The sequence below is a fragment of the Agrobacterium larrymoorei genome, from assembly GCF_005145045.1.
In the GTDB taxonomy this organism is placed as follows: domain Bacteria; phylum Pseudomonadota; class Alphaproteobacteria; order Rhizobiales; family Rhizobiaceae; genus Agrobacterium; species Agrobacterium larrymoorei.
Genome location: NZ_CP039691.1, coordinates 2,156,059 through 2,212,906, shown reverse-complemented (window position 1 = coordinate 2,212,906; position 56,848 = coordinate 2,156,059). Strand labels below are relative to the sequence as shown.

The window sequence follows — 56,848 nt, the reverse complement described above, 5'->3', positions numbered from 1 at the left end:
CAGAAACGACTGGCAATCATTGGCGGCGGTGTGAGTTTCATCATGGTTGCCGTATTGCTGGTGATGTTCGCCTTCGGCCAATCCATCGCCTACTTCTACATGCCCGCCGATCTTGAAAAAACAGCCGTTGCGCCGGGAACACGCATCCGCCTTGGCGGGCTGGTGGCCGAAGGCTCGGTCAAGCGTGGCGAGGGGCGGACGGTGAGCTTTGCCGTGACCGACGGCTCCGGCACGGTGCCGGTGAGCTATACCGGCATATTGCCCGACCTGTTTCGTGAAGGCCAAGGTGTTGTGACGGAAGGCGTTTTCGACGCTGCGACACATGCGTTCGTGGCAGACAGCGTGCTGGCCAAGCATGACGAAAACTACATGCCGAAGGAAGTGGCAGACAGGCTGAAAGACAAGGGCCTCTGGCAGCAGGGGCAGGATGGCAACAAGACCGGGGCAACGCAATGATTACGGAAATCGGTCACTACGCTCTCATTCTTGCGCTTGCAGTCTCGTTAGTGGTCTCTGTTCTGCCCGTGATCGGCGCGCGCCGCCATGACCAGGCGATGATGGATGTCGCTTCCATCGGCTCGCTGATCATGTTTCTTCTGGTGGGTCTGAGCTTTGCGGCACTGACGCATGCCTATGCGATCTCCGATTTCTCCGTCCGCAACGTTTTCGAGAATTCGCATTCGCTGATGCCGATGATCTACAAGCTGACCGGCGTGTGGGGAAATCACGAAGGTTCGATGCTGCTTTGGCTGCTGATTCTGGTGTTTTTCAGCGCGCTCGTGGCGGTCTACGGGCGCAACCTGCCGGACACGCTGAAAGCCAATGTGCTTGCGGTGCAGGCGTGGATCAGTACGGCGTTTCTGCTGTTCATTTTGCTCACCTCAAACCCCTTCATCCGCCTCGATCCCGTTCCGGCGGAAGGGCAGGATCTGAACCCGATCCTTCAGGATTTCGGCCTCGCGATCCACCCGCCGCTGCTTTATCTCGGCTATGTGGGCTTTTCCGTCTGCTTCTCCTTTGCTGTCGCAGCCTTGATGGAGGGCCGGATCGATGCCGCCTGGGCGCGCTGGGTTCGGCCATGGACGCTGGCCGCCTGGACGTTTCTGACGGCGGGTATTTCGATGGGCTCCTACTGGGCCTATTACGAGCTCGGCTGGGGCGGCTGGTGGTTCTGGGATCCGGTGGAAAATGCCTCCTTCATGCCGTGGCTTGCGGGCACGGCGCTGCTGCATTCCGCGCTGGTGATGGAGAAGCGCGAGGCGCTGAAAATCTGGACCGTGCTTCTGGCGATCATGACGTTTTCGCTGTCGCTGCTCGGCACCTTCCTCGTGCGTTCGGGCGTGCTGACATCGGTGCATGCGTTTGCGACCGACCCGAGCCGCGGCATATTCATTCTCTGCATTCTTATGATCTTCATCGGCGGCGCGTTCTCGCTGTTCGCCTGGCGCGCTCCAGCGCTGAAGGCGGGCGGGCTGTTTGCGCCGATTTCGCGTGAAGGCGCACTGGTCCTCAACAACCTGATCCTGACCGTTTCCACCGCAACCGTTTTGATCGGCACGCTCTATCCGCTCATTCTGGAAACGCTGACCGGCGAGAAAATCTCCGTTGGTGCACCGTTCTTCAACCTGACCTTCGGTCTGCTGATGGTGCCGATCCTGATCGTGACACCCTTTGGGCCGATGCTGGCGTGGAAGCGCGGCGATTTGTTGGGTGCGTTTCAACGGCTGTACGTTGCGGCTGCACTTGCCGCGCTGGCGGGGCTTGCGCTGTGGTACATCGAAAATGGCGGGCCGGTGCTGGCAGCTCTCGGTATTGCAGCGGGCTTCTGGCTGATCTTCGGTGCGCTGGCCGATCTATGGTATCGCGCCAATTTCGGCAAACTCGCGTTTGGCATCGCGTTCCGTCGCTTGAAAGGACTGCCGCGCTCTGCCTTTGGGACGGCGCTGGCGCATATCGGCCTCGGTGTCACGGTCCTCGGCATCGTCATCGTCACGACGTTCGAAACGGAAACCGTGATCGAGATGAAGCAGGGCATGACGGTGGATGCGGGTGGTTATAGCCTCACCTTCGACGGCATCCGTCACCATGTCGGCCCGAATTACACCGAAGATCGCGGACATTTTACCGCGCGCAAGGGCGGCGCCGAGGTTGCCGATGTCTGGTCATCCAAACGCCTCTACACGGCGCGGCGCATGCCGACGACCGAGGCGGGCATCATGACCTTCGGGCTTTCGCAGCTCTATGTTTCGCTGGGCGACCCGATGGACGATGGCGGCATCGTGGTGCGCATCTGGTGGAAACCCTTCATCATCTGCATCTGGGGCGGTACGCTGTTCATGATGCTTGGTGGTTTCGTTTCCCTGTCCGATCGCCGCCTGCGCGTTGGCGCACCGAACCGAAAGGCGAAGGCTGTAAAGGCTCCGGTGTTGGGGGCTGCGGAATGACCATTGGGTCGCTGCCTTCATTCTTGTTCCCTGGATCAAGTCCGAGGATGTCACAGTCATTCACGGCGCGGACGCGCCGTGGCTGGATTCCTGTGACAAGCACAGGAATGAAGGGAGCTTTTTGGGCTCTCCTCGTCACAATCATGAGCACGCTCCCATCCTTCGCCTTCAACCCTGATGAGGTTTTGTCCGATCCGGCGCTGGAAGCACGGGCGCGGGGTCTGACATCGCAACTGCGCTGCATGGTGTGTCAGAACCAGTCCATCGACGACAGCAATGCAGAGCTTGCGCGTGACCTTCGCGTGCTGGTGCGGGACCGGCTGACACAGGGCGATAGCGATGAAGCGGTGATCAATTACGTCGTGTCGCGCTACGGCGAATTCGTGCTGCTGAAACCGCGCCTGAGCGCAAGGACGGTGCTGCTCTGGGGTGCCCCAATCGGCCTGATTACGGTAGGCGCGATCTGCGTCTTCGTCTTTTCCCGCCGTCGCGCGGTGATGGCCGAAGGGCAGAAATTGACGGCGGATGAAGAAGCGCGGATTCGCGAGCTTCTTGAAAAATAAGCACTTAGTTTCGTTTTCTGAATCAACTCGACAATATTACGGATTTTTCATTCGCTAGACACTTCGCTGTAAGGTGAGGGCTCCTATATCTTTCCTCATCCACCGCTTCCCCCGATCCTCCGGGGCTCCAGTCTGAATGAAGAAAGAAGGTAGTGCCATGTCTAACTCGCAAAACGGACGTCCCTCGTTGAAGACCATTCTCAAGTCTTCCGCTGTTGGTGGTCTCGCGGCTCTCATGCTGACCACAGGCGTCGCAGGTCCGATTGTCCATTCCTTTGCAGCCCCCGTTGAAGTGACCGCTCCGCAGGTGCCGAGCTTCGCCAGCGTGGTGGATGCCGTTTCTCCTGCCGTTGTTTCGATCCGCGTCCAGTCCAACGTCCAGCCCGCTTCCGACGATAACAGTAATTTCTCCTTCAATTTCGGCGGTCGTGGTCTTGACCAGCTGCCTGATGACCACCCGCTGAAGCGCTTTTTCAAGGAATTTGGTGGCCCCGGCTCCGGCGATGACAAGCGTGCCGACCGTGGACCGAACCGCCACCGTGATGGCAAGGGTCCGCTTCGCCCCGTTGCGCAGGGCTCCGGCTTCTTCATCTCCGAGGACGGTTATGTCGTGACCAACAACCACGTCGTGGATGACGGTTCCGCCTATACGGTCGTTATGAATGACGGCACGGAATACGATGCCAAGCTGATCGGTCGTGACAGCCGTACCGACCTTGCCGTGCTGAAGGTCGATGTGAACCGCAAGTTCACCTATGTTCAGTTTGCCGATGACAGCAAAATCCGCGTTGGTGACTGGGTCGTTGCAGTCGGTAACCCCTTCGGTCTTGGCGGTACGGTGACGTCCGGTATCGTTTCGGCCCGTGGCCGTGACATCGGTTCCGGTCCTTATGACGACTACATCCAGATCGATGCGCCTGTGAACCGTGGTAACTCCGGTGGCCCGGCCTTCAACTTGAATGGCGAAGTGGTCGGTATCAACACCGCGATCTTCTCGCCTTCCGGCGGTAACGTCGGTATCGCCTTCGCAATTCCAGCTTCCGTTGCCAAGGATGTGGTGCAGGACCTGATGAAGGACGGCAAGGTCGAGCGTGGTTGGCTCGGCGTGCAGATCCAGCCTGTCAGCAAGGATATCGCTGAATCGCTCGGTCTTTCCGAGGCCAAGGGCGCACTCGTCGTTGCACCGCAGGCCGGTTCGCCGGGCGACAAGGCTGGTATCAAGCAGGGCGACATCATCACCGCCGTAAATGGCGATCCGATCAAGGATGCCCGCGATCTGTCCCGCCGTATCGGTGCCATGGCGCCTAACAGCAAGGTCGAGCTTTCGCTATGGCGCAGTGGCAAGTCGCAGTCCGTCACCGTAACGCTCGGTGATCTGGCGAGCGACGATGCGTCGAAGGCAAGTGCCACGCAGGACGACAGCAAGGGTGGCGGCCAGACTTCCAGAGAGAAGGTTCTGTCGAGCCTTGGCCTGACCGTTGCTCCTGCCGATGACGGCAATGGCCTTGCGATTACCGATGTCGATCCGGACTCCGATGCCGCTGCCCGCGGCTTGAAGACCGGCGAAAAGATCACCTCGGTCAACAACCAGCAGGTCGCTTCCGCTGCCGAAGTGGAAAAGGTTCTCGAACAGGCCAAGAAGGACGGTCGTTCCAAGGCTCTGTTCCAGATCCAGACGGACGATGGCAGCCGGTTCATTGCTCTGGATATCAACGCAGGTTGATGTTTTGACGTTGGGATTGCCGGGTCAACCTGGCAGTCCCTTACTTGCATGATGAGTTCGAGAGGCATGCTTTCCTCTCCGTCATCCCGGCCCCGAGCCGGGATCCAGTGTGATCAGTCCTGATCGCAGAGAGTTTTTGCCACGCGGACGCGTGGCAGCTGGACCCCGCATAAAGTGCGGGGTGACGGTGGGTAGAGCGGGCTTCTGGTAAAAACCTTTATTGCTTCACGATTAACGGGAGCCCATCTCATGGAAAGTAATCTGCATAACGTTCAGGGCGAACCTCTTTCCGGTTGTGCGGTGGATGGCGTGGACGCTATTGTTCCACACATGAAGATTCTTGTGATTGAAGATGATCTGGAAGCCGCCGCCTATATGACGAAGGCATTCCGCGAAGCCGGTATCGTGGCGGATCACGCCAGCGATGGCGAGAGCGGGCTTTTCATGGGCGGCGAGAATTCCTACGACGTGATGGTGATCGACCGTATGCTGCCGCGGCGGGACGGCCTTTCCGTGATTTCCGAACTGCGCAGACGCGGTATCGAAACGCCGGTGCTTATCCTTTCCGCTCTCGGCCAGGTGGACGACCGCGTGACGGGTCTGCGCGCCGGTGGCGACGATTATCTTCCCAAACCCTATGCTTTCAGCGAGCTTCTGGCCCGCATCGAGGTGCTGGGCCGCCGCAAGGGCAAGCCCGAGCAGGACATGATCTACCGCGTCGGCGATCTTGAACTCGACCGCCTGTCGCATGACGTGCGCCGCAACGGCAAGGAAATATTGCTGCAGCCGCGCGAGTTTCGGCTGCTGGAATATCTGATGAAGAATGCCGGGCAGGTTGTGACGCGCACCATGTTGCTGGAAAATGTCTGGGACTACCACTTCGACCCGCAGACCAATGTCATCGACGTACACGTATCGCGGCTGCGGTCCAAGATCGAGAAAGACTTCGACAAGCCGCTGCTGAAGACCATTCGCGGTGCGGGCTATATGATGAAGGACGAAGGGTAGCCGATGGCTCCACGCCTGCGCCTTGTCTTCAGCTCCACCGCCGTCCGTCTTTCAGCGCTTTATATTCTGCTGTTCGCGCTCTGCGCGGCCTTCCTCGTTTTCTATGTGACGGCACTTTCCGAGCGGCTGCTGAACCAGCAGACGCGCGATGCCGTGTTGCAGGAGGTGGGCGACGTTCAGCGCATTTACAATCGCGGCGGCATCAACCCGCTTTTGAGAATGATGGAGCGCCGGGCCCGCCAGCCGGGCGCGAGCCTTTATGTGATTGCCGGGCCCAACGGTGAAATTCTGGCGGGCAACGTGGCTTCGGTGCAGCCGGGCGTGTTCGACAAGGAAGGCTGGACGGATTTTCCCTTCACCTATGAGCGCTATTCCGAAAGCGGCGACAGCATAAAGCATATGGCGACGGCCAATATTTTCATTCTCGATAATGGCCTGCGCATTCTTGTCGGGCGCGATCTGGGCGAGCCGACGAAGTTTCGTCTGCTGGTGCGTAATGCGCTGATGGTGGCGCTTGCCATCATGGGCGGCGGGGCGCTGATCATCTGGTTCGCGATTGGCCGCAACGCGCTGAAACGCATCGACCGCATGTCGGTGGCGACCAAGAAAATCATGGGGGGTGATCTTTCGCAGAGACTGCCTCAGGGGCGTTCGGGCGACGAATTCGACCGTCTGTCGGGTTCGCTGAACGCCATGCTTGGCCGGATCGAAAAGCTGAATGAGGGGCTGCGGCAGGTTTCCGACAATATTGCCCACGACCTGAAGACCCCGCTGACGCGGCTGCGCAACAAGGCTGCCGGTGCGCTGGAAGATCGTGACGAGGATAAACGCCGCGCAGCGCTGGAAGGCATCATTGCCGAATCCGACCAGCTGATCCGCACCTTCAATGCGCTTCTGATGATCTCCCGCGTCGAGGCTGGCTCCATTGCCGCCGAGATGACGGATGTCGACATCTCCGCCATCGCCGAAGATAGCGCCGAGCTTTACGAGCCGGTGGCCGAGGAAGAAGGCCTGACGCTGACGGCGGATATCGTGCCGGGGCTAGTTGTTCAGGGAAATCGCGAACTTATCGGGCAGGCGCTGACCAATCTCATCGACAACGCCATCAAATATGCGGGTGGTCAGGAGGGCGAGAAGCGGCTTGCCGTGCGGCTTATCCAGAGTGACGAGGGTATTGTGCTTTCCGTTGCCGATAACGGGCCGGGCGTGCCGCCGGAGAAGCGCGCCGAAGTCATCAAACGTTTCGTGCGTCTGGATGAAAGCCGCTCCAAGCCCGGCACGGGTCTTGGGCTTTCACTGGTGGAGGCGGTGATGGAGCTTCATGGCGGAGAGCTGCGGCTTTCCGATACCGATGCTGACAACGGGCAAGCGCCGGGCCTTACTGTTTCGATGGTCTTTCCTGTTTCTAAACCTTAGAGCGTTTCCTTGTTAAATGGAAACGCTCTAGGGTTATTTTTCTCTCCCTCATTCCTGCTACAAGGACAGGAATGAGGGAGGGGTAAGAAGCCATTCCAATTGGCTCGCAGTCAGGGAGAGAGACATTGACAGATGCAGTGCCTGCCGAAATGCGGCTGGATGAGGTGCGGTTGGATGCAATCCGAACCTTTACGCAGACGGAACTGAAATCGGTTCTTTCCTCCCTCAAGGATATCGCCAAACGCGAAACGGCTGTTGCGGATTTGCTGGCAAGTGACGATCCGCTCAAGGATTTCGTTGCCAATGCCTTTACTCTATCTCCTTACCTGCGCGATGCGGCGGTTGCCGATGAAGGGCTTTTGACGCTTGCCATTTCCGAGCCTGTCGAGACGGCGCTGGCGAAGCTGGTGACGGAGGCGCGCGATTGCTGGCGGCCCAACGGCGAAGGCGGCATTCCCACTGAGGCGGAGGTGATGACCAGCCTGCGTGTTGCCAAGCGCAGGCTTTCCTTTATTGCCGCACTGGCCGATCTTGGACGAGTGTTTACCGCGCGCGACACGACGCGCTGGCTGAGCGATATGGCGGATGCGGCACTGGCGGCGGCTATCGACCACCTGCTGCTTGCCAACCACAATAGCGGCAAGCTGAAGCTGAAGAATGTGGATGCGCCAAGCGAGGGCTCCGGGCTTGTGGTGCTGGGCATGGGCAAGCTGGGCGCTCGGGAACTCAATTACTCATCCGACATCGACGCGGTGGTGTTCTTCGAGCCATCCGCGGGCATCGTGCCGGATCCGCTGGATGCGCTGGAAACCTTCGGGCGGATGATGCGCAGGCTGATAAGGATCATGCAGGAGCGCACCGCCGATGGTTACGTGTTCCGAACCGACCTGCGGCTGCGGCCCGATCCAGGGTCCACGCCGCTTGCCATTCCGGTGGAGGCGGCGCTCACTTATTATGAGGGCAGGGGGCAGAACTGGGAGCGGGCCGCCTATATCAAGGCGCGGCCTGTGGCGGGCGACATCAAGGCGGGCGAGGGCTTCCTGCGGGAACTGACGCCTTTCGTTTTTCGCAAATATCTGGACTATGCGGCCATTGCGGACATCCACTCCATCAAGCGGCAAATCCACGCTCACAAGGGCCATGGCGCGATTGCGGTGAAGGGGCATAATGTCAAACTCGGGCGTGGCGGTATTCGCGAGATCGAATTCTTCGCGCAGACGCAGCAATTGATTGCGGGCGGGCGCATGGCGCCGCTGCGCGTGCGCTCCACGCAGGAAGCGCTGGCGGCGCTAACGGAGGCAAAGTGGATTGATGCCGATACGCGCGATCGGCTGACGGACGCCTACTGGTTTCTGCGCGAGGTGGAACACCGCATCCAGATGGTGCGGGACGAGCAGACGCATATTCTGCCCGAAACCGAAGCCGAGCTGAAGCGCATCGCCTTCATGCTGGGCTTTGCCGACACGAAGAGTTTTTCCGAAAAGCTGGAGGAGGTTCTGCGGCTGGTGGAGCGGAAATATTCCGCACTGTTCGAGCAGGAAACCAAGCTTTCCGGCGAGAGCGGCAATCTTGTTTTCACCGGCCAGAAGGATGACCCGGACACGCTGAAGACACTGGCGCGGCTGGGCTTCGAGCGCCCGGAAGACATGTCGCGGGTTATCCGCACATGGCATAATGGCCGCTACCGCGCCACGCAGTCCGTAGAGGCGCGCGAGCGGCTGACGGAATTGACACCCGACTTGCTGAAGGCTTTCGGGGCGAGCAAACGGGCGGATGAAGCGTTGCTGCGCTTCGATAATTTCCTTTCCGGCCTGCCTGCGGGTATCCAGCTTTTCTCGCTGCTGGGCAACAACCCGGCGCTGCTTTCCCTGCTGGTGACCATCATGTCATCTGCGCCGCGGCTGGCGGAGATCATCGCGGCGCGTCCGCATGTCTTCGACGGCATGCTGGACCCGGCGCTGATGACGGAAATTCCGACGCGGGATTATCTCTCGCTGCGCATGAAAAGCTTCCTGTCCGCTGCGCGACACTACGAGGATATTCTCGACCGGTTGCGCATATTCGCCGCCGAACAGCGCTTCCTCATCGGTGTGCGCCTGCTGACGGGCGCGATTACCGGGGACGTTGCGGGCCGTGCCTTCACCCATCTTTCGGACCTCGTCATCGAAGCCTCTCTCAACGCCGTGCTGGTGGAGATGGAGGCGGCGCATGGCCGGTACCCCAGCGGGCGCGTTGCGGTGATGGGCATGGGCAAGCTCGGTTCCTTCGAGCTGACGGCGGGTTCGGATGTCGATCTCATACTGCTCTATGATTACGACGATGCGGCTGCCGAATCCGACGGGGCAAAACCGCTCGATGCGGTGCGTTATTTCACCCGCGTAACCCAGCGGCTGATCTCGGCGCTTTCCGCGCCGACGGCGGAGGGCGTGCTTTATGAAGTGGATATGCGGCTTCGGCCCTCGGGCAATAAGGGGCCGGTGGCGACGCGGATTTCCACCTTCGAGAAGTATCAGCGCGAAGAGGCATGGACCTGGGAACATCTGGCGCTTTCCAGAGCCAGATTGATCTGCGGCGATGCGACCTTGATGGAGGACGCACAGCGCATCATCGAATCCGTGCTATCGCAGAAACGCGATGTGGCGAAAATCGCAGCCGATGTGCAGGAGATGCGCAAGCTGATCGGCGAGGAAAAGCCGCCGGTCAATGGCTGGGATTTCAAGCTGATCCCCGGCGGGCTGGTAGACCTCGAATTCATCGCGCAATATCTGACGCTTATCGCTCCGGTGAAGGAGCTACCGGCGCATAAGGCTGGCGAAAGCACTTCGGATGTTCTCAAACGCGTTGCGCCCGCTGCCATGGAGCCGCAGGCGCAGGATGACTGCATCGAGGCCATGCGGCTGTTCACCGAGTTGTCGCAGATCATCCGGCTTTGTATCGACAGTGATTTCGAGCCGAAGCAGGCCCCTGCGGGGCTGATCGACCTCGTATGCCGGGCTGTGGAATTGCCCGATATTTCCACTGTGGAAGGCGAAGTGAAGCGCCTGTCCAAAGCTGTGCGCAAGACGTTTCAAACGGTTTTGAAGGAGGCTGGATAGCGTCTTTGTCATCTGCATGTCATGCGGCCTTCCTAAGCCGTGACGGATTATTTCGTCCCATGGAGTTCAAAGATGACCTTTATCCCTTGTTCTGGTGCGCGGTTGCTGCGGGTTGCGCTGCTGGCTTCCACCACCACCCTGTTCTTTTCATCAGCTGTTTTCTCCACTGATCTGCCGCCGCCGCCCAAGGGCGTGGGGCACGCTGCCATTGTTGCCGAACCTCAGGGTTCCGCGCCGCTTTCGCTGCTGGACAACTACAAGAACCAGACGGGCAAGGATGCGTCGGGCAAGGAAATCAACAAGTACGATCCCAAGGTCAATCCGGTGATCGGGCTGCTTTCGGGCTTCGACAAGATCTGGACGGTTGGCGATGAGGCCTGGGCGAATGGCGGCGCCAATGGTGATGGCCCGACCGATTTCAGCAAGGTCAAAATCGTCGATCCGAAAATCTGGTCCGAGAACATGGCTTATGTTCTGGCCGTTTCCGGCAAGGACCGCCCGGCATCCATGGCGCTGAGCGCCTATCTGGATGACCGCCGCTCGCAAAATTACAGCGTGATCGATGGGCTTGGCCCGCTTGCTGATTGGTATAAGCAAGGCTCTGGCGCAACGACGACGATCAATCACACCCTGGCCGATTTCAAGGTGAATGACGTCCTGACGACCAAGGAAGACGATAAGGGAACCGAGGCCGGTACGGATAAATCCGAGCTCAAGACCTTCGTTGCATTTCTAAACGATCTGCGCGGGCCTTTCGCTTCCACATCGCCCGCTAAGGCCTATTACACATCGCCGCGCCCATGGCGGATGACCGATACGGGTGAGGTGAAACAGACCGGCACGGAAAAGATTGGCGACAAGGAATTCGAAGCCTATGACACCAATGTCGAGGTTGTTCCAGCCCTTCGCGTCGTTCGCGAAACGCGTGGCCGCCAGAAGGATGGCGGCTTCCCGAGCGGCCATACCAATGCGGCCTATCTTGCGGCAATCGCCTATGCCTATGCGGTGCCGGAGCGTTACGCCGAACTTCTGACCCGCGCTTCCGATCTCGGTGAAGATCGCGTGGTTGCCGGTATGCATTCGCCGCTGGACGTGATGGGTGGACGCATCATGGCAACGGCCATTGCTGCGGCCTATCTCAACGATCCGGCTTCTGCCGAGTTGAAGAAAAAGGCGTTCGATGAAGTGCACGCCTATTTTAAGACCAAGCTGAAGAACGGTGAAACGCTTTATGGCGTTGCCCATAGTGATGCGAATGACCGATTTGCCGATGCTGCTGCCAACAAGGCCGTGTACAGGCAGCGCATGACCTACGGCTTCAGCCGCTCGGACATGCAGCAGGAGCAGGAGGTGGTCGTGCCTGAGGGCGCAGAGGTGCTGCTGGAGACGCGTCTTCCCTATCTCTCCGCAGAGCAGCGCCGGGCCGTGCTCGCATCCACCACCATCGTTGGCGGTTATCCGCTGATCGATGATAGCCAGGGCTGGGGCCAGCTTGATCTCGTGGCGGCAGCTGGGGGCTTTGGCTCGTTCGACGGCGATGTGCGCGTGACCATGAATTCCGACGCTGGCGGCTTCAACGCCGCGGATCGCTGGACGAACGATGTGGCCGGTCCCGGCCTTCTCGAAAAGGCTGGTTCAGGATCGCTGACCATAGCTGGCAACAACAGCTATAGCGGCGGCACTGTTCTGAAAGATGGCGAGTTGATCGCAGCATCTGCGACTGCCTTCGGTACCGGCACGATCTATGTCGAAGGTGGCACGCTGCGTGGACCTGATGGCGTTTCGCTGCAAGCCCCGGCGGACTTTACGCAGAGCGGCGGCACGCTGAGCCTTGACTTGACGAAGGTGGAAACGCCTGCGCTGATAGTTGGTGGCAAGGTGGTAATCGGCGGCGGCGATCTTGCGCTGTCATTTGCTAAAAAGCCAGCCAAGGGAAGCATCTACCGCGTCATCACAGCCGACAAATTGGACGGTCGGTTTGCCAAGGTGACGGCAAATGATGGCGTGGAACTGCATCCGCTTTACACGCCGAATGGCCTTAGCGTCGAAATTCGCTGATCGTTTTGAAATGGCGCTGCCGGGGATTTCCGGTAGCGCCGTTTTTGTCCGGGAAAACTCCAGGCATTTTACGTCAGCAAGTTGTGCAGATGCGATCTGAAATCTTAAAGTGGTTCTAGTTGTTGAAAGAGGTTTCAAATGATTGGTTACACGATGGTCGGCACGACAGATCTTGATCGAGCTGTTGCTTTTTACGACGCGATTTTCAGCGAAATGGGCCTGAAGCAATGCTTCAAGGATGAGCAGGTGGCTTTCTGGGGCGACAAGGCGGATGCCAACGCACCACGCTTCGCCACCGGCTACCCGTTCAACGGCGAAAGCGCCAATGTTGGCAACGGGGTTATGACGGCGTTCCTCATCCAGAGCGCTGGCAAGATCGACAAGCTTTATGAAATCGGCATGGGCCTCGGTGGCGCCGATGAGGGTGCGCCCGGTCTGCGCCCGGATTACGGCGAGGGCTTCTATGCCGCCTATCTGCGCGACCCGGATGGCAACAAGCTGGCGTTTGTTTGTTACGATGTGAATAAGGCGGCGGCTTGAGGAGGCGTTAATCGCTAGCAGCGTTCTTGACCTCGGGCACGATGAAAAGCTTTGCTCGCGAAGAAAATGTGAGGCGCCGCGATGCACGGCGTCATCTTGGGGCTTGACCCACTACTTTCCGGTTTAAACTGGGTTAGTAGTTTTGGGGCGAGAACAGTTCCCCCGCCCGTCACCCCGGCCCTGAGCCGGGGTCCAGCCGACGCGCGTCTGCGCGGCAAAGAAAGTCTTTCAGACCAAGGACTTGGTCTGGCTGGATCCCGGATCAAGTCCGGGATGACGGACGTGGGAAGTGCCGTTGTCACATTCATAGCAAGCGTTGCACGGGCGAGTCCGAGTTCGTACAGAGTGCAAAAAACGAAATGTAATCAATACCTATACCAAGTCCCCATATCTCAAACGAACAGCAGTGGCTTAAGGCCGAGGATGACGGTAGAGGGTGTTGCGAGGATAAAGCTTTTCGGTAAAGCCAACTCATTACTCACCAGTCAATGCCGAAGAGACGAGTGGAAACGCTCGCCGTCAATCCTTCCCGGCGCAGTGTGACCCTTTGCATCGCGCCTTAGCCCCACCACTTGATGAAATGGAGCTCCGCATGGATCAAATCCCGGGCTTCGGCAATTGATCCGATGGCTTTTCCCACCCGTAGCCAGAGCTAAAACGAGAGTGCTTGATGTTTCACCTGATTTTTGGACTTCCCTGGCTGGTCGTGGCGGCTCGCTTTATTCAGCCTTTGCCATGGATATGGTCGTTGAAGATCGCCTTTGCCGTTCTTCTTCTGGGAGCTTCGCAGTATCACCTGTTCAGCCGCATTTCTTCAGGGTCGGTATTCTCGCCTGAGTTTCCGAGGCCGCTGATCATCGGCTTCAATCTTCTGTTCGGTTTCATCCTGCTGCTTGCGGTTTTCCAGATCGCGCTCGATGTGGTGTCGCTGATCATGATGCCGTTCAAGGGGCATTTTCCGCTGGTGCCCGTGGGTGTTCGATACGCGATGGCGGCGGTTGCCTTCGGGTTTTCGGCCTTTGCGGTGACGCAGGCTCTGCGCGTTCCGCCGTTGAAGGATATCGAGATTGCCATTCCGGGGCTATCGCCGGAATTCGATGGCTACCAGATGGTGCAGCTGACGGACCTGCATATCAGCCGGTTGTTTCCCGCCTTCTGGACGAGAGAGGTTGTTGAAAGGACCAATGCGCTCAATGCCGATCTGATCGTCATCACCGGTGACCTCATCGATGGCAAGGTGGAGGCGCGTACGATGGATATTGCTCCGCTTGCTGACCTGAGGGCGCGCGATGGCGTGCTCACCATTCCCGGCAATCACGAATATTTCTTCGGTTACGAAGAGTGGATGAAATATTATCAGAGCCTCAACATGACGACGCTGGCGAACAGCCACGCCGTGATCGAGCGCAACGGTGCTGAACTCGTCATCGCGGGTGTCACCGATCTCTCGTCCAGCAGGACGGGTTTTCCCGTGCCGGATGTTGCTGCCGCGGTGAGGGGAGCGCCAGCAGGCGCACCGATTATACTGCTCGACCACCAACCCAGACAAGCGGCGGAAAACGCGAAGCTGGGTATTGCCGCGCAGCTTTCCGGCCATACCCATGGGGGCATGATCGTTGGTTTGGACAAGGTGGTTGCAGGGCCGAATAACGGCTTCGTTTCCGGCTTCTACGATGTTGGCGGCATGCGGCTTTATGTGAACAACGGCACTGCGCTGTGGCCGGGCTTTGCGCTGCGGCTCGGCATTCCCTCGGAACTTACCCGCATTACGCTACGGGCAAGGTGAGCTTTTTCAGTTCAGCTTGTGGGAGCGCAGAAGCTCGAGCTTGGTTCTGGCCTGATAGGCCAGATAGGGCGGGACTTCGCGGATGACATCCACATGCGGGATGAAGAGGGTGACCACGGTGCCCTTGCCCTCGCTGGAGCGGATTTTCATCGAGCCGCCGTGGAGTTTCACCAGCGAGCGGGAGATGGCGAGGCCGAGACCGGAGCCGCCCTGGCTCTTGGCATACTGGCTCTGTACCTGCTCGAAAGGCTGGCCGATCTTGTTGATCGAGGCCGATGGGATGCCGATGCCGGTATCGGCTATGGTGAGCATGAGGCCTTTGTGGTGGACATGGGTGCGAAGCAGGACGCGTCCGCCCTCATCGGTAAACTTCACCGCGTTGGACAACAGGTTCAGCATGATCTGCTTCATGGCGCGGCGGTCGCCGCTCATATGCATGTCCTTGCAGACGCGCTGATGGATGGTGATGTTCTTCTGCGCGGCCTGGATGGCGGTGAGGCGCAACGTTTCTTCCACCAGCGGGGCGAGATCGACCTTTTCGCGGTTGATACGCATGTGGCCCGCCTCGATCTTCGACATATCGAGAATGTCGTTGATGACGTTGAGCAGATGCTTGCCGCTATCGTGGATATCGCGGGCATATTCGCTGTATTTCGGCGAGCCGACAGGACCGAACATTTCCGCCACGAGGATTTCCGAAAAGCCCAGAATGGCATTGAGCGGCGTGCGCAGCTCGTGGCTCATATTGGCGAGGAACTCGGACTTTGCCTTGTTGGCAGCTTCGGCGCGTTCCTTTTCGGATTGATAAAGCGCGTTGGCGTCCGAAAGCTCGGTCTTCTGCCGCTCCAGCTTGTGGCGGGAAGCGGAAAGGTCTCCGATAGTCGCCATCAGGCGGCGTTCGGATTCGCGCAGGCGATCCTGATGGCGCTTGAGAAGGGTGATGTCGGTACCAACGGAAACCAGACCGCCATCGCGCGTGCGACGCTCAGTGATCTGCAGCCAGCGCTCATCGGCAAGCTGCACTTCAGTCGTGCGGGAAAGGCCGGATTGATCCGGATCGGCCACGCGGCGCTCCACGATGGGGCGTGCAGCTGCGGCATAGACCACGGCGCGTTCGGAACCCGGCACCAGCGCGCTATCCGGCAGGCCGTATGCCTGCTGAAAGTGCGTGTTGCACATGACCAGACGGTCATTCTTGTCCCACAGCACGAAGGCTTCGGAGGTGCATTCGATGGCGTCGGCCAAGCGCTGATCGGCCTCGGCGTAACGCTGTGCCAGACGGTGCTGCTCCGTCACGTCCATGGCGATGCCGATGACGCGGGGGCCATTGGCGGTGTGGATGACCTGAGCGCGGGCGCGCAGCCAGACATAGTGACCGTGGGTGTGACGCATGCGGAAAATCTGGTCGATCTGGCGCAGATCGCCACAGCCGACGGAGCGCGCAAGCTCATAGAGATTGCCGTCTTCCGAATGCATCATGCGGGCCGCATCACTGAAGGAGAGCGGCTCGGTGCGCGGAGGCAGGCCGAGAATTTCGTAGAGCGAGGTGGACCAGAACATGCGGCGCGAACCTAGATCGAAATCCCACAATCCGCAGCGACCGCGAGACAGGGCGGTTTCGACGCGCAGATTGGATTCCACGAACACTTCGTCCGCCGTGCGGGCGCGCTTCACCTGCATGTAATAGGCATAGAGAATAACGAGGAGAATGGAGGAGATGCCCGCAAAGAGCGTGACGTTCATGGCGACTTCGCTGCGCCAGAACGCACGGATGGGCTCCAGCGAACGGGCAGCGATAATCATGCCGCCATCGGTGCCGAGCGGCAGCATGGTGGCGTAATGTGCGACGTTCTCGATATCGGTTTCGATGGTGCCCGGAGCGCCGGGGAAGCGGCGAACGATAGCGATTTCCGGCAGGAGTGCGGTCAGCGAGGTGCCGACATATTTTGCCGCATGCGTGCCGACGCCGCCGAACACGCGGCCATTCATGCCTGCAACGAGAATGACCGTGTCGTCATTCATGCTACCAGCGGGGAAGGAGGCGTTCAGCCTGCTTTCGACGGCTGCGCGATCCTGCGTGGTGAAAAGGGTTTCGACGCCGGTCAGAGCGGCGCGAGCCGTTAAGGCGGAAAGGGCGGTCGTCTGGCGTGCGGCTTCTTCCATGCGCGCATATTCGGACGTGATGCCGAACATGCGCGATGCTGCGATAACGACGAGAAAGGCGAGGATGAGAAGGGGGATGAGACGCTTGAGAAGCGTTTCCATGCGGGGCATCTGCAGCAGATTTCCGAAAGGTTTTCCGGCAGGCAAAATGCCTCCCGAAAGCTTTTCAGCCAAAGCCGCGATTTCAGCAAATCTGGCATACGAGCGCTCATCGCCCGCAGTCGCCCGCCGCACGTCTGTCATTGTCCCGCCTTGATGTCCCTCGTGTAAAATTCGAAGCGCCGCCGCTCGAATCTACACGTAATGAATCAAAGGCGATTCGCCTTGTCCAGAGCTTGAGGTTAAAAGAATTTTAACCCTTTGAACCGACTCAACCTTTTTTTTGAGGTTGTAGACGGCCCGTTTTGCGGGCCGCCTAGGTCACGTTACGTCAGGCTTTGAGCATCCGTTCAACGATGTCACGCACGTCGGTAGACAGGCCGGAGGAGCGCTCGATGGTGGAGAGCGCGGCACGTGCATGATCGGCACGAACGGGCTCCAGCGAACGCCAGGAGCGCATGGAGGTGAGGATGCGCGCAGCGAGCTGCGGATTGCGCTTGTCGATGGTTACGATCTGCTCGGCGAGGAAGTTATAGGCCTCGCCATCCGCGCGGTTGAAGCCGGTTGGATTGCCGAAGGCGAAGGTGCCGATGAGCGACCGCACGCGGTTGGGATTGGTGGCGATGAAGTGCTTCGAGGCCATCAGCGACTTGATGCGCGCAAGCGCACCATCGCCCGGAATTGCAGCCTGCAGCGCAAACCATTTGTCCATGACGAGTGCGTTGTCGGCAAAGCGGGTTTCGAAGCTGCCGAGTGTATTCGAGGCTTCAGCGGACTCAGGGAAACGCTGCGTCAGAACGCTGAGCGCGTGGGCAAGATCGGTCATGTTTGAGGCGGCGGCATAGGCTTCCGCTGCACGCGCTGGCGTTTCTTCCGCAAAGGAAAGATAGCTCATGGCAATATTGCGCAGAGAACGGTGTCCGGCGCTGGTCGCATCCGGCGAGTAGGCGCCTGTGTCCTCGGAGTTCGAGAACAGTGCCTTGAAGGTTTCGATGCCACTCGTCGCAATTGCCCGCATGATGGCATTGCGCGCTTTGTGGATCGCGTCCGGATCATTGTCCTTGCCGATTTCACGGGCCACGTCGCCTTCGCTTGGCAGGGCAAGCGCCTGCGCGCGGAAGGCCGGTTCCAGGTGCTCGTCACCGGCAATTTCAATCAATGCGGAAAGGAAGGCCGGATCGACGGTGACCTCTGTTCCTGCACGAACGGCCTGCGTTGCCTTGACGAGGTTCGGCATGGCGAGCGCGGTAAGCGCCTGCCAGCGGGAGAACATATCCGTCTCATGGCGTGCGATCTGCACGAGATCGTCCGCGGACTGCTCCAGATGCAGATTGATGGGCGCAGAGAAGCTGCGGTTGAGCGACAGCGCCGGGCGCGAGGATACGCCTGAGAAGGTAAAGGTCTGGCTGCGTTCCGTCAGATGCAGAACACCATCCTTGAACTCGCCGCCCTCAACTTTGGAAGGTTCGGCAATCTGGCCATTGTCCAGAATGAGTGCCGTGGAGAGAGGGATGTGCAGCGGCTCTTTCTTGCTCTGACCGGGGGTCGGCGGAACGGTCTGTTCCAGCGAAAGCGTGAAGGTGGAGGTTGCTGCGTCATAGGTTGTCGAAGCGCTGACGAGCGGCGTTCCAGCCTGAATATACCAGCGGAAGAACTGCTTCAGATCGCGACCGGTCGCATCTTCGAAACACTTGACGAAATCTTCCACCGTGGCGGCTTGCCCATCGTGACGCTCGAAATAAAGGTCCATGCCTTTGCGGAAGCCGTCTTCACCGAGGATCGTTGCGATCATGCCGGTAATCTCGGCGCCCTTCTCATAGACGGTCGTCGTATAGAAGTTGTTGATTTCGCGATATTTATCCGGGCGCGGCGGATGCGCAAGCGGACCGCCATCTTCCGGAAACTGTTCCGATTTCAGGTGACGCACATCGGCGATGCGCTTGACGGCGCGCGAGCGCATATCAGAGGAAAATTCCTGATCGCGATAAACCGTCAGGCCTTCTTTCAGGCATAGCTGAAACCAGTCGCGACAGGTGATGCGGTTGCCGGTCCAGTTGTGGAAATATTCATGCGCGATGATGCGTTCGATATTGGCGTAATCGGCATCGGTCGCGGTTTCAGGGTCGGCCAGAACATACTTGTCATTGAAGACGTTCAGCCCCTTGTTCTCCATCGCGCCCATGTTGAAATCGGACACAGCGACGATCATGAAGATATCGAGGTCGTATTCGCGACCGAAGCGCTCTTCGTCCCACTTCATGGAGCGTTTCAACGCATCCATGGCATAGGCCGCGCGCGGCTCTTTGCCATGTTCGACGTAGATTTTCAGCGCGACGTCACGGCCCGACATGGTGGTGAAGGTGTCTTCGACAAGGCCGAGATCACCTGCGACAAGCGCGAAGAGGTAGCTGGGCTTCGGATGCGGATCGAACCAGGCAGCGAAGTGACGGCCCTCGTCATAATTGCCACCGCCGAGGAAATTGCCGTTGGAGAGAAGGAACGTGTTTCCTTCCTTCGCGGCAATGATGGTGATGGTGTAGGGTGCCAGCACATCCGGGCGGTCCGGGAAATAGGTGATGCGGCGGAAGCCTTCGGACTCGCACTGCGTGCAATAAACGCCATTGGTGCGGTAAAGACCCATCAACTGGGTATTGGTTTCCGGGTTGATGTAGTTCGTGACGCAGATTTCGAACGGCGTTTCTTCCGGCAGATCGCGGATCGTCAGGCTATCCGGCGTCACGTCATATTGCGCGGCTGGAATTTCGATCTGATCCAGAAGAACGCTGGAAAGCGTCAGTTCATCGCCATCCAATACCAAAGGAGCGGCCTTGTCGGCGCCTTCACGGCGATGGAAAATCAGCCGCGCCTCGACCTTGGTATTCGTGGGATCAAGTTCGAATGTGAGGTCAACCCGTTCAAGGACGAAATCGGTTGGGCGATAATCCGCCAGTTGAACAATCTGGCCTGTATCTGTTCGCATAACTATTCCTGAATGAACCTTGCGTCTGCCGCTGCCTGACCATCATGCGGACACGATGGCTGAAAGTAAACTTGTTGATACGCATCACCATCATGGGAGAGGCGAAGGACATGCCGTCCTCAAGGGTTGTTGCCAGACATACGTATCCATGCGCCGCCGGATGTGTCTCGCATTGGCACATCATTCCATGAAATGTTGAACGATTACTGAAATTATGGCGGCGCTCGAACTATATTATGCCAAAACGGTCTTTTGGTTATCAATTTAATATAAGTCGAAGCTTCTCCGCAAAACTTGTCTGGCAGATTTCGCAAAAGAGCGGTTTCACGGTGATAGTTTCGACTGTGGTCTTGGATGTTCGTGCACTGTTACGCCTTCATCCCAAGAAGATCGCGAATAATATCTTCGTTTTCCGTCTGCTGTACGATCACGCCATACCAGCCTAGGCCGTCATAATCCTCATATCCCAGCGTCTTGGCGAAGGCGACGATGGAGCCTGCGCCATCATAATAACTGCCGCGCATGGCGCCGGATTGATTCTGTAAAGGATAGCGCGAGAAACGGAGAACGGGATCGTTGCTGGCGATGACCCGCATGTCTCCATCGATCAGCATGACCTTGGTTCGCTGCGCCACTTGCGGTGGAAGATTGGCTTCCTTCTCCACGATGGAGCGACCCTGATCCTGCCAGTCGAAATAAACGCCGAGGGTGCCGACCAGCGGGCCGTCATTTTTGCCGTCTTCACGAATGCCGGTGGCATAGACCAGCACGTCCCGGTCATCATGCAAAGGACTGCTTTTCACCTGATCGACAATATATTCATCGCCGCTGCGGCATTGCGAGGCTGCGATAAACCAGGGCTCCAGCTTCAGGCTGCGGCCCTGAAGACTGCGCTGGAAGCGGGGATTGGCGGAGCCGATGACGTTGCCGCGAAGGTCGGTCATGACCAGATCGATATAGACCGTGTAGAAACGGTTGATGACGCCGAGACGCTCCGACGCGAAGGCGACATTCGCCTCATTCGGCTGCTGCAAGGCCTGCCACAGAGCCGTATCCGTTGCCCACCAGCGCACATCGGCCGTGCGTTCGAAGAGGTTGCGCACGATGAGTTGCACCAGCGTCTGAGCGGTGTCCATCAGGCGCACACCCTCCATCTCCTCCACCAGCGCCTCAGCCATATCCCGGCTGAGACCGATGCGGCTGAGCACATTATGCTCGAAAGTGGAAGAAATATCGGACGCGATCTGCGCCAGCCGCTGCACTTCGTTGGCGACGACGGAGAAACCTTTTCCTGCATCACCCGCTCTGGCCGCCTCGATCAGGGCATTGATGGCCAGGAGCCTGATCTGCTTGACGATGTGGCTGTTATCCTTGCTGAACCGCTTGAGATCGTTGGACATTCCATCCGTAACCACGCGCATGGTGCGCGGTGTGGCCGGAGGAAGCGACCCTTTCTGGATTGCCTGTGCTGCGCTGGTCATAGGATTGCCGCTCTAAAAGTTATTATCGATTATAATGACTAACCGCGCCAGTTTGATTTTGAACGGGTCGAATTTACTGTAGTAAAGTAGAGTGCTTCTTGGTTAATAATTGCTTTCAACATCACTGCTTGAAGTTGCAGTCTCATCTTTGCTTTAATTTTAAGCTTTAAGCCCATTGTTATAGCAATTGCATCTCGTGCATCGATAATCGGTTTACCGAGACTGTTCAGCGTGATCTAATGATTTGCGTCAATCGATCTGCTGTGCATGCGCTTCGGGTCCAAAGTTTAACGAAACTGGCCCGCGCCAGCGAACCTCGATCATTAAAATCCCGATGAGTGCCGACATCTACAACCCCATCCGGGGAATAAGTTTCAAGCTGACATCCGTTGCCTTTTTTCTCGTGATGCAGACCTGCATCAAGGCTGCCGGACCAGATGTTCCAGCGGGACAGATCAGCTTTTTCCGTTCGGCCTTCGCCATCATCCCCATCGTTATTTACCTGATGTGGCTGCGCAGTCTTCGCAGTGCTTTTCACACCGAAAATCTGTTCGGCCATTTCAAACGCGGTTTTCTTGGCATTCTGTCCATGATCTGCGGTTTTTACGGGCTGACCTTGCTGCCGCTGCCGGAGTTCATTGCGATCGGCTATGCCTCGCCGCTGATGGCCGTGGTTTTTGCCGCGCTTATGCTGGGCGAGAAGGTGCGGATCTACCGCTGCTCGGCGGTGCTGGTGGGCATGATCGGCGTCATCATCATTCTCTGGCCCAAGATGACATTGTTGCAGCAGGGCGGTTTTGCCGCGGCTGAAGGCATCGGAGCACTGGCCGTGCTGACCGGGGCCATCCTGGGTGGCCTTGCCATGGTTCAGGTGCGCCAACTGGTCGTGACGGAAAAGACGGCGACCATCGTTCTGTATTTCTCGCTGACGGGCGCACTTATTTCCGCAATCAGCATGCCCTTCGGCTGGGAGTGGTTAAGCCTTAAGCAGGCAGTGCTTCTCATCTCATCGGGCATTGCGGGCGGCATCGCTCAAATCCTGCTGACGGAAAGTTACAGGCACGCGGAAGTGTCGACCATCGCGCCGTTCGAATACAGCTCCATCCTGCTCGGTATCTGCGTTTCCTATTTTCTCTTCGGTGATGTGCCGACGATTACGATGCTGATCGGCACCTCCATCGTCATTTGTGCGGGCATCTTTATCATCTTCCGGGAGCATCAGCTCGGCCTGCAGCGCAAGGCTGCAAGAAAAGCCTCGACACCTCAAGGCTAGCGGCTACCGCCTGCAAAAAAACACCTGTGAAATTTCATTAAAATTTTGTTCTATTTTGAACAAATATGGTATGAGGGTGTGGGAGGAAGGCGAGGTAACTTTGGGTGGCATATTGTGGTTGGGGAACTGCACATAAAAGCGTCTGGCAAGCGTCAGGCCGAGGGAACGAATCCATGCGTTCTCCTGTTTGATTTCTTTCTTATGAATTATTGTCTGTCGTCCTGCCCCGCAGGCGTTCTCTGGGACCGCGCATGAGATATTCGCATGAAGAACTTGTTGCTCATCCTGGTCTTCTGGCCGCGGTGAGGAATTTGGCGCGGATGCTGAGAGGAAGTTTCAACGAAAACCCACGGATAGCCCGGCTTCTGTCTGCCCACCAGAAATGGTTGATGACGCAGATCGGCATGGCGCTGAATATCGAAGAGGGGCAGCAGGGCTTCACGGTGGCGCAACTGCGTGAGTTCGTAACGCCAAACGGCATTGCAAGCCGCAATACCGTGCAGAACTACCTCGATCAGCTAGAAATCTACCGCTACGTGGAAAAGGTTGGGCGCCCCACGGCAAGGCCTCGGCGCTATCGCGCAACGTCTGTCAGCGAGCAATCGATGTTTGGCTGGTATGTGGCCAATCTGGCGGCTCTGGACAGTCTGGATAACGGCACGCGTGCGCAGACATTGATGGCCAATCCGGCCCTGTTCGGCCTGGCGCAGCCTCAGTCCGCCCGTGCTTGCCTCAGCAACGGCGACTGGGTGGAGCCGCCGGAGCGTGTTGGCCTTTTTCTCTGGACGGAAGCCGGTGCACTGGTCATGGACGAATTCATCAGCCGCATCGAAGATGCCGACCGGCAGCATGATCGGATCGAGATCGGCTATGTGGACGCGCGTGCGCTGGCAGCCGAATTCATGATGTCACGCACCCACCTCCAGCGCCTTCTCAACAAAGCCGCCGAGCAGGGCACCATGGGCTGGGTAGACGACTCGCTGCGCAGCGGCATGTGGTTTTCCCGGGATTTTCTGGAAGAATATTGCCGCTGGCAGGCAATCAAGTTCTGCCATGTGAATGATGCGTTTCTGGATGCTCTTGCGCAGCAGGATGGCGACGTCTCGCGCAGTGGTTCCAGCCTTGCTGGTTAGCTTGTTCTCAGATTAACGGGAACATCTAACACTCGCATCTCTGGTGTTTGGCATCTCTTGCCATCACCGAGGATGCTGTTGTCCAGTGGAGTTCTGCCCGTAGACGATGGTCTATCTCGATGCGGCAGCTCTTTTTTCTTTTAAATAAGTCTCTACGATTCCGGCAATTCGCTGTGCTTCGTTCGGGGGCCTATAATCGTAAGGCAGCAAGTCGCCCTCGAAATTTCGTGTCAACTTGAGCGTATCCGTAAGATCGGCGTGAAACCTCTCAAACTTTTCGAGGCGCTTTCCCGGTATATGTGTCAAATTCAAACTGTATACAGGCTTTCCCGTAGACAACGCTTCGCAAGGCATGGTGACGGAATCCTTGGCAACCAAGAAGGCGTCTGCTGAGGCTAGGTAGTCTACGTATGGATTTTCCGACTTTCGATCCCAAACCACTACATTTCTGGACGCTATTGAGGCAATCTGGCTCTGTGTCTCGTCACTAGACCTGCGGGACACCGAAACCAATACTTTCCAGTCGCGAGCGACAAGAGATTCAATGGATTGCTTGATGGTGTCGATGGCCGCTGCGTCGTAATCGTAAGCGCCATTTGTGCCACCTAAGAGCACCACTGCCAGTTTTTGATCTTCTTCAAGAGCGTACTTCGCTCGAGCTTCACTACGGTTGTGTTCCCAGAAATCCGGCGTGAAACGGTGAGGAACGCCTAGCATCTGGTGGTAATTAGCGCGATCTTCGTAAGACGTCATCCAGTCATGGCGCGAAACGAATACAAGGTCATAGCCCTCTATCCTCGGAACCTGAAGATGGACGGTGACGGGGGCGCCTTTGAACGCTTTTTTGATGCGCATCACTCTCGGCTCAGAGCGATATCCGCAGGACACCACTAATCCCGGGCTGGGTTCGGATCGTCTGAAAATCGGCGGATCAAAAATCCTGAGGAGCCGCTTTTTGTGAACGAATGACTTTTCGATCGGGCAAGCATCAAAATACCTTGCGACCGCCAGACATTGGCTGAGAGTCCCAATTTTCGGCTCGCTGACGACCCACGACTTCACCATTTCCATTTGTTGTGTCCCAAACGAGCGTCTCTTTTAGCTTGCGCTCCCAAAGCCTATCGCCGTAACTCGCGCAGTGAGTGTCGAGATGAGCCGTTAAAGGAATACGATGACGTTTGCATCCAAAATCGCAACCATCAGCTTGTCTTCTACCCATTTCGTTCAAGATATTAGACGGGTGCCTTATCCGCAGTCCTGTACTTCTCGACAGGTGAGGGGAAACTACATCGTAGGCTATTACAATGGTTTAATTGGAGAGGTACACCCAAAACGCAAAAGCGCCTTCCCGAAGAAAGGCGCTGCGAAGCGTCGGATATCTTTATGCTTGAGCAGGTTGCTGCAAGCGTAACGTTCTTAGCGTTCGCGGAAGTCCGCGAAGACAGCCGAAGGGCGAGTCGTGCGGACTTGCTGCGTGGAAGCACGAGCGGTCAGCTGTTCGTTCGTCCCACCGAAACGGTGGTAGCCCTGGCTGGAGCGTGGGCCGAGGCCCGCCAGACGGAGCGTTTCAAAGCCGGAATGTACCGGACGGAAGCGAGTGGTCATTGCCTTGGTTCCTTAAACCTATTCCTCCCAAGACAGTTATGCTTATTGCAGTGCGGTAAGGATTCGGCAATCCGGGCAAATGCGGCGCTGTTATGCACCATTTGCATGGCTTTTTTCATAAATCATTTACATTGGTCAAAAGGTAAGCATTTACATTTCGCGCAAGCGAGACTGGAAAGCTAATAAATCCTGCCATGCCAATGACTTACTGGCCGGAGCGTTCAAAAGCTCCTGTGGATGCAGCGTTGCGATAGCGGGCGCGACACCAGCGCCAACTGCGACATCACGCCACTGTCCGCGCAGTGTATGGATGGTGCCGGAACCGCCGAAGAAAAAACGAACTGTAGAGTTGCCGAGAAGCAACAGTGCTTTCGGCTCCGCCAATGCAATCTGCCGCTCGATGAAAGGACGGCAGATTTCCATCTCCGGGCCGGAGGGCGGACGGTTGCCCGGCGGGCGCCATGGCACGACATTGGTGAGCAAAAGAGTAGCGCGGTTGAGGCCGATGGCCGCAAGCATGCGATCCAGCAGCAGCCCTGTCTTGCCCACGAAGGGCTGGCCTTCGCGGTCGTCATCCGCATCCGGCATGGGACCGATGACCATGATGCCGGAAGAAGGATCGCCCTCGGCGAAGACGGTGTTGCGGGCGCTGTTCTTGAGATTGCAGCCGTTGAAGCTTTCAAGCGCGGTCTTCAACTCAGCCAGCGAGCGCGCGCTTTCGGCGGCAAAGCGGGCGGAAGCAATCGCCTGATCATCCGGAAGTGCAACATTGACCTGTGCGGCTGGCGGCGGTGCGGCGTTGCGGGAAGATGCTGACGCACGCGAGGTTGCGCCTTGCGGGGAGGAGGGTCGCTGCTGCGTCTCTCGCTGCTGTGGCTCGGGGCTTCTCTGGGGCGCGCGGCTCTGTCGGCTGGCGGCAAATTCGGCGAAGCGATCCAGCGGCTCATCTTCCAGCAGCCAATCCACCCCCGCATCCGCATGGAAATGCAGAAGTGCGGCGAGTTCTGCCGGGAGTAAGTCTTGAGCCGAGATCATGGCGTGACGTTATCCCATGTTTCCGGCATGGGATACCCCAATCTCACGCTGTCCAGCGTTCAATATCACCGCTTTCACCGATCATGGCGAGACCATGGGCGATGGAAAGAAGCTCACCACCGCTCTCGATCTTATCGGCATCGAAACGGCGGGTGAAAAGCTGGCGAACGGCTGGCACGAAGGAGGTGCCCCCGGTGAGGAACACCTTGTCGATGGCCTCAGGCGCGGTGTTGGTCTTCACCAGCACCTCGTCCAGCGCCTCTTCGATCTTGGCGAGATCGTCGGAAATCCACTGATCGAAATCCGAACGCTTGACCATTTTGCGGCCAGCGGCACCCAGCGGCGAGAAGTTGAATTCAGCCTCTTCCTGCGAGGAAAGCGCCATCTTGGTGGCGGAAATGGCCTGATAGAGCGGGTAGCCCTCATCATGCTCCACCAGTTCGATGAACATTTCCAGCTTTTCCGGCTCCAGTGCTGAGCGCACCAGCGACTTCAGATCGGAAAATTCCTTGGTGGTCTTGAAAATGGAAAGCTGGTTCCAGCGACCGAAATTGACGTAGTAACCGGCGGGCACATCGAGGACTTTGTCGAAGCTCTTGAACTTGCTGCCCTTGCCGATTTCAGGCGAGACTAGATTGTCGATCATGCGGAAGTCGAAATGATCGCCCGCGACGCCGACGCCGGAATGGCCGATGGGCGTGGCGGAAAGCTTGCCGCCATGGGTCTCGAAGCGGATCAGCGAATAGTCGGTGGTGCCGCCGCCGAAGTCTGCGACGAGAACATTGGCGTCCTTCTTCAGGCTCTGGGCGAAGTAATAGGCGGCAGCCACGGGCTCGTAGACATAATGGATTTGCGGGAAGCCCGCGCGAGTCAGCGCCTCATTATAGCGCTGAAGGGCAAGCTCCTCATTCGGGTTCGCGCCCGCAAAGCGCACGGGGCGACCGGCGATTACGGTGGAAACATCGTCCTTCCACTCTTCACCGGCATAGGATTTCAGCTTGCGCAGGAAGACTTCCATCAGGTCTTCAAAGCTCTGACGCTTGGCAAAGACCAGCGTGCCCTGAAACAGAGAGGAGGCGGCGAAGGTCTTGATGGATTGCAGAAAGCGGCAATCGCCGGGATTATCGATGAATTGGCGAATGGCCGCCTGACCGGCTTCGACGTGCAAGGCTGCGGCACCAAGTGCGTTATCCTTCATGAAGGAAAGCGCGGTGCGCATGCTGTCTGTCGTGCCTGCGTTCGAGGTGAAGCGCATGGAATGGCTGGTGGTGCCGGTGTCGGAAAGTGCCATGACCGTGTTGGTCGTGCCGAAATCGAGGCCGAGTGTTCCTGCCATAGCTGAAATCCTTATGCGTCAACAAAGATGTACCCGCAAGCCTGGTGGCATCGGGTCAATAAAAGGCGCGCAACCGCGCCCGCCTGTTTTGAGGAGGGCGCGTGATCGCACAGCGAAATGTGAATAGCAAGCGCGCTGCGTCAGTTTTTTGACGGGCGATCCCGCATCTCTTCGGCCTTGTCTCGCAGCCATGCGGAGAAGGTGGCCATGGCGTTGCTGACGGGGCGGGATTTCAGCCGGGTCAGCCAGTAGCAGCCTTTCGACACATAGACCGGAAAGGGCTGGATGAGATCGCCGGAGGAAAGCTGGCGCTGGAACATCAGGGGCGGGGCGAGTGCGATGCCCACGCCCTGAACCGCAGCCTCCACCATGGGTACGGAGGAGTCGAAAACGATGCCCTTGATGCGGGGTGAGGGAACGCCCGCTTCCGCGAACCATTCCGGCCATTCATCCGCGCGGTAGGAGCGCAGCAGCGTGTGTTGCGCGATATCCTGCGGGCCTTCCAGTTGCGAGGCGATAGCGGGAATGCACAGCGCGGAAAGCGGGGCAGAGAACAGCTCCTCCGCTTCCGTATCGTGCCATGCGCCATTGCCGAAGCGGATGGCGAAATCGAGACCTTCGGCGGCGATATCGACACGGTTATTGTTGGTGGACAGGCGGATATCGATGAATGGGTAGAGTTCGTGAAACTCGGCAAGGCGCGGCAGCAGCCAGCCGACGGCAAAGGTGCCGACCGCGCCAACCGTCAGGACTTCCTGCAAATGCCCATCCTCGAAACGCTGAAGAATATCGGCCATGCGGTCGAAGGAATCGCGAAGTGTCGGCAGAAGTGCCAAGCCTTCGTCGGTGATCATCAGTCCGCGCGGCAAACGCCGGAAGAGCGTCGCACCGAGCCGATCTTCCAGAAGCTTGACCTGATGGCTGATCGCGGTTTGCGTGACGCAGAGTTCGATGGCTGCGCGGGTGAAGCTTAAGTGCCGGGCTGCTGCCTCGAAAGCGCGCAACGCATTCAGCGGAAGGTGAGGGCGAACCATGTAGCGTTCCGATGGCCAAGTTTAATTCATGTCTGAAGGCAGATATCATCATTTGCCGCACTGGCGCAAACCGGCCTAAACTCCGCTACCCGTCTTTCAGACGTTGGGAATAAAGGAGATTTTCATGCCCATGACGAAGAGACTGATATCGGCTCTTTGCCTTTCCGCCGCAGCCATGTGGCTTCCCTCAGCGCAGGCAATTGCTGGCCAGAAGGTTCATTGCACGGTCATTTTGGATGCGGAAAGCGGCAAGGCCCTGCACCGTGAAGGCACTTGCGACAAAGGCTTTGCGCCGCAATCCACCTTCAAATTTCCTTTGGCTGTGATGGGTTACGACGCCGGTATTCTGAAGGACGCAACGACGCCGCGCTGGGAGTACAGGGCGGAATGGAAACGCCCCAAGCGCGAGCAGGAAACCACGGACCCGACCATCTGGGAGAAGGACTCCATCGTCTGGTACTCGCAGGAAATTACCCGCCGTTTGGGCAAGGAAAAGTTTGCCGACTACGCCCGCCGCTTCGAATACGGCAATGCGGATGTGCGCGGCGTGAAAGGCCAGACGGATGGGCTGACGGAAGCCTGGCTCATGTCTTCGCTGAAGATTTCCGGTGACGGCCAAGCGGATTTCGTGCGCCGTTTCGTCAACCGCAAGCTCCCTGTCTCCAGCGAGGCTTTCGCCAAGACGGAAGCCGTCATCCCGCAATTTTCCGCCGCCGATGGCTGGCAGGTGCATGGCAAGACCGGTTCGGGCCGCATGCGCACGAAAGCCGGGAAATTCGACGGCGACAGCTGGCTCGGCTGGTTCGTTGGCTGGGCGCAGAAGGATGGGCGCAAGGTGGTATTCGCGCGGCTGAACATTCAGGATTGGAAGAGCGAAGAGCCGATCAGTTTCTTCACCCGCGACTCGCTGATCGCCGACCTGCCGAAGCTGGTAAAGTGACCTTCAGCGCAGAATGCGCCTTGCCACGAAAATCAGAACCAAGCCGCCTAACGCCATCAGCGCACCGCGCAATATCCATGGGCTCTGATTGATCATGAAACTAGAGGCGGGGTAGGGGAAATAACCCGTGCCCTGCCCAACCCAGATAAGGCCGATCAGCGTGATGAGCACGCCGAGAATGGTCAGGATGATGCGAAGAATATGCATGAGCGGCAATCTCCCGGCGTTACCCGTACCGTGTTCGAGATGCGGTACGGATACCGACGATAGCCCAGAGCGTTCCGTTGTTAAATGAAAACCTTCTCCCGCAGAATGTTTTCACTTACCAAGGGAACGCCCCAGACCCGCATTACGCTTCCGCGTAATACTTCTCGATGAGGCTGACATTTTCCTCCGACTCGTCCGTACCGAAAAGCGTGGAGTTTTCAGTACTGGTGCCCTTGATGATGGAGTCGAGAAGTCCGGCCACCAGTCGGTTCTGGTGCGCGCGCAAAGCAAGATTTTGCTGTTCAGCCTCTTCCTGCTCGATATCGGCGTTACCGCCGGTGTGCGGGGCGATTTGCAGCTGAATTCTGTCGGATGCCTTCGTCTTGGTTGTCGTAGTTGCCGCCGTATCCGATACGGGTTGAGCGACCGGCGGGGAGGACACTTCCTCTTGCGTTTCTACAGTCTTTGAAGGCGAAGTCTCATTGGAGCCTGCGGACGTTGCCGGTGCTTCTTCGGCATCGGCGTTGTTCGCTGCTGTCGAGGCGGCAGGCGTCTGATCCTGATGCTTGGTTTCGCTGGGCGCCGGTCCGCTCTCTTGATTGTGCTCAATCTTCGTGGCGCTCGGCTCCTGAGAGGGCGCGGCATCGTTAGTAGCACTTCCTATTGCCGGGGGCTCTGTGGTCTGATGTTCCGGTTCGGTCACATGGTTATCGGCGGCAGCCGGTGCCGTTTCACCTGACTTGTCCTGTCCCGAAGCAGCTTCTGTTTCCGCATGGGGAGATGAAGACGATGTCTCTTCACCCTGAACATTGGTGGCGGATGCAGGTTCTGTAGGGGAGGTCTGCTCAGCTGGAGCCGCAGTTGCCTCCCCGGAATTGTTCGAAGCATTCGTTCCGGTGGAAGAAGTATAGGTACCGTCGTCCGTGTCCTGACTATCCGTGGTGTCCGTGGACGAGGCAGGCGTCGTTCCGGCACTTGTCTGCGAGGCATTGGACGAGGACGATGCGGTTGAGCCGCCTTGCGTCTCCGAGCTCTGGGTGGTCGTAGACGAAGTGCCCGACGACTGGCCCGTGGAGCCCTGACTGGACGAGGTCTGGCTTGCCGACGAACCGGAGCTGCTTCCGGTGGACGTATATGAGGTGGAAGTAGGGGAGAGGATATTTTCGAGCATGATGACCGCGCAAGAGTTGGAATTAACCAGACAATGCGGGCAGACCCCCGAAATTTCAGTGCATTTATGCTCCAGCATTTTAATCAAATGCTGGAGCATCTGCTGTTTTTCATGATAATTATCAAAAATAACAATCATGGGCGCGTCGGGCGCCTGATTAAGCCTTGTCAGATCGACTTCGCCGCGCCGCCATCCACATGCAGCATGGTGCCGGTAATGTAGCTGGCAGGCTCCGAGCAGAGGAAGGCACCGGCGGCGGCGAATTCCTCCACCTTGCCGAGACGACCGGCGGGGATGCTCTTGACGGATGCTTCGCGGATTTCTTCCACGCTCTTGCCGAGACGCTTGGCGTTGGCGCCATCCAGTTCATCGATGCGATCCGTATGGATGCGGCCCGGCAGCAGCATGTTGGCGGTAATGCCGAGGCCTGCAAGTTCGGTGGAGAGCGTCTTATTGAAGCCCACCAGCGCGCCGCGCAGCGTGTTGGACAAAGCGAGATTGGAAATGGGCTCGAATACGCCGGAGGAGGCGACGGTGAGGATGCGGCCCCAGCCTTGCTCCTTCATCTGCGGTACCAGCGCGTTGGTCAGGGTCACCACGCGCAACACCATGGACTGGAAGAAGCTATCGAGCTTTTCCGCCGTGATATCCTGCGCGAGACCCGGCGTCGGGCCGCCGGTGTTGTTGACGAGGATATCGATGCCGCCGAGCTTGGTCTTTACGGCTTCGAGCATGGAGGGCACGAAATTTTCATCGCCCAGATCACCCCAAACCCAATCCGCCTTGCCCTTGCCGAGCGCGTTGATGGCTTTGGCGGCGGCATCGAGCTTTTCACCGCTGCGCCCGACCAGAAGTACATTTGCGCCTTCCTTGGCCAGTGCCGTTGCAATGCCAAGGCCAAGGCCGCGAGACGAGGCGAGAACGAGTGCGCGCTTGCCGGAAATACCGAAATCCATGTTATCCTCCTGAAGAACTGGCTTATTAATAGTTAGCGACGCTAAGGATTTGAAGGTCCGCAGCGCAAACTCCTCACGCAAAAGGCACCTTGCCGGGATTGAACAGCCCCTTGGGGTCCAGCAGCCTCTTGATACTGATGGCGAGTGCGCGCTTTACGGGATCGCTGTAATTTTCATAGCCATGGCGCTTTTCGAAGCCGACGCCGTGTTCCGCCGAAAAGCTGCCGCCCGCTTCCCGGATGCCGGTATAAACGGCGTCCTCGATGCGCAGCACCTCGGCCTCATCCTGCGGCCGGTCTCGCGCCACCGTCAGATGCAGATTGCCATCGGCAATATGGCCATAAACATAGGCATGATAGTCCGGGTTCAGGGCGTAGAGCCGCTGCCGTAGACCTGCGACATAGGCATCCAGCGCTGCTGGCGGCAGTGATACGTCAAGCGAGATCGGGTCCTTATAGATATCGTAGTAGAAACCGGATTCCTCTCGCAGCACCCAGAAACGGCGGGCCTGATCGAGCGATTGCGCAACGATGCCGCCTTGCAGATCCTGCGCCTCCCAAATCTCCGCAAGCGCCTCTTCCAGCCCGGAGATGGCGGCCTCTTCGCTAACGGCGGAGACCTCCACGATGAAGGCCGACGCCTCTTCCGGCAGCCATGACAGGTCGAAATTGCGAATGCGGGCGTGATCGCGAATGAAAAGCGGCCACATCATTTCCGCCGCCTCGAGCGTGAGCCCCGGCGCGCGGATGAGATGTGCGGCAACGGCAAGTGCCGATGCTGCGTTGTTTACACCCAGCATGGCGGTTGCGCGGAAAGGCCGGAGCGGCTCCAGCTTCACCACCAGCCGCGTGATGAAACCAAACGCACCTTCCGCGCCGATCAGCAGATGTTTGAGATCCGTTCCAGCGCTGACCTTCACGACACGGGTCATATCCGAAAAGACGCTGCCATCCGGCAGGACAGCCTCGATACCCAGTATCTGATGACGCATAACGCCGTTGCGAAAGGCGAGCAGCCCGCCTGCATTGGTGGATGCCATGCCGCCCAGCGTGGCGGTGCCGCGCGAGGGCAGGTCGATGCCGGGGGTGAGCCCATGAACGGCAGCGGCTTCCTGAAGTGCTTGCAAGCCGATGCCCGCCTGCACGATGGCGGTGCGCTCTTCCTCATTGATGGCCTCGATGGCATTCAGCCGCGCGGAAGACAGGATGACATCACCCGGCCTGCTTTCGCACCCACCGGCAAGCCCTGTGCGCCCGCCTTGCGGCACAATCACGACATCTTGCTCATTGCACCAGCGGATGAGCGCTGCCGCAGCTTCGGTGGAGGAGGGGCTGGCCATCACGCCCGCATCAAGATTTTTCGGATGCTCGCCGGGGTCGCGACCGGCCAGCGCATCCGGGCCGGACACATGCAAATCCGGGTGGAGCAGGCGCAACGCTTCCGCCAGTTCTTGAGGGGTTTTGGTCATGTTCGGTTCCGAAACTCTGCCGTGGTAAGGTTCGGATGCAGCCGTAATCCGCGCTTGACCGCAGCGCAAGGGCTGGGCTAACCTGCATATTACGTAAACGTAAGTCTGTGGAGTTGTCGCCCTTCGTTTGAACCGGTTGGCGGCGAGACAGGAATTGGCGCTATTGACGCTCGACAAAGGCCTGTGGCTTTGCCAAGAAGGAACTGACTTTACGCCATGATTTTCATGGCGACATCCGCGGCCTGAAAATGAGCCCGGAGCGAAATGACAAGAAGAAGCCGGATGGGACCGGCGAATGGATGAGGACCCTATGACGGAAGAAATGGAATTGCCGGAACGCGAATCGATGGAATTCGACGTCGTTATCGTCGGGGCTGGCCCTGCGGGCCTCTCGGCTGCCATTCGGCTGAAACAGGTCAATCCAGAACTTTCCGTCGTGGTGCTGGAAAAGGGCGCCGAAGTCGGTGCGCATATCTTGTCCGGCGCGGTGGTGGACCCTATCGGCATGGACCGCCTGCTGCCCGGCTGGCGCGAGGAGGAGGGGCATCCGTTCAAGACCAAGGTCACGGATGACCAGTTCCTGTTCCTTGGGCCCGCGGGCTCCATTCGTCTTCCGAACTTCCTGATGCCGCCGCTGATGAACAATCACGGCAATTACATTGTTTCGCTCGGCCTCGTCTGTCGGTGGCTGGCGGAAAAGGCGGAAGGTCTCGGCGTCGAGATCTATCCGGGCTTTGCCGCAACCGAAGTCCTTTATAATGACGAGGGTGCCGTGATCGGCGTTGCGACCGGTGACATGGGCGTGGAGCGCAACGGCGAACCCGGCCCGGCATTTACGCGCGGCATGGCGCTAATGGGCAAATATGTGTTGATCGGCGAGGGCGTGCGCGGCTCGCTTGCCAAGCAGCTGATTGCGAAATTCGATCTTCAGAAGGATCGCGACGTCCAGAAATACGGTATCGGCATCAAAGAGCTCTGGCAGGTCAAGCCGGAGAACCACAAACAAGGCCTCGTACAGCACTCCTTCGGCTGGCCGCTGGGCATGAAGACGGGCGGCGGCTCCTTCCTGTATCATCTGGAAGACAACCTCGTTGCCGTCGGTTTCGTCGTTCACCTGAACTACAAGAACCCCTATCTCTATCCCTTCGAGGAATTCCAGCGCTTCAAGACGCACCCGGCCATCGCTTCAACTTTCGAAGGCGGCAAGCGCGTTTCCTATGGCGCGCGTGCAATTACCGAAGGCGGCTATCAATCCGTGCCGAAGCTGACGTTCCCCGGTGGCGCGCTGATCGGCTGTTCGGCTGGCCTCGTCAACGTTCCGCGCATCAAGGGCAGCCACAATGCCGTGCTTTCCGGCAGGCTGGCGGCGGACAAGATTGCGGAAGCGCTGGCCGCAGGCCGCGCCAATGATGAAGTGATCGAGATCGAGAACGAGTGGCGCGCTGGTGATATCGGCAAGGACCTGAAGCGCGTTCGCAACGTCAAACCGCTCTGGTCGAAATTCGGCACGGCCATCGGCGTCGGCCTTGGCGGTCTCGATATGTGGACGAACCAGCTGTTCGGCTTCTCCATTTTCGGCACGCTGAAACACGGCAAGACGGATGCGCAGAGCCTGGAACCGGCAAAGTTCCACAAGCCGATTGCCTACCCAAAGCCCGACGGCGTTCTGACCTTTGACCGCCTCTCCTCCGTCTACCTCTCCTCCACCAACCACGAGGAAGACCAGCCGGTGCACCTGCAGGTAAAGGACATGGACCTGCAAAAACGCTCCGAACACGACGTCTATGCCGGACCGTCCACGCGCTACTGTCCCGCCGGAGTTTACGAGTGGGTGGAAAAGGATGGCGAAGAGGTCTACGTCATCAACGCGCAAAACTGCGTCCACTGCAAAACCTGCGATATCAAAGATCCCAACCAGAACATCAACTGGGTGCCACCGCAGGGCGGAGAGGGGCCGGTTTACGCGAATATGTGATGCTCGTCAGACGGATGCCGGTGACGCGAGAATGGTGATTATCCGCGCTGGACGGCAGGGCGAATTCGGGCGGCTTGCGGAAATAGAGCTCGATGCTTTTGTGGTCTGGGCGCAGGCTTGCAATGTTTCGCTGGAGCCTGCGGTTGCGCCGGTTCATCTGTTGCAGGCAAGTTTCGATCAGGGGCTTCTTCTTGTCGCGGAAGAGGGTGGGCGTGTTCTTGGCTTCGCGCTGGGCTCGGTTGTCGACGGTGATCTTTATATCGCGGAAGTCGATGTGGAACGTGCCGCGCAGGGCAAAGGCATTGGCCGCGCCCTGATGCTTGCGCTGCTGGAAAAGGGCAGGGAGCGGGGCTTGAGGTTTGCCCTATTGACCACGGATCGCTACGCGCCGTTCAATGCGCCCTTCTATTCAAAATTGGGCTTTCGCATTCTGGAGAATGCCGAAACGCCTGCATTTCTGCTTGAAAGGCTTGAAAAACAGGTCGAATCCGGGCTCGATGCAGAGCGCCGCGTGGCGATGCGGCTGGGTCTGTGAGCGAGGGCATGAACAAATCCGCGACGGTCTGGTTAGGAGAGAATATCTTTACCGGCGCAGCATTTGCAGTAACGGCGCGGATAAACTAAGTATTGGGAGAACCAGCAAGGATCACGGATGGACGTGTTCCGATAGCGCGGTTTGGGAGTGGATTTATGGCGAATCTGGCCAGAATGGTTTCGGTTTTGCGAAAGAATATCAAGCTTGCCCTCGGCGCATCGCTGGCGGTTATCGCGTTTGCGACGCTCGATGGTCGCCCCGTCATGGCGGCAAGCTGCCGGGCGGATGCGGCGGCGCAGATCGACTGGAGCGAGTGCAACAAGCGCCTGCTGATGCTGGGTGGCAGCATTCTGGATGGTGCCGATCTGCACGGCACGGATTTCACCTATACCGACCTGCGCGGTTCATCGCTCAACAAGGCGAATTTCGAGAAGGCGAAGCTGATCCGCACCTCGCTCGCATCCTCCCAGTTGCAGGATGCGAACCTCGTGAAGATCGAGGCGTATCGCAGTGATTTCAGCGATGTGAACGCGGAAAACGCCAAATTCGTCAATGCCGAGATGCAGCGCGCCAATTTCCAGAACGCCAAGCTGGTCAACACGGATTTCACCAAGGCTGAACTCGGCCGCGCCGATTTTGAAGGCGCAATGCTGACGGGCACGAAATTCAGCATGGCCAACCTCTCCCGCGCCCGCTTCGAAGGCGCAAAATTCACCGGCCCCATCGATTTCGAAAACTCGTTCCTGCTTCTGACCCGCATCGAAGGCCTGGACCTCTCCTCCGCCACCGGCCTCGATCAAAAACAGATCGACATCGCCTGCGGCGACGACAAGACCAAGCTTCCGCAGGGGTTGAACAAGCCCGGTTCATGGCCTTGCCCGGAAGATCCGGACGAGGATTGATCATTGGTATCGGGGCGTTTTCACTTAACAAGGAAACGCTCTCGGTCTTCGTTTGAACGCATTGTCCGTGAGCAGACCGTTTCGTGCTTTCGCTAATTCAGGCAGCCTTGATTTCGTCCAGCAGGTCGGGGTGCTTCTCCAATATCTTGAGCAACTGAATAAGGGAGCGCGGCGGGCGTGATTTGCCGTTCTCGTAACGCGAGAAGGCGTTCACGCCACCGCCGAAAAGATCGCCTGCTTCCCGCTGGTCCAGCGAAAGCTTTTTGCGCACCGTCGCTATAAATTCCGGGTCGACAAAGCTCGCATTGACCTGTCTGTTGAAAGCGAGCATCGCGGCGCTCACGCGTTCGCTCTCTTCGCCTTCCAGTATGGCTTCGCCGCAAGCGCTGCAAAATGTGCCCGTTACATGAGGAATGGTCGTGACTTGTCCTTTATAGGAATATTCAAGATCGCGCGTTTCCTTCGTCACGGCATCAGCGCCGCAAATAGGGCAAGCCATTTTACTTCTCCTTGAACGACACGATCAATACGTTGTTCGATACGATCAGTTTTACATATAGATGCCCGAAGGGCGTCACCGGTTTATAGACATCATGCCAGACATTCTCGTCGTGGTAAGCCGTCATGGATTTGAAGAAATCCTTGAGGCTTAGGGCACGTACGACGTCATGCATATCACTCCGCGACATGCCGAGAGCCGCGGCTCCGCTCAAGGCTGAGAATGTTTCCCTGACTTTGCCTTCATCCAATAATCGCCATACATCTTCGAGCACAGTATGCGGCGCGGTCTTTTCCATAAAATAACCTAGTAGGTTAAAAAATCAATTCTTAAAAATAGCTGCGCGACTGGCCGCCTGCTGCACAACATATTGCGCAACAGGCGGTTTGATTTCAACTCCGTATCAAAACCCAGCCAAAACAATCTTTCCCTTTGCCGTCCCGCTTTCGATCAGCGCGTGGGCCCTGATGAGGTTTTCCGCGTTGATCTTGCCGAACACGTCTGTCAGCGTGGTCTTGATCTTGCCGGTATCGACCAGTTCGGAAACGTGGTTCAGCAGCTTGTGCTGTTCCAGAATATCCGCGGTTTCGAAGACGGGGCGGGCGAACATCATTTCCCAGTGGATGGAAATTGCCTTGCGCTTGAAGGGCATGGCGTCGAAGCCGCCTGCGGGGTCGTCGATCAGGCAATAACGTCCCTGTGGCGCGATCAGCGCGACGCTAGCGGCGGCGTGGGCGTCGCTGTTGGTGGTTGAGAAGATGAAGGATGGAGCGCCAAGACCGAGGGCTTCGACCTGCGGAGCAATAGGCTGGCTGTGGTCGATGACGTGATGCGCGCCGAGTTGGGCGACCCATTCCTTCGTTTCCGGGCGCGAGGCGGTGGCGATGATGGTGAGATCGGTCAACTGCCGCGCCAGTTGGATGGCGATGGAGCCGACGCCGCCAGCGCCGCCGATGATGACAATCGCATTCGCGCCGCCCGCAACAGGGTCCTTTACCTTGAGGCGATCGAATAGCGCTTCATAGGCCGTGATGGCGGTCAGCGGCAGGGCGGCGGCTTCTTCGAAGCTGAGGCTCTGCGGCTTTTTGCCGACGATTCGCTCATCCACCAGATGAAACTCGCTGTTGGAGCCGGGGCGGTTGATTGCACCCGCATAGAAAACCTCATCGCCCGGTTTGAACAGGGTGACACCTTCACCCACCGCCTTGACGATGCCAGCGGCATCGAAGCCCAGAATGCGGGTCTGGCCGTTTTCCGGCGGCTGGTTGCGGCGGACCTTGGTGTCGACAGGGTTGACGGACACGGCCTTCACTTCCACCAGCAGATCATGCCCCTTTGCTTCCGGCACGGGCAGTTCGAAATCGACCAATGCGTCGGTTTCCGTGACGGGTTTCGAGCTCTTGTAACCGATGGCGCGCATGATGCTTTCTCCTTTGCTTGTGGCGTTGGAGCCTATTTGATAGATATAAGCAAAGGCCGCAAGAATGCACATTTTTTGTATATACGTACAAAAAGGATACTGTGGCCGCCGCAAGATACTGAAAACGGAGCCTTTTCATGTCCAGACCCCGCGCGAAACTGACGGATAATTTTCCCGGATGCCCGGTGGAATCCACGCTGAGCTTTCTGGATGGCAAGTGGAAGGGCGTGATCCTCTACCACCTGCTGAACGAGGGAACGCTGCGCTTCAACGGGCTGCGCCGTCATATTCCAAACGTTACCCAACGCATGCTGACCAAGCAGCTTCGCGAGCTGGAGGAGGCAGGGCTGATCTCCCGCAAGGTCTTCCCGGTCGTGCCGCCGCGTGTCGATTATAGCCTGACACCGCTTGGCCTCAGCATGGAGCCGGTAATCGCTGCGCTGAAGAGCTGGGGCGACGCGCATGTGGTTTGCAAGAACGGCGCAAAAAGCATCGTGCCGCCGGTTGAAGCTCCCGCAATGGTCGCTGCCGAATGAGCGCCGCGGAGGTTCTGCACAAGCAGCGCGATGCCTTAATCAAGAATGGCCCGCCGACACTCGTGCAGCGAAGAGCCGATCTGAACGCGCTTCGCAAGGCAGTCACCGCGCACCGAAAGAGAATAGAAGAGGCAGTCGATGCGGATTTCGGCGGACGCTCTCCCTATGAAACGGCGCTCTTGGATATCGTCGGCGTTGTGCAGGCCATCGATTATCTCAGCCGCAATTTGAAGCGGTTCATGAAGCCGGAACGACGGCATGTGGCGGCAACCTTCCAGCGTGGGCGCGCATGGGTGGAGTATCAGCCACTCGGCGTCATCGGCATCATGTCACCGTGGAACTATCCATTTCTGCTGGCCATGGTGCCGCTGGCAACGGCGCTTGCAGCGGGCAACCGTGCCATGCTGAAGCCTTCCGAACTGACGCCGAGAACCAGCCAGTTGATGAAGGACATGCTGGCCGCGATATTCCCGGAAGAAAAGGTTTCCGTGGTTCTTGGCGACGCCGAGGTGGGTGCCGAGTTCAGCGGCTTGCCCTTCGACCACCTGTTCTTTACCGGCAGCACGCAGGTTGGACGCATGGTGATGAAGGCGGCAAGCGAGAACCTTGTGCCGGTAACGCTGGAGTTGGGCGGCAAGAGCCCGACGATCATCCAGCAGGGGCACGTCAATGCGGAGAGCGTGGCGTCGATCACCTTCGGAAAGCTCGCCAATGCCGGGCAGACCTGCGTTGCGCCGGATTACGTCTTCGTGCATGAAACGGAGATCGAAGCCTTTGTCGATGCGTTCGATCAGGCCGTCGTGAGATCCTATCCCGATGGGATCGCAGCCAAAGACTATGCATCGATCATCAGCGACAGGCATTTCACTCGGTTGAACGCGTTGCTTGAGGACGCGCGCGGGAAAGGTGCCGCGCTGAAACCAGCCGCCAAAATGGCGCAGGCTGGAACGAGGATGCGCGTGCTGACGCCGACACTCGTCTTGAACCCGACTGACGACATGGCGGTGATGCAGGAGGAGATTTTTGGGCCTATCCTGCCTGTGCGCAGCTATCGAGATGTTTCCGAGGTGGTGGCCTATATCAACGCAAAGCCAAGGCCGCTTGCGCTATATATCTTCGGAGAAGAGCAGGGGGATGTGTGCCGCGAGATACTCGCTCGCACCACTTCCGGCAATGTCGGCATTAACAACACCGTGCTGCATGTGGCGCAGGATGACCTGCCATTTGGCGGCGTCGGCCCCAGCGGCATGGGTGCCTATCACGGCATCGAGGGCTTCCGTCGCATGAGCCACGCTAAGGGCGTTTTCTCACAAGGGCGCTTCAGCGTGCCGAGCCTTTTACGTCCGCCATTCGGGCAGCTGGCGAAGGCGGCACTTGCTTTTCTCCTCCGTTAGGAGGAAGGATTTGCAGCGCGCCGCCCGGCGTGAACTATCCTTACAATTATTTTTGCACTGCAACATGGAACTGCCCGGATTGCTTCATAATTTCGCGCAGTGATTCTTCAGCTCAGGGACGGACTAGTATGGGTATTGGTTGGATCGAGGCAGCGATTCTCGGTTTTATTCAAGGTCTTACGGAATTCTTGCCAATTTCCTCCAGCGCGCATCTGAGGATCGCTGGAGAGTTTCTGGGAACGGGCGAAGACCCCGGCGCGGCGTTTACCGCCATCATTCAGATCGGTACCGAACTGGCGGTGCTTGTCTATTTCTGGTCCGATATCATGCGCATTGCCATGGCGTGGCTGCGCAAGAACCTTCGCCTCGGCGGCGTTTACGATCCGGCGGATGTCCGCCTTGGCTGGCTCATCATCATCGGCTCGGTTCCAATCGTGCTGCTTGGCCTGCTGTTCAAGGATGCCATCGAGCATTCGCTGCGCAACCTTTACATCACCGCTGTCATGCTGATCGTCTTCGGCATCATCCTCGGCTGGGCGGACAAGATCGGCCAGAAGAAATATCCGCTGAACAAGCTGATCTGGCGCGACGGCATCATCTTCGGCTTCGCGCAGGCCATGGCACTCATCCCCGGCGTTTCCCGCTCCGGCGGCACGATTACCGCAGGCCTTCTCCTGGGTTACACCCGCGAAGCCGCTGCGCGTTACTCCTTCCTGCTGGCAGTCCCTGCCGTCTTCGGCTCGGGCTTCTACCAGCTGTTCAAGAGCATCGGCCAGGATAACCCGGTCGGCTGGGGCCAGACGGCACTCGCAACGCTGATCTCCTTCGTCGTCGGCTACGCGGTTATCGTGGTGTTTCTCAAGCTGGTCTCCACGAAAAGCTACATGCCCTTCGTCTGGTACCGAATCATCATCGGCTTCGCGCTGCTGGGTCTACTCTTCACGGGCGTCATCAAGCCAATCTAACCCGCGCCCGTTCTGCTATTGATAGCGGATGGCGCAATACCCGGTGCCGGGTCGGGCACCGGGTAATTTTATTTGGTATTAATTCGTAAGGCTATAAAACTAAGCAGCTTCCAGCACATGCATTTCAACATGCAGACCGGCAGCAGCAGCCATGTTGACCAAGGTATCGAGGCTGAACAGGTCGATTTTGCCGCGCAACAGATCGGATATGCGCGGCTGGGTTACGCCTAGCGCGCGCGCTGCCTGACCTTGAGTCCAGCTTTTCGACTTTATGTGTCTTTCAAGCGCCATCATCAGGGTCGACCGGAGCTTCATGTTTTCGGCCTCTGCGACGGTATCTTCTATCGCGTCCCATACGCTTTCGAATGTCTCGCTGCTCATTGGCTCAGTTCCTTTACAAGATCGCTATAGCGCTTGGTCGCCAGATCGATGTCCGTTTTGCTGGTCTTCTGCGTTTTCTTCTGAAAACAATGCAGTACGTAAATCGACACAGTGAACTTGGCTACGTAGATCACTCGAAACGCGCCAGACGCATCTCTGATCCGAATTTCATGGACACCTTTTCCAATGGAAGCCATCGGCTTCCAATCAGAGGGCTCCAGTTCGTGCTGTACCTTATCGAGCTGGTATCCAGCTTCCCGCCGTGCGGTTTCCGGAAAAGCGCGTAAATCACTAAGGGCGCTGCCCCGGAACCTGATTGTCTTCATGTCAGGACTATACAAAATTTTGTATAGTCCTGACAAGTGGTAACTACAGCAACGTCCCGCTCAAAATAACCAGCGCAACGGAGAAGTAGATGACGAGGCCGCTGACATCCACCAGGGTTGCCACGAAGGGGGCCGAGGCGCTGGCGGGGTCCAGGCGCAGGCGCTGGAGGATGAAGGGGAGCATGGAGCCGCAGATCGAGCCGAAGGTGACGATGCCGACCAGTGCGCAGAATACGGTGAAGCCGACCAGCAGCCAGTGTTCGCCATAATCATAGAAACCGGCCTGCTGCCAGATGGTGAGCCGCAGGAAGCCGATGGCGCCGAGGATTGCTCCGAGGGCCAGACCGCTTGGCAGTTCGCGCACCAGCACACGCCACCAGTCGGAGAGCTTCAATTCGCCCAGCGCCAGCGCACGGATGATGAGCGATGTTGCCTGCGAGCCGGAGTTGCCGCCGGATGACATGATCAGCGGAATGAAGAGCGTCAGCACGACGGCCTTTTCCAGCTCACCCTCGAAATGCTGCATGGCGCTGGCCGTCAGCATTTCACCGAGGAAGAGGGCGGAAAGCCAGCCGGCGCGCTTGCGGATCATGTCCAGAAAACCCATGGACATATAGGGCTTGCCGAGCGCTTCCATACCGCCGAATTTGTGCGCATCCTCAGTCGTATCGGCAATCATGGTGTCGATCACGTCATCCACGGTGACGATGCCGAGGATATGGGCGTGCTCATCCACGACCGGAATGGCCAGCAGATCGTGCTTGCGGATGAGGCGGGCAACATCTTCCTGCGACATCAGGGGATCGGCGTAGACGACGCCTTCCTTGGATGCGACGGAGAGGATGGGGGCATTGGCTTCAGCCGTGACGAGGCGGCGCAGCGTCACGATCTTGGTCAGTGTTCCGTCTTCAGCCAGCACATAGATGGCATAGACCGTTTCACGCGAACGCTCTACGACGCGAATGTGCGAAAGGGTCTGTTCCACCGTCCAGCTATCCGGCACGCTGACAAACTCCGTCGACATGATGGAGCCAGCCGTGCGGGGCGGATAGGTCATCAGGTGCTGAATGGCGGTTGCCGTTGCGCGGTCCAGCCGGGAGAAGAGGCGGGTGCGATGGGCATCGTCCATCTCTGCCATGACGTCGGCAACACGGTCGTCCGACATGAGGTTGATGAGGCGGGCGGCCTGATCCAGCGGAATGGCGGAGATGATATCGGCAGCATGATGCAGTTCCGGGCGGTCCAGAACGGCAACGGCTTTTGCCTGAGGCATCTTCAGCAATGCGCCCACGGCTTCGGTAACGTCGAGAGCGTTCAGCTGATCGACGCGTTCTGCAATTGTGATTGGGCCTGCGTCACCGCTGCGGAAAAGACGTGCGGCCTTGCTGGCTCTCAGGGAGAGGTTATGGAAGTTCATGATTGCTCACCTTCTAGTCGATCCGCCGATCTCGGCGGAACGTGGTGAGCCGACAGGAGTCAGATCAGTGCACGTCTCGCCGGTCTCGGCAAAGGCAATCGACTACTACTGTCGCTAGACATCTAATGATGCTCCGTGGATATCCGTGCCAGAAGGATTTCATCTGCACGTAAGGCCTGTGGTGCGCCTGAATCTGGAAATAGTCAAGCGGGGTGAATATGAAATTTTGGCAAGGTTGATTTGAGGGGTGGGAGTGCGCTGATTTCACCGCCGTCATCCCGCACTCGATGCGGGATCCAGTGTGATCAAGTCTTTGATCACAATAGACTCTTTGCGCCGCAGACGCGACGCTACTGGATTCCGGCTCAAGGCCGGAATGACGGAGATGTGGTTTCTGGAAAATCAGCCTGCGAAAGCCGCCTTCTCCCGCCGCTCCAGCACAACCGCAACGGCAAAAACAAGCAGTCCGCCGAAGGAAAGGACTGCGCCGATGTAACCGGTGGCTGCATAGCCGTAGCCCATGGCGATGACGATGCCGCCGAGCCATGCGCCGAGGGCGTTGGCTATGTTGAAGGCGGAGTGGTTGGAGGCGGCGGCGAGTGTCTGGGCGTCGGCTGCCACGTCCATCAAACGGGTCTGCACGGCGGGGCAGGCGGCAAAGCCGCAGCCGATGAGGAAGACGCACAGGCACAGCATGTAAGGATTATGCGCGGTGAGGCCGAACAGTGCCATGAGCAGAACGTTGAGCGCCAGCATACCGCCAATCGTGCCGTTCAGCGAAAGATCGGCGAGGCGCGAGCCGACGACATTGCCGACATTCATGCCGATGCCGAACAGCGCCAGCACCATGGAAACGGTGGAGACAGGCATCATGGCGACATCGGTCGTCGTCTTGGCGATATAGCTGAACACGGAGAACATGCCGCCAAAACCAACCGAGGCAACGGCGAGCGTCAGCCACACCTGCACGCGGCGAAACGCGCCAAGCTCCCGCCATATGCTTGCACCTTCCTGCACCTTGTCGCGCGGCTGGAAGAGCCAGAGCAGCGCAACCGTCAGAAGGGCAATGCCGCCAACCATCATGAAGGCGGCGCGCCACGAGAATATCTGGCCGAAGAAGGTGGCAAGCGGTGTGCCGAGAAGGGTTGCGATGGTGAGGCCGAGCATGACGCGACCGACTGCGCGGGCGCGTTTGTGGATGGGTGCCATGGAGGCAGCCACCAGCGCGGCGACGCCGAAATAGGCACCATGCGGCAGGCCGGTGATGAAGCGAAGCGCGGTGAAGGTCCAGAAATCCGGTGCCATGGCGCTGAGGATGTTACCGGCGGCAAACACGCCCATCAGCGAAAGAAGCAGCACGCGGCGTGTGAGCCGCGCGGCCAGCACGGCGATGATCGGCGCACCGATGACGACGCCCAGCGCATAGGCGGTGATGACATAACCCGCGACAGGAACGGTAACGCCATAGGTATCGGCGACATCCGGCAGCAGCCCCATAATGGCGAATTCACCCGTGCCGATGCCGAAGCCGCCTGCTGCAAGCGCCAGTTCGATCAAGGCGATGGAAAGCGGTGTCAGCGGAATGGGTGCGGCAGATTGCGCAATGGTTTCGTCGTCCGCTGCAACGCGGTTTTCGGAAGGGCAGGTCTGGGTCATGGGTAACGGATCGTGGCAAAAGAAAAAAAGGGCAAGACCGAAGAACTCGATCTGCCCTGACTGGAAGTCTTTGGTCACCAAAATGACCTTATCGCAAAACTATCATCCTTTTGTGCATCGCGGTAGTGTTTGATTCGATAAAATCAACTTTTCACGCAATGGTGTACGGAACCCTTTCGGTTCTATTCGATTAAAGACGCGCTTTGCGCGAAAACCTAAGCTGGATGGGCACATGAAGTTGGTTGCGATCTTCAACCGCGATGGCGGAACGTTCAAGACCACGGATATGGAGGCCTATCGTGACCACGCGCAACGCGTGTTCACGCAAGCGGGCCATGATATCGACTGCCGCGTGATTTCCGGCAAGGATATCGTGCAGGAAATGGAGCGTACCGCCGATGAAACCGGGCTGGAAGGCCTGATTGCGGGTGGTGGCGATGGAACGATTTCCGCAGCCGCAGGAATTGCGTGGAAGCACAATATCGCACTTGGCGTGGTACCTGCCGGTACGATGAACCTGTTTGCCCGCTCGCTGAAACTGCCGCTGGATATCTGGCAGGCTGTCGATACGCTGGCTGAGGGCCATGTACAGAATGTGGATATTGCCAGCGCCAACGGACACCCGTTCGTGCACCAGTTTTCCGCCGGTCTGCATGCGCGCATGGTGCGCATTCGCGACAAGATGCAATATGCCTCCCGCCTTGGAAAAATCCGCGCCAATATTCGCGCTGCCATTGGCGTCGTGCTCGACCCGCCTGTTTTCGACGTAGAATTTACGGTTGGTGGAGAGACGCAGCACCGGCGCGTCTGCGCCATTTCCGCCTCCAACAACGAATTCGGGCCAAACCCGCTGCTGGTGGCGGATGATATCACGCGCGGCCATCTTGGTTTCTACCTTGCGGAAGCCTTGACGCCTTCTGGTGTTGCTGGCCTCGCGGTTGATATTCTTCGCGGCAAGCTGAAGGAAAACGCAGCCGTAACAGCCATGGCGGTGGAGGAGGTGGAGCTGCATTTTCCCAGACGCAGGAACGATGTTCGTTGCGTGATCGACGGCGAATTGCTGCCTATGGACAAGGATGTGAAGCTGCAAATCCATGCCGGTGAACTGAAAGTCATCGTGGCAAAGGATTCCACAAACGTTTGATTTCGCTGCGCTAGGCGGCCTTGCAAAAACCAGGTGAAGCCGCCATGCTCCCCGCCAGATATGATGCAGGGGAGCAGGTAACGCGATGAACGACATATCGAGAACGGTTTCGAACCTGGCCGCAATCGACGCCGCGCACCACCTTCATCCTTTTTCCGACATGGGCAAGCTGAACGCTTCCGGCACGCGCATCATCGAGCGGGCGGAGGGCGTGTTCATCTATAACAGCACCGGCAAGAAATACCTCGATGCTTTCGCGGGTCTGTGGTGCGTCAATATCGGCTATGGACGCCGCGAAATCGCCGATGCCGTTTCCCGGCAGATGAATGAGCTGCCCTATTATAATGCCTTCTTTGGCACCACCACGCCGCCCGCAACGCTGCTGGCGCAGAAGATCGCCTCGCGCGCCGGGCCGAAGATGAACCATGTGTTCTTTACGAATTCTGGATCGGAAGCCACCGATACATGGTTTCGCATGGTGCGGGTTTATTGGAAGGCGCTGGGCCACCCGACGAAGACGAAGGTGATTGCGCGCCGCAACGGCTACCACGGCTCCACCGTGGCCGGTGCTTCGCTTGGCGGCATGAAATGGATGCATGAACAGGGCAATCTCCCAATCGAAGGCGTGGCGCATATCGGCCAGCCATACTGGTATGCCGAGGGCGGAGATCTCTCCCCGGCGGATTTCGGCCTGAAGGTTGCGCGGGAGCTGGATGCGAAAATCGATGAGCTGGGCGAGGAAAATGTCGCCGCTTTCGTGGCCGAGCCCATTCAGGGGGCAGGGGGCGTCATCGTGCCGCCGGAAACCTACTGGCCGGAAATCGCGCGCATCTGCAAGGCACGCAATATTCTGCTGGTCTCCGACGAGGTGATCTGCGGCTTCGGGCGTCTGGGTTCATGGTTCGGCTACCAGCATTTCGGCTACGAGCCGGATTTGGCGCCCATCGCCAAGGGTCTCTCTTCCGGCTATCTGCCGATTGGCGGTGTTATCGTTTCCGACCGGGTGGCGGAGGTGATGCTGAGCGAGGTGGGTGATTTCAACCACGGCTTCACCTATTCCGGCCACCCCGTCTGCGCCGCTGCCGCACTGGAAAACCTGCGCATCATTGAGGATGAGGGGCTGGTGGAGCGCGTGCGCGATGATATCGGCCCCTATTTCACGAAAGGCTGGCAAAGCCTGATGGACCATGAGGTGGTGGGCGAGGCGGCCAATGTTGGCCTCATGGGCGGCTTGCAGCTGACGGCGGATAAGGGAACGCGCAGGCGCTTCGAACAGCCGGACGATATCGGCGTCATCGTGCGCAACCACTGCCTGGAAAACGGTCTGGTGATGCGCGCAACGGGAGACCGCATGCTTGCCTCACCCGCGCTCACCATCAGCCACTCGGAAGTGGACCAGATCATCGAAACGCTGCGCAAGGGGCTGGACCATCTGCGCGATACCGTGAAAGTTTAAGAATGGCAGATCAGGAACATCGCTACACCGTGCAGGTGAAGTGGACGGGAAACCGCGGAACCGGCACCTCCGGCTACCGCGACTATGACCGCAACCACGTAATTTCAGCAGATGGAAAACCCGACATCGCCGGCTCCTCCGATCCCGCTTTTCGCGGCGATCCCGCACGCTGGAACCCGGAAGAACTGCTGCTCGCCTCCATCTCCGCCTGTCACAAGCTGTGGTACCTGCACTTCTGCGCCGTCTCCGGCGTTGTCGTCAGCGACTATGAGGATGCGCCGGAAGGGACGATGGTGCTGACGCGCGACGGTGGCGGGCACTTTACCGAAGTCGTGCTAAAGCCGGTGATTACTCTGACGAAGGGTGACTTGCAGACAGCAACAGAGCTTCACCACGACGCCCACGAAAAATGCTTTATCGCCAATTCGGTGAACTTCCCGATCCGCGTTGAGCCGACGATCAGGATGGGTTGAGCCACTGTCCGATGGACGCTCGCCGGCGCAAAATCCCTACTCTTCGTCCGAACTGAAAGTCTTACTTACGATGTAATTCGGTGTGCGTTCGTCCCGGTAATAGAGGCGGGCGATCATTTCGGCGAGGATGCCGGTGGTGATGAACTGCATGGAGGAGAGCAGCAGGACGACGCCTACCATCAGCATCGGGCGCGTGCCGATGTCGTTGCCGAGAATGAACTTGTCTATGAAGAGATAGAACATGATGACGGCGGAAAGGGCGCCGAGGCCGAGGCCCAGCGAGCCGAAGAAATGGCCCGGGCGCGCCTTGTAGCGCATGAAGAACATGACCGACAGCAGATCGAGAATGACACGGAAAGTGCGTGAAATTCCATATTTCGAAGTGCCGAACTGGCGCGCATGGTGCGTTACCGGCATTTCGCCGATGCGGGTGCTGGGCACCACGCCCGCGACCCAGGCCGGGATGAAGCGGTGCATCTCGCCCATCAGCTTGACCTGCTTAATGACGGAGGTGCGATAAATCTTCAACGAACAGCCGTAATCATGCAGGCGAACGCCGGTAATGCGGCCAATCAGGCGATTGGCGATCCAGGACGGGATCTTGCGCAGCATCAGGCCATCCTGACGGTTCTTGCGCCAGCCGACCAGCAGGTCCAGTTCACGACGCTCAAGCTCGGAAACCAGCATCGGAATGTCTTTCGGGTCATTCTGGAGATCGCCATCGAGAGTGGCGATCAGGCGGCCTTTGGCCGTGTCGATACCCGCCTGCATGGCCGCTGTCTGGCCGAAATTGCGCTGGAGGGCGACGATTTTCAGATCGAGCCCTTCGCGACCGAGATAGGCTCTGGCGTTGACGATGGTTGCGTCCGTGCTGCCGTCATCCACCAGAATGAGTTCCCACGCCGCGTCATAATTCGCCATTGCCTCCACAACACGCTCGATCAACGGGCCGACGCTCTCTTGCTCATTGAAAATCGGCACGACAAGCGATAGTTCGGGCGCTGTGTTCATCAGAATCTCGCTTCGAAGGGCGGTCGTTGTGGGCACGGAGGCTTCCCCAGGTAAGGCATTGTTAATATGCTCACCTGCCGGATAGGCCTCGCCACGCAATTTGTCCAGTTAGGCCATCATTTGAAAGATAATCCACACAGGATGAAATCAGGGGCGTGGCTTGCCAGCAACGCGATGACGCTTGGCACCGTCTTTGTCGTTGTTGCCTATGCCGGTTTCATCCAGTGGATGTGGGGCTGGGACGCGATATTCCGCCTGTGGTCTCACGCCGGTTGGGGCACGATAGCGCTGGCTCTGGTACTGCTCGTCTCGACCTATGTTCTGCGCACCTGGCGTATCTATGACTACTTTCCAGCGGAAACGCGCGCCCGCTTCGGAACGCTGTTCCGCGTCGTCCAGATTCACAATCTGCTCAATATCATGATGCCGTTTCGCAGCGGCGAGACGAGCTTTCCGCTGCTGATGAGGCGGGAATTCGGCGTCAATCTGGTGCGCGGAACCTCTGCGCTGTTCGTCATGCGCCTGTTCGATCTTCACGCGCTTCTCGCTGCTGCCGGAATGGGGCTGGCGCTGGAAAGAAAAGAACTCTGGGGATGGGCGATATGGATTGCGTTTCTGCTTCTGCCCGCTATCGGCTTTTCTGCGCGCCATATCATCTTCCGCACCATCGGGCGTGTATCCTCTGCAAAGATTGGCCGATTGATCGATGAGGTTAAGGCTGGACTGCCGGTGGATGGCCGCGCCTTTTTGCGTGCCTGGGGCGTGACTCTGATCAACTGGTTCGTCAAAATCGCGGTGCTGGCCTGGGTACTGATGCTGATGGGCGACATCGCGCTGCCTGCAAGCTTCGGCGGCGCGCTGGGTGGCGAGCTTTCTTCCGTGCTTCCAGTCCACGCGCCTGGCGGCGTCGGCACCTATCCCGCAGGCATCACCGCAGGCGCCCTCGGCTTCGGCGCCTCACCCGCCGAAGAGGCACTCTCCGCGCTTGGCCAAGCCGCCGTCAACGTCCACCTGCTGGTCATCCTGTCATCGCTGATTGGAACGACAATGGCGCTGTTCGTGCCGAAGCGGAAATAGCTCAGGCAATGCGAAGGCCGAGATGTTCGGCCATAGGAGTGAAATCCCTGTCGGAGTGCAGCAGGGCATGGCCGTGTTCGATACAATACGTGCCGATGATGAGATCGGTGGTTTTTCGGATGGTGATGCCCCGCTGGCGAAGCCGACGATAATGCATTGCGGCTTTGACGGCCAAATCAGGCGATAGCATTGGAACGAGCTGGAACTTGGTCATTCGCGCTTGCATATTTGCAGCATGTTGGTCGCTTTGTGCACCCTGAAGGATTTCAAGCAACACGACATCGCCTAAGAGAACATCTCTTAAGCGCGGGATAGCATGAAATTTCTCTGTTTGTGCATTTGTCGCACCTCTCAAGATGGAAATCCAAACTGAGCTATCGATAACGATCATTCTGCGGCGTGTTGATTGTGAGCTGTATAAATGTTGCTACCGCCGCGCATCTCATCAAGATCGCCATCCCACCCCATGCCAGTGAGCTCGTCCAAAGCTTTTCTTCGGCTGTGGTAATCGATGAGTTCTTTAAGAGCGAGTTCAACAACCGCTTTCTTTGTGGTCAAGCCACTCAATTCAAGTGCTTCGGCAATCAATGCGTCATCAATTTCTATATTCGTGCGCATGGTTGATGTCCTTGGTGTATCAATTTACGAAATTATACACCAAGGCCATATCTCCTGCAAATCCTATTGAAACGCCGTCTCGTAAAAGCTTCTTAGCTTGCGGGAATGCAGCTTTTCCGTATCCATCGCGGCCAGTTTCTGCACGGCGCGGATGCCGATTTGCAGATGCTGGGCGACCTGGGTGCGGTAGAACTCCGTGGCCATGCCGGGCAGTTTCAGCTCGCCATGCAGCGGCTTGTCGGAAACGCAGAGCAGGGTGCCGTATGGCACGCGGAACCGGAAACCGTTGGCGGCGATGGTGGCGGATTCCATGTCGAGTGCGATGGCGCGCGATTGCGACAGCCGCTTGACCGGGCCTGCCTGATCGCGAAGTTCCCAGTTGCGGTTATCGATGGTGGCAACGGTGCCGGTGCGCATGATGCGCTTCAGCTCGAAGCCCTCATAACCGGTGACTTCCGCTACGGCACCTTCCAGCGCCATTTGCACTTCGGCAAGGGCAGGGATCGGCACCCAGACGGGCAGATCGTCATCCAGAACGTGGTCTTCGCGCACATAGGCATGGGCCAGAACATAATCGCCCAGACGCTGGCTGTTGCGCAGGCCCGCGCAGTGGCCAACCATCAGCCAGGCATGCGGGCGCAGCACGGCAATGTGGTCGGTGATCGTCTTGGCATTGGAGGGGCCGACGCCAATATTGACGAGCGTGATGCCCGCATGGCCCTTCTTCTTCAGGTGATAGGCAGGCATCTGTGGCAGACGCGCCAGCGTCATGTCGGTTATCGGGCGGTCGGAACCGGCCTGCGTGACGATGTTGCCGGGCTCCACGAATTCCGTGTATCCCTCACCACCATCTGCCATCAGCTTACGCGCCCATGTGGCGAACTCATCGATGTAGAACTGGTAGTTGGTGAAGAGCACGAAGTTCTGGAAGTGGTTTGCGCTCGTTGCCGTGTAATGGCTGAGGCGCGCCAGCGAGTAATCGATGCGCTGCGCTGTAAATGGCGCCAGCGGCGCGGGCTCGCCCGGCACCTGATCATACTCGCCATTGGCAATCAGATCGTCCGTGTTGTTCAGATCCGGCGTATCGAAGAGATCGCGCAGCGGCACGTCAGATAGCGAAGAGGCGGCAGCCGCTTCCACATAGGCACCTTCACCGAAGGCGAAGTGCAGCGGAATGGGCGTCGCGGATTCGGCAATGGTGACGTGAACATTGTGGTTCTTCATCAACAGCCCCAGCTGCTCCTTCAGGTAATGCCTGAAAAGCTGCGGGCGGGTGATGGTGGTGGTGTAAACGCCGGGCGAGGTGACGTGGCCATAAGACAGGCGGGAATCCACATGACCGAATGTCGAGGTCTCGATACTGACCTGCGGATAGCAGGCGCGATACCGCCCCTCGATAGGCGCGCCCTGCGCCAGATCCGTGAAGGATTTGATGAGGAAATTCGTATTGCGCTCATAAAGCGCGGTCAACGCCGCTACCGCCTCTTTCGCATCGGTAAAAGTCTGCGGCGCGAAAGGCTCTGGCGTGATGAAGGAGAGTTGTGGAATCGTGTGCTTAGCTATTGTCATGGCCCATTATAGAGAGCCAATTTCGACAGGCAAGCGACAGAAATATGTGCGTTTCAAAAAGATTGGCGTGGCTGCTCTTAGCCCAGATTGCCGCGCTGAAGGCTCATCAACAGCACGAAGCCAGCGCCGCGTGACTGTGGCTGCGGCTCGGCCTTGTAGAGCGCCAGCCCCGCAAACGGCCCCAGAAAGATCGAAGCCATGATCGCCACCCGCAGACCGGCAGCCAAGCTGTTGGAAAAACGCATCCCCATGGCCGATCTCACAGCGTGACGTGGCAGTTGCTGGAAAAACTGTGCTGGCAGCTGAATGCCGAGCCCATATTCACCCGCTGAAAACTGCGATCTGGATTAATGACCAGCGCCGCAAAAGACATGGCAAAAATCGCCATCAGAAGAACGATGATGCTAAAACGACGTACCAGAATTCCCATGTCCATTCCCCACTTACGTTGCCATGTCCCTTATTCTGGACACGACATTGCCACGTTTGGACTGAACCAACCCTGAGGGGTGAGTTCATGTGGGGTTCAGGGAGGTTAATGGGGCGGTCAATCTCTAAAGTTGTGAATTTCCACTGCATGCCTCGTTTTGTGAACGAGTAAAAGCGGCCTCCGATAGCTCGATGACGAGAAAAACCACAGCGACGACTGGGAGAAGCATTATCAGGACGCCTAACAGGAGAAGAGGCAGAATGCCCTCCGCGCCATTTGCAATGGCATCCCACACCCTCAGACTTCTGAGCATTGTTGGCCCGCAGGCGATCAGAAGCAGGAAATCGGCGCCGATCAGAAACAGCATACTACCGTCAAATTCCATCACGTAAACCATTGCTACGACGCCAAGCGAAATCGCCGCTGCAATGCGCAACGCCCTCACGAGGTGGACGCGGCGCTTCTGCTGTGAGCCTATGACATCTGGCGGAGCGACAACTTTGCTCATTCGCAGTTTCCGTTTGTTTGGCGCGAAATTATTATCTTTGATTATCCAGGATTGCAATATCGATAGGTTTTGGTTGTGGTAGCATCCTGAAAATAGTGTTTGACGGTCATGGAGAAGACGCGGTGAGCGAGGCTTTCGCAATTCGGGACAGAAAAGTTTTTCTTATCGGGGACGGTGTCGACGTGCCTGTCGAAGTTCTCGGCGGCATTTCAGGGAACGATTTTTCCGTTATCCATGCATTTAAAGCCGGATACCAGATCGGAGCATATCTGCGGGATAAAGAGGGTATCTGGTGGTATCATCAGCGCAACAAAAAGGTGAGGTTCGTCACGCGTGACGCCGAGGGATTTCGTGTGCTGGATGATAACTACGGCTTGGACGGCAACCACGTCTATCTCGAAGAAAGGGTTATTCCCGGTGCTGATCCGCTCAGCTTTTCACTTATGGAATGCACCAACTGTTTCGCCAGGGACAAGCATTGCCTATACGTCAAAACCGGCTCAAGCTTTTTCCATTTCGAAAGCCTTGATACAGATACTCTGGTCGCGAACGGCTCGTACGTTGGAGACAAGCACGATCTCTACCATCTCTTCGATTCACTGAGCTTGAGTAACGACTCCAAGCATCACGAAACGGTGCAGTATTCGCTCTGCGACGAACACCAGATGCTGTTGAAGGACTGGTTCGTCAAACATCACCCCGACACTGTCGGTTGGTGGCATCCTGACTACCCATTCAGCGCCGATGGTGCGCAACAGATTGCGGATGATTGGTATCGGACTTCAAACGCCGTGTTTTTCAGGCAGACATTTACAACTCCGCGGGAGTCTCGGGACGTCTTCAATCTCGTCCGTCATGCAGATCCGGCCAGTTTCGAGCCGCTTGATGCCTTTCATGCGCGCGACGCGAAAAGCGTGTTTTGTCGCTCAAGGCGAATTGCGGGTGCGGATCGCCAGTCTTTCATCCCGATCAAGGACCTTTTCGGGAAGGACGAAAAGACAGTTTATTTCAACGGTTATGGCGTCGAGCATGCCGACCCGGCGAAATTTCAGGTGTTTCAGTCTGTCGTTCCGCTCGCGAAGGATGGTAAACGAGTTTACGCAGCTTCGCATGCCCGAACGAGTTGGCCGTTCGGGCACACCGATGAGGTTCTTGTTGTGCTGGATGAAGCGGACGCCAAGAGTTTCGAAACATTTGGAGAGCGCGGCGTGTGGGCCGCCGATTCAACTCGCGTATATCTGCGTGGAACTCATCAGAAAAAGATGGATGCTGCCAGCTTCCGCTTTCTCTGCGAAAGTGCGACCAATTGCTGGGCGGCCGATGACAAGGGACTTTATAGATCCAACGGGACGCTCATCGTTGCTGGTATCGAGGGTCGGAGCTTTGTAAAACTCAACGGTTTCTGGGGTACCGATGAGAAAGTCGTTTTTTCCTTCGTTACCGGCGCCGTCCAGAAGTCGATTGAAGCCGAAAGCTTTATTGTAGTCGACGAAGATGGCGGTGCTGAGGACGCCAACTACCGCTATCGCATTGTTAACGGAAGCATCAAGAAGGCGAAACTTTAACGTCCTTCGCGTTGTCACCGCCCCATTTGTGAATGAGGCGGTGTTGACCTATAACCCTACTTCCTGAACACCTTCCCCAAAAACGCCTCGAATGACGGACGCCAGACATCCATTTCGTGGCCTAGATCTTTGTATTCCACGTAGTCGTGCTTGATCTTGTTTTCGTCGAGGATTTTCTTGAGGCTGGCGATGTCTTTGCCGGTGACTTCGTCCTTCGTACCGACGGTGACGGTGAAGTTGTGGAGGGCCTTGTTGACCTTGTCCGGCTCGGCAAGCGCGGCTTCGACGGCCTTGTTCGGGACGGTGGTGGTGGAGACGCCGCTGAAATTGGCGATCCAGCCGAAGGTGCCGAGGTGGGTGAGGCCGGAGACGAGGGCCTGGTAGCCGCCTTGTGAGAGGCCGACGACAGCGCGGCTGTCGGCATCGTCACGCACCTTGTAGTGCTGCTTCATGTAGGGAATGAGGTCTTCCACCAGTTCGCGGTCGATAGCATCGGCATTGATCGGGTAGAAATTCTTGCGACGGTCCGCACCGGGGAAGTTTTCAGCGATTGCTTCGGGAATGTCGGCCTCGGTGTCGGGGATGACGACGATCATCGGCTCGATCTTCTTTTCCGCCAGCAGATTGTCGAGAATTTGCGGTGCGCGGCCTTGATCGACCCATGAGGCGACCGTATCGCCGAAGCCATGATAGAGATACAGCACGGGCAGGGGCTCGGATGCATCGCTATATCCCGGTGGCGTGTAGACATAGGTCTGTCGCTGCGATTTCAGCGCCTTGGACGGTATCGTCACCATGCGAAGCTCGCCATGTGGCACGTCTTTGATATCGAGAATGCTGCCGGGTACCAGAATGAGGCTGGTATTCACCTGCCGCTGCGGCTTCGGGTAATTCGTGCCGGTATCGATGCTGCGGAAGCCATCGATATTGAAGTAATATTCATAGAGATTGGGCTTCAGCGCCTCGCTCTTTACGCTCCAAACCCCGCTTTCCGCCTTGGTCATCTCCACCGGCGCGCGCGAGCCGAGCACGACCGACACCGCCTTTGCCGAAGGCGCGAACAGACGGAAGGTGATCGAGCCATCCTTTTCGACGGCGGTGACGAACTCGTTCAACGGACGGTTGGCGGGTGGCGATGCGGGTGGGTCAATGGCCATGGCAGGTCCGCTCACAATGCAACTGGTGATAAGGATGGCAGGCAGCAATAAACGCATGAAATCTCCTCCAGATAGATGCCCCGGGGGGAGACTGGCAGATGAGGTTGGTTATTTCAATAAGTTAGTAGTTTTTGTGGCGGTTGACGTAAGCCAGTGACGGTGGCGGGCCAACACGTCGCCCCCATCTCCCGTTATACCGGGCTTGACCCACCGCTGACCGGTTTAAATATGCGGATATGAGACGAGGCGTTGAATGCAATCCAGTTCCAGCCTTCAAATCCGGTTGAGACACGCTTTGACCGCCTTTGCTGCAGTGTGGC

51 protein-coding genes (1 of these 51 cut by a window edge) are annotated in these 56,848 nt (G+C 58.0%); 24 read left to right on the top strand and 27 right to left on the bottom strand.

What is annotated here, in order from left to right:
- The 10 genes from ccmE to CFBP5473_RS10585 form a co-directional block, all read left to right on the top strand.
- Positions 1-456 carry the 3' portion of a cytochrome c maturation protein CcmE gene (gene ccmE, locus CFBP5473_RS10630; protein WP_027675471.1) on the top strand. It extends 12 nt beyond the left edge of the window, so 456 of the gene's 468 nt are visible here — the last part of the coding sequence; the start codon falls outside the window, past its left edge; the stop codon is at positions 454-456.
- The gene (locus tag CFBP5473_RS10625) at positions 453-2,444 is read left to right on the top strand and encodes a heme lyase CcmF/NrfE family subunit (protein ID WP_027675470.1); all 1,992 of its coding nucleotides are present in this window, start codon (positions 453-455) and stop codon (positions 2,442-2,444) included. The genes ccmE and CFBP5473_RS10625 overlap by 4 nt, the downstream gene beginning before the upstream one ends.
- Positions 2,445-2,587: 143 nt before the next feature.
- On the top strand, positions 2,588-3,007 hold the full coding sequence (locus CFBP5473_RS10620; protein WP_234881745.1) for a cytochrome c-type biogenesis protein: 420 nt from the start codon (positions 2,588-2,590) through the stop codon (positions 3,005-3,007).
- A gap of 157 nt (positions 3,008-3,164) precedes the next feature.
- On the top strand, positions 3,165-4,730 hold the full coding sequence (locus CFBP5473_RS10615; protein ID WP_027675468.1) for a Do family serine endopeptidase: 1,566 nt from the start codon (positions 3,165-3,167) through the stop codon (positions 4,728-4,730).
- A gap of 249 nt (positions 4,731-4,979) precedes the next feature.
- Positions 4,980-5,738 (top strand): response regulator transcription factor, encoded by a 759-nt coding sequence (locus tag CFBP5473_RS10610; protein WP_027675467.1) that lies wholly within the window; start codon positions 4,980-4,982, stop codon positions 5,736-5,738.
- Between the two features lie 3 nt (positions 5,739-5,741).
- Positions 5,742-7,154, top strand: a complete 1,413-nt coding sequence (locus CFBP5473_RS10605) for a sensor histidine kinase (RefSeq protein WP_027675466.1) — start codon at positions 5,742-5,744, stop codon at positions 7,152-7,154.
- A gap of 149 nt (positions 7,155-7,303) precedes the next feature.
- A complete protein-coding gene (locus CFBP5473_RS10600) occupies positions 7,304-10,249 on the top strand; it encodes a bifunctional [glutamine synthetase] adenylyltransferase/[glutamine synthetase]-adenylyl-L-tyrosine phosphorylase (protein WP_027675465.1) in 2,946 nt (981 codons plus the stop codon).
- A 72-nt stretch (positions 10,250-10,321) separates the two neighbouring features.
- Positions 10,322-12,307 carry an acid phosphatase gene (locus tag CFBP5473_RS10595; RefSeq protein WP_027675464.1) on the top strand — a complete coding sequence of 662 codons (1,986 nt, stop codon included), beginning with the start codon at positions 10,322-10,324 and terminating at the stop codon, positions 12,305-12,307.
- A 138-nt stretch (positions 12,308-12,445) separates the two neighbouring features.
- The gene (locus tag CFBP5473_RS10590; protein ID WP_027675463.1) at positions 12,446-12,847 is read left to right on the top strand and encodes a VOC family protein; all 402 of its coding nucleotides are present in this window, start codon (positions 12,446-12,448) and stop codon (positions 12,845-12,847) included.
- 670 nt (positions 12,848-13,517) lie between these two features.
- Positions 13,518-14,633 (top strand): metallophosphoesterase, encoded by a 1,116-nt coding sequence (locus CFBP5473_RS10585; RefSeq protein WP_027675462.1) that lies wholly within the window; start codon positions 13,518-13,520, stop codon positions 14,631-14,633.
- 6 nt (positions 14,634-14,639) lie between these two features.
- On the opposite strand, the gene CFBP5473_RS10580 is transcribed toward CFBP5473_RS10585, so the two are convergent.
- The 3 genes from CFBP5473_RS10580 to CFBP5473_RS10570 form a co-directional block, all read right to left on the bottom strand.
- A complete protein-coding gene (locus tag CFBP5473_RS10580; RefSeq protein WP_084631648.1) occupies positions 14,640-17,039 on the bottom strand; it encodes a PAS domain-containing sensor histidine kinase in 2,400 nt (799 codons plus the stop codon).
- A gap of 187 nt (positions 17,040-17,226) precedes the next feature.
- A complete protein-coding gene (gene pepN, locus CFBP5473_RS10575; RefSeq protein WP_027675461.1) occupies positions 17,227-19,875 on the bottom strand; it encodes an aminopeptidase N in 2,649 nt (882 codons plus the stop codon).
- 368 nt (positions 19,876-20,243) lie between these two features.
- Positions 20,244-21,356, bottom strand: coding sequence for a methyl-accepting chemotaxis protein (locus CFBP5473_RS10570; protein WP_051441277.1), 1,113 nt, complete (start codon positions 21,354-21,356; stop codon positions 20,244-20,246).
- A 334-nt stretch (positions 21,357-21,690) separates the two neighbouring features.
- Between CFBP5473_RS10570 and CFBP5473_RS10565 the strand changes: the two genes are divergently transcribed.
- Positions 21,691-22,629 (top strand): DMT family transporter, encoded by a 939-nt coding sequence (locus tag CFBP5473_RS10565; RefSeq protein WP_027675459.1) that lies wholly within the window; start codon positions 21,691-21,693, stop codon positions 22,627-22,629.
- A 320-nt stretch (positions 22,630-22,949) separates the two neighbouring features.
- The gene (locus tag CFBP5473_RS10560; RefSeq protein WP_210163859.1) at positions 22,950-23,762 is read left to right on the top strand and encodes a hypothetical protein; all 813 of its coding nucleotides are present in this window, start codon (positions 22,950-22,952) and stop codon (positions 23,760-23,762) included.
- 111 nt (positions 23,763-23,873) lie between these two features.
- Here the strand turns inward: CFBP5473_RS10560 and CFBP5473_RS10555 are convergent, their stop codons facing one another.
- The 5 genes from CFBP5473_RS10555 to CFBP5473_RS10530 all read right to left on the bottom strand — a co-directional run bounded on the left by CFBP5473_RS10555 (position 23,874) and on the right by CFBP5473_RS10530 (position 28,772).
- Entirely contained in the window at positions 23,874-24,833 is a 960-nt protein-coding gene (locus CFBP5473_RS10555; RefSeq protein ID WP_027675458.1) for a mitochondrial fission ELM1 family protein, read from the bottom strand.
- Positions 24,834-25,178: 345 nt separating this feature from the next.
- Entirely contained in the window at positions 25,179-25,367 is a 189-nt protein-coding gene (locus tag CFBP5473_RS10550) for a hypothetical protein (protein WP_027675457.1), read from the bottom strand.
- Between the two features lie 150 nt (positions 25,368-25,517).
- A complete protein-coding gene (locus tag CFBP5473_RS10540) occupies positions 25,518-26,402 on the bottom strand; it encodes a uracil-DNA glycosylase (RefSeq protein ID WP_027675456.1) in 885 nt (294 codons plus the stop codon).
- Positions 26,403-26,445: 43 nt separating this feature from the next.
- The gene (locus CFBP5473_RS10535; protein WP_027675455.1) at positions 26,446-27,738 is read right to left on the bottom strand and encodes an Hsp70 family protein; all 1,293 of its coding nucleotides are present in this window, start codon (positions 27,736-27,738) and stop codon (positions 26,446-26,448) included.
- Positions 27,739-27,878: 140 nt separating this feature from the next.
- Positions 27,879-28,772 (bottom strand): LysR family transcriptional regulator, encoded by an 894-nt coding sequence (locus CFBP5473_RS10530; RefSeq protein ID WP_027675454.1) that lies wholly within the window; start codon positions 28,770-28,772, stop codon positions 27,879-27,881.
- Positions 28,773-28,947: 175 nt separating this feature from the next.
- Between CFBP5473_RS10530 and blaOXA the strand changes: the two genes are divergently transcribed.
- Positions 28,948-29,712 (top strand): class D beta-lactamase, encoded by a 765-nt coding sequence (gene blaOXA, locus CFBP5473_RS10525; protein WP_342585338.1) that lies wholly within the window; start codon positions 28,948-28,950, stop codon positions 29,710-29,712.
- A 3-nt stretch (positions 29,713-29,715) separates the two neighbouring features.
- Here blaOXA and CFBP5473_RS10520 read toward each other — a convergent pair whose 3' ends face one another.
- From CFBP5473_RS10520 to CFBP5473_RS10505, 4 genes are all read right to left on the bottom strand, one after another.
- Positions 29,716-29,919: a hypothetical protein gene (locus CFBP5473_RS10520; protein WP_027675452.1), complete on the bottom strand. Its 204-nt coding sequence runs from the start codon at positions 29,917-29,919 to the stop codon at positions 29,716-29,718.
- 142 nt (positions 29,920-30,061) lie between these two features.
- Positions 30,062-31,090, bottom strand: a complete 1,029-nt coding sequence (locus CFBP5473_RS10515) for a prolipoprotein diacylglyceryl transferase (protein WP_136954348.1) — start codon at positions 31,088-31,090, stop codon at positions 30,062-30,064.
- Between the two features lie 167 nt (positions 31,091-31,257).
- Entirely contained in the window at positions 31,258-32,046 is a 789-nt protein-coding gene (locus tag CFBP5473_RS10510; RefSeq protein WP_027675450.1) for an SDR family oxidoreductase, read from the bottom strand.
- A 73-nt stretch (positions 32,047-32,119) separates the two neighbouring features.
- The gene (locus CFBP5473_RS10505) at positions 32,120-33,514 is read right to left on the bottom strand and encodes an FAD-binding oxidoreductase (RefSeq protein WP_027675449.1); all 1,395 of its coding nucleotides are present in this window, start codon (positions 33,512-33,514) and stop codon (positions 32,120-32,122) included.
- A 310-nt stretch (positions 33,515-33,824) separates the two neighbouring features.
- On the opposite strand from CFBP5473_RS10505, the gene CFBP5473_RS10500 reads away from it, so the two are divergent.
- From CFBP5473_RS10500 to CFBP5473_RS10490, 3 genes are all read left to right on the top strand, one after another.
- The gene (locus CFBP5473_RS10500; RefSeq protein WP_027675448.1) at positions 33,825-35,489 is read left to right on the top strand and encodes an electron transfer flavoprotein-ubiquinone oxidoreductase; all 1,665 of its coding nucleotides are present in this window, start codon (positions 33,825-33,827) and stop codon (positions 35,487-35,489) included.
- 31 nt (positions 35,490-35,520) lie between these two features.
- Positions 35,521-36,024, top strand: a complete 504-nt coding sequence (locus CFBP5473_RS10495; RefSeq protein WP_051441274.1) for a GNAT family N-acetyltransferase — start codon at positions 35,521-35,523, stop codon at positions 36,022-36,024.
- 173 nt (positions 36,025-36,197) lie between these two features.
- Complete coding sequence (locus CFBP5473_RS10490; protein ID WP_413228966.1) at positions 36,198-36,926, top strand: pentapeptide repeat-containing protein; 729 nt, start codon at positions 36,198-36,200, stop codon at positions 36,924-36,926.
- Positions 36,927-37,023: 97 nt separating this feature from the next.
- Here the strand turns inward: CFBP5473_RS10490 and CFBP5473_RS10485 are convergent, their stop codons facing one another.
- The 3 genes from CFBP5473_RS10485 to CFBP5473_RS10475 all read right to left on the bottom strand — a co-directional run bounded on the left by CFBP5473_RS10485 (position 37,024) and on the right by CFBP5473_RS10475 (position 38,845).
- On the bottom strand, positions 37,024-37,425 hold the full coding sequence (locus tag CFBP5473_RS10485; protein ID WP_027675445.1) for a type II toxin-antitoxin system MqsA family antitoxin: 402 nt from the start codon (positions 37,423-37,425) through the stop codon (positions 37,024-37,026).
- A 1-nt stretch (position 37,426) separates the two neighbouring features.
- The gene (locus CFBP5473_RS10480; RefSeq protein WP_027675444.1) at positions 37,427-37,723 is read right to left on the bottom strand and encodes a type II toxin-antitoxin system MqsR family toxin; all 297 of its coding nucleotides are present in this window, start codon (positions 37,721-37,723) and stop codon (positions 37,427-37,429) included.
- Positions 37,724-37,828: 105 nt separating this feature from the next.
- On the bottom strand, positions 37,829-38,845 hold the full coding sequence (locus CFBP5473_RS10475; protein ID WP_027675443.1) for a zinc-binding alcohol dehydrogenase family protein: 1,017 nt from the start codon (positions 38,843-38,845) through the stop codon (positions 37,829-37,831).
- Between the two features lie 137 nt (positions 38,846-38,982).
- Here CFBP5473_RS10475 and CFBP5473_RS10470 point away from each other — a divergent pair, with 137 nt between their 5' ends.
- The 3 genes from CFBP5473_RS10470 (at position 38,983) to CFBP5473_RS10460 (ending at position 41,740) form a co-directional block, all read left to right on the top strand.
- Complete coding sequence (locus CFBP5473_RS10470) at positions 38,983-39,381, top strand: winged helix-turn-helix transcriptional regulator (RefSeq protein ID WP_027675442.1); 399 nt, start codon at positions 38,983-38,985, stop codon at positions 39,379-39,381.
- On the top strand, positions 39,378-40,775 hold the full coding sequence (locus CFBP5473_RS10465; protein WP_027675441.1) for a coniferyl aldehyde dehydrogenase: 1,398 nt from the start codon (positions 39,378-39,380) through the stop codon (positions 40,773-40,775). The genes CFBP5473_RS10470 and CFBP5473_RS10465 overlap by 4 nt, the downstream gene beginning before the upstream one ends.
- A gap of 128 nt (positions 40,776-40,903) precedes the next feature.
- Positions 40,904-41,740: an undecaprenyl-diphosphate phosphatase gene (locus CFBP5473_RS10460; protein WP_027675440.1), complete on the top strand. Its 837-nt coding sequence runs from the start codon at positions 40,904-40,906 to the stop codon at positions 41,738-41,740.
- 99 nt (positions 41,741-41,839) lie between these two features.
- Here the strand turns inward: CFBP5473_RS10460 and CFBP5473_RS10455 are convergent, their stop codons facing one another.
- The 4 genes from CFBP5473_RS10455 to CFBP5473_RS10440 form a co-directional block, all read right to left on the bottom strand.
- On the bottom strand, positions 41,840-42,121 hold the full coding sequence (locus CFBP5473_RS10455) for a helix-turn-helix domain-containing protein (protein WP_027675439.1): 282 nt from the start codon (positions 42,119-42,121) through the stop codon (positions 41,840-41,842).
- Positions 42,118-42,447: a type II toxin-antitoxin system RelE/ParE family toxin gene (locus tag CFBP5473_RS10450; RefSeq protein WP_037170972.1), complete on the bottom strand. Its 330-nt coding sequence runs from the start codon at positions 42,445-42,447 to the stop codon at positions 42,118-42,120. Before CFBP5473_RS10450 ends, CFBP5473_RS10455 begins: the two co-directional genes overlap by 4 nt.
- A gap of 43 nt (positions 42,448-42,490) precedes the next feature.
- Positions 42,491-43,864, bottom strand: a complete 1,374-nt coding sequence (gene mgtE, locus CFBP5473_RS10445) for a magnesium transporter (RefSeq protein ID WP_027675437.1) — start codon at positions 43,862-43,864, stop codon at positions 42,491-42,493.
- Positions 43,865-44,266: 402 nt separating this feature from the next.
- Positions 44,267-45,571, bottom strand: a complete 1,305-nt coding sequence (locus CFBP5473_RS10440; protein ID WP_027675436.1) for an MFS transporter — start codon at positions 45,569-45,571, stop codon at positions 44,267-44,269.
- A gap of 181 nt (positions 45,572-45,752) precedes the next feature.
- Here CFBP5473_RS10440 and CFBP5473_RS10435 point away from each other — a divergent pair, with 181 nt between their 5' ends.
- The 3 genes from CFBP5473_RS10435 to CFBP5473_RS10425 all read left to right on the top strand — a co-directional run bounded on the left by CFBP5473_RS10435 (position 45,753) and on the right by CFBP5473_RS10425 (position 48,593).
- Entirely contained in the window at positions 45,753-46,664 is a 912-nt protein-coding gene (locus CFBP5473_RS10435) for a diacylglycerol/lipid kinase family protein (RefSeq protein WP_027675435.1), read from the top strand.
- Between the two features lie 85 nt (positions 46,665-46,749).
- Positions 46,750-48,120: an aspartate aminotransferase family protein gene (locus CFBP5473_RS10430; RefSeq protein ID WP_027675434.1), complete on the top strand. Its 1,371-nt coding sequence runs from the start codon at positions 46,750-46,752 to the stop codon at positions 48,118-48,120.
- Positions 48,121-48,122: 2 nt separating this feature from the next.
- Positions 48,123-48,593 carry an OsmC family protein gene (locus CFBP5473_RS10425; protein ID WP_027675433.1) on the top strand — a complete coding sequence of 157 codons (471 nt, stop codon included), beginning with the start codon at positions 48,123-48,125 and terminating at the stop codon, positions 48,591-48,593.
- 36 nt (positions 48,594-48,629) lie between these two features.
- Here CFBP5473_RS10425 and CFBP5473_RS10420 read toward each other — a convergent pair whose 3' ends face one another.
- Positions 48,630-49,604: a glycosyltransferase family 2 protein gene (locus CFBP5473_RS10420; protein WP_051441273.1), complete on the bottom strand. Its 975-nt coding sequence runs from the start codon at positions 49,602-49,604 to the stop codon at positions 48,630-48,632.
- 141 nt (positions 49,605-49,745) lie between these two features.
- Here CFBP5473_RS10420 and CFBP5473_RS10415 point away from each other — a divergent pair, with 141 nt between their 5' ends.
- A complete protein-coding gene (locus tag CFBP5473_RS10415) occupies positions 49,746-50,681 on the top strand; it encodes a lysylphosphatidylglycerol synthase transmembrane domain-containing protein (RefSeq protein ID WP_027675431.1) in 936 nt (311 codons plus the stop codon).
- Between the two features lies 1 nt (position 50,682).
- Here the strand turns inward: CFBP5473_RS10415 and vapC are convergent, their stop codons facing one another.
- From vapC to CFBP5473_RS10395, 6 genes are all read right to left on the bottom strand, one after another.
- On the bottom strand, positions 50,683-51,072 hold the full coding sequence (gene vapC, locus CFBP5473_RS10410; protein WP_027675430.1) for a type II toxin-antitoxin system VapC family toxin: 390 nt from the start codon (positions 51,070-51,072) through the stop codon (positions 50,683-50,685).
- Entirely contained in the window at positions 51,069-51,299 is a 231-nt protein-coding gene (locus tag CFBP5473_RS10405) for a type II toxin-antitoxin system VapB family antitoxin (protein WP_027675429.1), read from the bottom strand. The genes vapC and CFBP5473_RS10405 overlap by 4 nt, the downstream gene beginning before the upstream one ends.
- Positions 51,300-51,362: 63 nt before the next feature.
- On the bottom strand, positions 51,363-52,868 hold the full coding sequence (gene amn / locus CFBP5473_RS10400) for an AMP nucleosidase (protein WP_051441272.1): 1,506 nt from the start codon (positions 52,866-52,868) through the stop codon (positions 51,363-51,365).
- Positions 52,869-52,945: 77 nt separating this feature from the next.
- Complete coding sequence (locus CFBP5473_RS25055; protein WP_169696885.1) at positions 52,946-53,119, bottom strand: hypothetical protein; 174 nt, start codon at positions 53,117-53,119, stop codon at positions 52,946-52,948.
- Between the two features lie 8 nt (positions 53,120-53,127).
- Complete coding sequence (locus CFBP5473_RS25050; RefSeq protein ID WP_169696860.1) at positions 53,128-53,298, bottom strand: hypothetical protein; 171 nt, start codon at positions 53,296-53,298, stop codon at positions 53,128-53,130.
- Between the two features lie 124 nt (positions 53,299-53,422).
- Entirely contained in the window at positions 53,423-53,806 is a 384-nt protein-coding gene (locus tag CFBP5473_RS10395; RefSeq protein ID WP_027675427.1) for a hypothetical protein, read from the bottom strand.
- 122 nt (positions 53,807-53,928) lie between these two features.
- On the opposite strand from CFBP5473_RS10395, the gene CFBP5473_RS10390 reads away from it, so the two are divergent.
- Positions 53,929-55,371, top strand: a complete 1,443-nt coding sequence (locus CFBP5473_RS10390) for a DKNYY domain-containing protein (protein WP_027675426.1) — start codon at positions 53,929-53,931, stop codon at positions 55,369-55,371.
- A gap of 56 nt (positions 55,372-55,427) precedes the next feature.
- Here the strand turns inward: CFBP5473_RS10390 and CFBP5473_RS10385 are convergent, their stop codons facing one another.
- Positions 55,428-56,528 (bottom strand): esterase, encoded by a 1,101-nt coding sequence (locus CFBP5473_RS10385; protein WP_234881744.1) that lies wholly within the window; start codon positions 56,526-56,528, stop codon positions 55,428-55,430.
- Positions 56,529-56,848 lie beyond the last annotated feature (320 nt).

Coding starts and splice junctions, on each gene's coding strand:
- CFBP5473_RS10625 (WP_027675470.1), top strand. CDS start 453: ATGATTACGGAAATCGGTCACTACGCTCTCATTCTTGCGCTTGCAGTC.
- CFBP5473_RS10555 (WP_027675458.1), bottom strand. CDS start 24,833: ATGGAAATGGTGAAGTCGTGGGTCGTCAGCGAGCCGAAAATTGGGACT.
- amn (WP_051441272.1), bottom strand. CDS start 52,868: ATGACAATAGCTAAGCACACGATTCCACAACTCTCCTTCATCACGCCA.
- CFBP5473_RS10515 (WP_136954348.1), bottom strand. CDS start 31,090: ATGCTCGAAAATATCCTCTCCCCTACTTCCACCTCATATACGTCCACC.
- CFBP5473_RS10585 (WP_027675462.1), top strand. CDS start 13,518: ATGTTTCACCTGATTTTTGGACTTCCCTGGCTGGTCGTGGCGGCTCGC.
- mgtE (WP_027675437.1), bottom strand. CDS start 43,864: ATGAACTTCCATAACCTCTCCCTGAGAGCCAGCAAGGCCGCACGTCTT.
- CFBP5473_RS10420 (WP_051441273.1), bottom strand. CDS start 49,604: ATGAACACAGCGCCCGAACTATCGCTTGTCGTGCCGATTTTCAATGAG.
- CFBP5473_RS10490 (WP_413228966.1), top strand. CDS start 36,198: ATGGTTTCGGTTTTGCGAAAGAATATCAAGCTTGCCCTCGGCGCATCG.
- CFBP5473_RS25055 (WP_169696885.1), bottom strand. CDS start 53,119: ATGGGGATGCGTTTTTCCAACAGCTTGGCTGCCGGTCTGCGGGTGGCG.
- CFBP5473_RS10460 (WP_027675440.1), top strand. CDS start 40,904: ATGGGTATTGGTTGGATCGAGGCAGCGATTCTCGGTTTTATTCAAGGT.
- CFBP5473_RS10385 (WP_234881744.1), bottom strand. CDS start 56,528: ATGGCCATTGACCCACCCGCATCGCCACCCGCCAACCGTCCGTTGAAC.
- CFBP5473_RS10495 (WP_051441274.1), top strand. CDS start 35,521: ATGGTGATTATCCGCGCTGGACGGCAGGGCGAATTCGGGCGGCTTGCG.
- CFBP5473_RS10430 (WP_027675434.1), top strand. CDS start 46,750: ATGAACGACATATCGAGAACGGTTTCGAACCTGGCCGCAATCGACGCC.
- CFBP5473_RS10590 (WP_027675463.1), top strand. CDS start 12,446: ATGATTGGTTACACGATGGTCGGCACGACAGATCTTGATCGAGCTGTT.
- CFBP5473_RS10505 (WP_027675449.1), bottom strand. CDS start 33,514: ATGACCAAAACCCCTCAAGAACTGGCGGAAGCGTTGCGCCTGCTCCAC.
- CFBP5473_RS10510 (WP_027675450.1), bottom strand. CDS start 32,046: ATGGATTTCGGTATTTCCGGCAAGCGCGCACTCGTTCTCGCCTCGTCT.
- CFBP5473_RS10395 (WP_027675427.1), bottom strand. CDS start 53,806: ATGAGCAAAGTTGTCGCTCCGCCAGATGTCATAGGCTCACAGCAGAAG.
- CFBP5473_RS10550 (WP_027675457.1), bottom strand. CDS start 25,367: ATGACCACTCGCTTCCGTCCGGTACATTCCGGCTTTGAAACGCTCCGT.
- CFBP5473_RS10415 (WP_027675431.1), top strand. CDS start 49,746: ATGAAATCAGGGGCGTGGCTTGCCAGCAACGCGATGACGCTTGGCACC.
- CFBP5473_RS10620 (WP_234881745.1), top strand. CDS start 2,588: ATGAGCACGCTCCCATCCTTCGCCTTCAACCCTGATGAGGTTTTGTCC.
- blaOXA (WP_342585338.1), top strand. CDS start 28,948: ATGTGGCTTCCCTCAGCGCAGGCAATTGCTGGCCAGAAGGTTCATTGC.
- CFBP5473_RS10500 (WP_027675448.1), top strand. CDS start 33,825: ATGACGGAAGAAATGGAATTGCCGGAACGCGAATCGATGGAATTCGAC.
- CFBP5473_RS10450 (WP_037170972.1), bottom strand. CDS start 42,447: ATGAAGACAATCAGGTTCCGGGGCAGCGCCCTTAGTGATTTACGCGCT.
- CFBP5473_RS10595 (WP_027675464.1), top strand. CDS start 10,322: ATGACCTTTATCCCTTGTTCTGGTGCGCGGTTGCTGCGGGTTGCGCTG.
- CFBP5473_RS25050 (WP_169696860.1), bottom strand. CDS start 53,298: ATGGGAATTCTGGTACGTCGTTTTAGCATCATCGTTCTTCTGATGGCG.
- CFBP5473_RS10425 (WP_027675433.1), top strand. CDS start 48,123: ATGGCAGATCAGGAACATCGCTACACCGTGCAGGTGAAGTGGACGGGA.
- CFBP5473_RS10470 (WP_027675442.1), top strand. CDS start 38,983: ATGTCCAGACCCCGCGCGAAACTGACGGATAATTTTCCCGGATGCCCG.
- CFBP5473_RS10520 (WP_027675452.1), bottom strand. CDS start 29,919: ATGCATATTCTTCGCATCATCCTGACCATTCTCGGCGTGCTCATCACG.
- vapC (WP_027675430.1), bottom strand. CDS start 51,072: ATGATCGTTATCGATAGCTCAGTTTGGATTTCCATCTTGAGAGGTGCG.
- CFBP5473_RS10560 (WP_210163859.1), top strand. CDS start 22,950: ATGCTGAGAGGAAGTTTCAACGAAAACCCACGGATAGCCCGGCTTCTG.
- CFBP5473_RS10570 (WP_051441277.1), bottom strand. CDS start 21,356: ATGACCAGCGCAGCACAGGCAATCCAGAAAGGGTCGCTTCCTCCGGCC.
- pepN (WP_027675461.1), bottom strand. CDS start 19,875: ATGCGAACAGATACAGGCCAGATTGTTCAACTGGCGGATTATCGCCCA.
- CFBP5473_RS10485 (WP_027675445.1), bottom strand. CDS start 37,425: ATGGCTTGCCCTATTTGCGGCGCTGATGCCGTGACGAAGGAAACGCGC.
- CFBP5473_RS10615 (WP_027675468.1), top strand. CDS start 3,165: ATGTCTAACTCGCAAAACGGACGTCCCTCGTTGAAGACCATTCTCAAG.
- CFBP5473_RS10540 (WP_027675456.1), bottom strand. CDS start 26,402: ATGATCTCGGCTCAAGACTTACTCCCGGCAGAACTCGCCGCACTTCTG.
- CFBP5473_RS10480 (WP_027675444.1), bottom strand. CDS start 37,723: ATGGAAAAGACCGCGCCGCATACTGTGCTCGAAGATGTATGGCGATTA.
- CFBP5473_RS10475 (WP_027675443.1), bottom strand. CDS start 38,845: ATGCGCGCCATCGGTTACAAGAGCTCGAAACCCGTCACGGAAACCGAC.
- CFBP5473_RS10465 (WP_027675441.1), top strand. CDS start 39,378: ATGAGCGCCGCGGAGGTTCTGCACAAGCAGCGCGATGCCTTAATCAAG.
- CFBP5473_RS10455 (WP_027675439.1), bottom strand. CDS start 42,121: ATGAGCAGCGAGACATTCGAAAGCGTATGGGACGCGATAGAAGATACC.
- CFBP5473_RS10605 (WP_027675466.1), top strand. CDS start 5,742: ATGGCTCCACGCCTGCGCCTTGTCTTCAGCTCCACCGCCGTCCGTCTT.
- CFBP5473_RS10580 (WP_084631648.1), bottom strand. CDS start 17,039: ATGACAGACGTGCGGCGGGCGACTGCGGGCGATGAGCGCTCGTATGCC.
- CFBP5473_RS10435 (WP_027675435.1), top strand. CDS start 45,753: ATGAAGTTGGTTGCGATCTTCAACCGCGATGGCGGAACGTTCAAGACC.
- CFBP5473_RS10535 (WP_027675455.1), bottom strand. CDS start 27,738: ATGGCAGGAACACTCGGCCTCGATTTCGGCACGACCAACACGGTCATG.
- CFBP5473_RS10600 (WP_027675465.1), top strand. CDS start 7,304: ATGCGGCTGGATGAGGTGCGGTTGGATGCAATCCGAACCTTTACGCAG.
- CFBP5473_RS10530 (WP_027675454.1), bottom strand. CDS start 28,772: ATGGTTCGCCCTCACCTTCCGCTGAATGCGTTGCGCGCTTTCGAGGCA.
- CFBP5473_RS10610 (WP_027675467.1), top strand. CDS start 4,980: ATGGAAAGTAATCTGCATAACGTTCAGGGCGAACCTCTTTCCGGTTGT.
- CFBP5473_RS10565 (WP_027675459.1), top strand. CDS start 21,691: ATGAGTGCCGACATCTACAACCCCATCCGGGGAATAAGTTTCAAGCTG.
- CFBP5473_RS10405 (WP_027675429.1), bottom strand. CDS start 51,299: ATGCGCACGAATATAGAAATTGATGACGCATTGATTGCCGAAGCACTT.